This is a genomic window from Pseudomonas sp. RGB (assembly GCF_007713445.1).
GTDB lineage: Bacteria > Pseudomonadota > Gammaproteobacteria > Pseudomonadales > Pseudomonadaceae > Aquipseudomonas.
In genome coordinates this window covers 516,676-574,346 of record NZ_VMSH01000003.1, presented here as the reverse complement: position 1 = coordinate 574,346, position 57,671 = coordinate 516,676, and the positions used below count along the sequence as shown (strand labels likewise).

The following is a 57,671-nucleotide window of genomic DNA, read 5'->3' as shown; positions in this document are numbered from 1 at the left end:
GCGGTCACGCCCAGGTCGATCGCCAGTTGGTCGAGGTAACTGAGCAGGCTGATATTGGTGTTGAGCAAGCCATTCCAGCCGGCGAGTGTCAGGTTGAGGTTGCCGCCGAGCAAGCCGCTGAACAAGGGGTTCAACAGGCTTGCGCTGGCGCTATTGACGCTGGCCAACGTGCTGTTGATGGTCAGTTGGGCCAAGGATGGCGTGGGCTTGGCCGCCACCGCCGTGGCTGACAAGACCGTGTTGAGGCTGACCGGGTTGCCGGAAAACAGTGCCCACACCCCGCCGGCCACGCTGGTCGTGATGGTTTTGCTGGCCACTACCTGAATGGCTGACGACAACGCGGGGTTAGCGCTGAACGTGCGCTGGCCCGAGGCGCCAGTGGTGACGGAGCCACAGCTGGTCACCAAGGTGTTGCCGTTGCCCACTACGAAATAATTGCGCGCCACGCTTTGCCCGGCGTAGGCCGCCGCACTCAACCCCGCCAGGCAGGTGCCGTTGCGGCTGACGGCTTCCAGCGCTGCGGTGTCCGCCACGCCTTGCAACTTGCGCTTTTCCAGGTACAAACGGCCGCTGTCGATCACCAGCAGGGTAAACGCCAACACCACCGCCAATACGCCGGCGGCCATCAAGCCAATGGCGCCGCGCTGCTTGCAATGAAATCGGGGAGACATCGAGCACTCCTGTGCCGGCGAGTCGCCGAGCGCTTACTCTCCTGGGGTGTCTTTGAGTGTAGACAAGGGCTGAGGGGTGCGCTGGCTCAAGGCTGCAGGAGATCCAATGTGGGAGCGGGCTTGCCCGCGATAGTGGTGGGTCAGTCACAGCATTATTGGCTGACACTCCGCTATCGGGGGCAAGCCCCCTCCCACAGGGAAATGGGGAAAGGTTTAGTGGGGTGGGTAGTTGGAGAGGATTTTGCTGACGGTGGTGCGGATGGCGTTGTTGCGATCCTGTGGATTTGGACTGCTGGCCATCATCTGCTCGTCACTGCCGCGCCACACCAGCTTGCCGTCCTTGCCGTCCAGCAAGTCGATCTGGATGGTTGCGACTTTGTAGGTGATGCTGCGCGTTTCGTTGTACATCGGCGCGCCCCAATAGCCATTCCATGGGCCACCCCAGGCGCCGCCGTAATTGGTGGTGACTTGCTGCTGGCGGTCTTCGACGATCAGGTAAGCCTGCACGTTCAGGTCGGCCTTGGTGCCGGCTGCGGCGGGACGCAGGCCGCGTTGGTCAAGTTGTTCGCCGACGGCCTGGCGGATGCGCTGCTCGGTGAGGTCGCTCTTGATCCGCGGATCATCCGGGCGATATTGCAGCGCCGGGTCTTTCCAGGCCCAGTTGCGGTAGGCGCCGAAGTCGCGGCTGGCGTCAAAGTCGTGGTTGACCTGGTTGGACTGGCAACCGCCCAGCAACACGACAACAGCAAGTGCAGCAATGCGACGAAACATGGTTTATCTCCAAAAGACGCTTCAGCCTGAAATGAGAATAGCTGCTAACTGGGTGGATAGGCGCTCATTGCCTTCTGCATCGCTTCACGCAAGGCATCGGCCCGTTGGCTCAGGCTGCCCTGGCTGGCGGTTTCGGCGCTGGTGCTCCACACCGGCTGGCGAGTGCGGGCATCGAACAGGCTGATGCGCGCCACGGCGACCGTCACTTCATAAGTGCGCACCACCGGCACGGTGTTGTACATGCCGTAGCCATTGCCATAACGGTTATAGCCGCCGTAACCGTAGCCATAGTCGTCCTGGACCTGGCGCAGGCGTTTTTCCAGGCGTACATCGGCGCTCACCAACAGGTCGGGCGCACGGTTGTCATGCAAGGGGCGCAGGCCACGCTGGTCGAGGGCGCCGCTGACCGCCTCGGCAATCTGCGCCGAGTCGGCCCAGGCCGTGCCCGCCGGCAGTTGGCCGTTGAGCCAGCCCCAGCTGCGGTAGGCGCCGTAGTCGCGCACCGGGGCCGGGTAGGCGCTGGCATCAAAGGTGTTGGCCGCCTGGGCCGGCGCCGGCGGCATCGGCGCCGAAGCGGCCACGTAGGGATTAGGGCTGGAGCAGGCGCTCAAGCCCACCGACAACAGGATCAAACACAGACGACGCATTTCGACCTCCGCAGACTGGGCCGCTTAAACCGGACGGCACATCCAGTGCAAATAACGCCCAAGTCCGGCAAAGCTTGGGTGACGACGGTGAGCGAGTTCCATCTCCAACAAATCCTGTAAATCGGCGCGGGCCTGGAATTCCACCGGCATATAGTCGTGGAACACCCGCACGCCACTTTGGCTTTCGACCTGCCAGAGCCCCTCGAGTTGCGCCGCCAACTCACGTGGGTCGAGCGGCTGTTGCGGGGTGAGGCTCTGCTTCTCGCCGGCCATGTCGTTCTTGCGCATTTTGCGAAAGTGACCTTTGAGCAGGTTGCGGTAAATCAGCGCATCGCGGTTATAGAACGCCAGCGACAGCCAGCCGCCCGGCACGGTGAGCTGGTGCAGCACCGGCAGGATCGCATGGGGTTCGGCCAGCCATTCCAGCACGGCGTGGCACAGCACCAGGTCGTAAGGTTGGGTGAGTTGGCCGAGCAGTTCCTGCCAGGGCGCGTGGATAAAGGTTGCGCTCTGGCCGGCGTCGGCAAAGCGTTGGCGTGCGCCTTCGAGCATCGGCTCGGCGGGCTCGGCCAAGGTCACTTGGTGGCCGCGCTCGGCCAGCCACAGCGACATGTGCCCAAGGCCCGCGCCGATATCCAGCACACGCAATGGACGGTCCGGCAGGGCTTCGATCAGGTCGGCCTGGAGCACCGCCAGGCGAATCGCGCCTTTGGCACCGCCGTAGATTTTCTCAGCAAAGCGCGTGGCCAGTTGGTCGAAATGACGATCACTCATGGGCAAACCGCCGTTCGCTGTCGGCCAGTTTGGCGCGCACCACCTCGTTCATGTCCAGGCCCAACTCGCTGCACAGCAACAGCAGGTACAGCACGATATCGCCGACTTCCTGCCCGGCGTGGGCGAGTGTGTCGGCGGGTAGCTGGCGCGATTGGTCTTCGCTCAGCCATTGGAAGATTTCCACCAGCTCGGCCATTTCCACACTGGCGGCCATGGCCAGGTTTTTCGGGCTGTGGAACTGCTTCCAGTCGTTGTTATCGCGGATACGGTGCAGGCGTTCGGTGAGGTGTTCGAGGTTCATGCGGGGGCTCCTGAAGGTGTATAGCTTCGGGGGGATCAGGGATGAAGGCAAGTGAATCCCGGTGGTGTGCTTGAGGGCGGCATCGCAGGCAAGCCAGCGCCTGCATTTGATAGGTGTTCGCGGGCATGTTGTGGCGAGCGGCTTGTTGTGGCGAGCGGGCTTGCCCCGCGTTGGGGCGCGAAGCGGCCCTGAAATCTGACAACGCGATACATTTCTGGGGCTGCTGCGCAGCCCAACGCGGGGCAAGCCCGCTCGCCACAATGGATTGGGTTGGGGTTGGGTGGGGTGGGTTGGGATGGCTAATCGACGACGCTGAATTCGAGGCGGGCGGTTTGGCCGGCTTCGTCGAGGACGCTGAGCTGGTAGCGGCCCAGTTGTTCGAAGCTGGCGTTGATGCTGTCCTGGTTGGCGCTGTCGCCCAGTGGCGCGCCGTTGAGGAACCACCAGCGCCGGCCACTGCCGCCCAGGGCAGAGATTTTCAAGTGCAGGGCCTGCTGGCTGACGGCGGGCAGGCGCAGTTGGTCGCCTTCGCGTACGCCGACGATGGACAGCGGCGAAGAAGCGGCCAGCGCTGGCGGTGGGCAGTCCGGGTCGGCAGCCGGGATGCGCGCCTCGCGGCGCTCCACCCTAGGCAGCCAAGGCTCCAGCGGTGCCGGCCACAAGGCGATATTTTTTGACACTGCGCCAGGGCAATGCGCGTCCACCCGCAAGCCTTTGGCATTGACCCACACGCTTTCCATCAATCCCATGCTCAACGGCTGGTCCAACGCCTGCAAGGTCGGCGGCGTAGTGTTGTCCAGCGTCCAGGCAAAGCGCTGGCGGCGGCAATTGGGGTCGCTGCGGCTCATGGGCTGGCCCAGCGGCCAACAGATCGCGGCCACGCCAACATTGGCAGGCACCGGCTTGGCGGGCGCGCTGATCCCGCGCTGGCTGTCGCGGTTGGTCAGCACGTCATGTACCTGCAACATCAACGGCGCCGCCGAGGCCAGCCCAAACTGCCCAGGTACGGGCGTGCCGTCAGGTCGGCCGATCCACACGCCGATCAGGTAGCGCGGCCCCACACCCAACGCCCAGGCATCGCGAAAGCCATAGCTGGTGCCGGTTTTCCAGGCCAGCACCGGGCGCTGCACCAGCTCGGCACGCGGGTCTCGGTCGGGTCGCGCCTGGCCGCTGAGGATGCGCCGCACAATCCAGGCGGACCCTGGCGACAATAAAGGCCGTTCTTTAAGCGTATCGTCCGGCTGTAATCGGATAGCAGCACTCCTGCCGTCGCGGGCAAAGGCGCTGTAACCGCTGACCAAGTCTTCCAGGCGGCTGCCCGCCCCGCCCAGAATCAGCGCCAGGTTCGGTTCGGCCAACGCCGGCAATGCCAGCGGCACGCCGCCGATGCGCATCTGCGCAGCAAACCGTTTCGGCCCATAGGCCTCCAGCAACTGCACCGCCGGCAAATTCAATGAACTGGACAGCGCCGTACTCGCCGGCACTGCACCGCTGAAACCCATGGAGAAGTTGCCTGGCCGGTAATCGCCATAGCGCCGGGGCACGTCCTGCAGCAGCGATTCGGAGTGGATCAACCCCTCGTCCAGTGCCATGCCATACAGAAAGGGTTTCAAGGTGGAGCCGGGCGAGCGCAGCGCGCTGATCATGTCCACATGGCCAAAGCGCTTGGCGTCATTGATATCCACCGAACCGAGGTAAGCGCGCACGGCCATGGTTTCTTCTTCCACCACCAGAATGGCGGCGGAGGTGTGTTCCGGCAGCCGCGCGCGCCAACCCAGCAGCAGGTCTTCGAGGCGGCGTTGCAGCGTGGCGTCCAGGGTGGTGCGGATCAGCGGCGGGCTGTCCGGACGGTTGAGGCGGCGGGCCAGCAACGGCGCGAGGCTGGGTTCGAGCCGAGGGGCGAGCAGCAGCGGCTCTTCGAGGGCTTCATCAACGGCCGATTGCGGCCATACCTGGAATTCGGCAAGGCGGCGCAGCACTTTGTCGCGGGCCTGCTGGGCACGTTGCGGGTGGCGATCCGGGCGCAGACGGCTCGGCGCCTGAGGCAATACGGCGAGCAACGCGGCTTCAGCATGGGTCAGCTGCGCCGGGGACTTGCCCAAATACGCCCAACTGGCCGCCGCCACGCCCTGCAACGTACCGCCGAAGGGCGCGCGGTTCAGGTACAGATTGAGGATCTCGTCCTTGGACAAATGCCATTCCAACTGCGCAGTGCGCCACAGCTGACGCAGCTTGCCGTGCAAAGTGCGCGAGTGCGGGTCGAGCAGCCTCGCCACCTGCATCGACAAGGTGCTGCCGCCCGACACCACCCGCGCGCCGGTCAGGTTCTGCCACGTCGCCCGCACCAGCGCCAGCGGGTTCACGCCGGGGTGCTCGTAAAACCAGCGATCTTCGTAGGTAAGCAGCGCGTCCAGGTAATACGGCGACACCTCACGGGTTTGCACCGGATACCGCCACACGCCATTGGCATCGGCAAAGCGCCACAACGGCGTGCCATCCTCGGCCAGAACCACCCGCGCCAAATCATCCTTGGGCAGCGGCAACGGCCAAATACGATCCGCCAGCCACAAGAGGGCAATGACTGCCAACACACATCCAAATGCCCAGCCCAGTAAATGTGGGAGCGGGCTTGCTCGCGAAAGCGATTTGTCAGTCAACTCACTCACAACGGCCCCACCCCGCCCACAACAAATCGCAAATTCAACCGCGCAAACCTCTATGCTTCACGGAACTAGCCGCGACCCTTCGCGACCAAAGGCCCAGTGCTGGCAATTTCGTCCACTTATTCATCGAGACACACCTATGCAAGCAGACTTTTTCGGATGGTTGGGTAACACGATTGGCCTGATCATCCACTACATCGTCGAATTCTTCAGTGGGCTGTTCAATATGCTCACCCATGCCGGTGGCGACTTCGTCAATGGCATGTCCCGCGCACTGGGCATGGACACCTCGATCATCAGCATCATCACCCTGATCATCGGCCTGCTCTTCCTGTATTCGGCCGTTCGCGCCTTCATGCGCGCCTCGATCATCCTGGGCGTCATCTGGCTAATGCTCGGCCTCTGGCTACTCAGCTGGGTTGTGCACTAAACCCCAAGCCCCCCCAATCCCCTGTGGGAGCTGGCTTGCCTGCGATAGCGATCTATCAGCCACCAAACGTGCCGGCTGACCCACCGCCATCGCAGGCAAGCCAGCCCCCACATTTGAACCCCATTCCTACCGCCAGGTATCAGCGCCCCTTGATCACCAAATCCGCCGGCGTCTCCCCCACCGCCTGCCAGTTCGGCCGATACATCGACTCCACCTGCGGCGGCGGCACGCGATAAGTCCCCGGCGTCACCGCCCGCGCCAGGTACAACAAGTGCGTGGTGGCGCCATAACCCTCCAGGTTCATCGCCGCCACATAGCGATCATCGCGGAACTCCTGGTGCTTGAGCGACGCGTTCTGCATCGACTCGCGCCACTCCTTCACCTGGCTGCTGGCGTTTTCCAGGCTGGCTGCACTTTGTGCCAGGTTCTGGTTTTCCAGCTCCAGCCCAGCCGGCAACAGGTCAACCACCAACGCGTCCGGCACCCGCTGCTTGGCGCTGACCGCTACATGCACCAGCACCAGGTCGCCACTGTTGACGTTATGCAGGTTCAACGGCTGGCCATTCATGCCCAGGTATTCGCGACGGATACTCAGGTTGTCGCCGCCCGGTGCCGGTGGCACTTGGGGGTAACCGGAGATCGTCAGTTGCTGGTAAACCGGCGCCTCGCCCTGATTGCTCAGGGTCAGGTCGCTGGACAGCTGCTTGCCATCCAGCGCCAGCGTCGACTGTTGGTTGTTCAACGTTTGCACACCGCCACTGCCGGTCAGCGACACCTGCCAGTTCGACTCCGGCTGTGAGAACCCGAGGCGCCCGGCCAGGAACAGTGAATTACGTTCCTGGGTCGAGAGATAAGGGCTGGCGGCCAATTGGTCCGAGAGCGTAAACAAACGCTCCTCGCGCTTGCCCTTGGCCAAGTCGTTTTCTTCAAGCAATGCCAGGATCATTGCCTGGTCACGCAGCGGGCTGCCATAGTCGGCCAGCCACTCGTTGGCATTGCGTTGCGCCGCCAGGCCGGCAAGCAAGGCTTGATCGGCACGTGGCTGGTCGCCCATTTTTTGCAGGGCAATGGACAACTGCACCAACGGCAACCCGGAGCGCGCCTCGCTGCGGCGCTCGAAGATACTGCGCAACGCGCCCAACGGCGCTTGCTGACTGCGTGCCAGCACCATGCCGGCGTAGGCCTGCACGGCAAAGCGGGTGTGGTCGGCGTTGTCGCTGTAATCCACTTCGATCAGGTTGCGTTCCTGCACATAACGCAGCAGGCGCTCGCTGGCTTTCTTCAGCGCTTCAGGCGGCACGGCAAAGCCCTGGTCGCGGGCGCGCAGCAGGAAGTCGGTGACGTAAGCAGTCAGCCAATATTCCTCTTCGCCGTCGGCGCCCCACAAACCAAAGCTGCCGTTGTAGCGCTGCATGCCCAGCAGGCGCTCGATGCCGAGCTCGATCTTGCGTTTGCGTTCGCTGTCCGACTCGCCCTTGATGCCCAGGCGCTTGAGCAGGGCAGCGTCGGCATACAGCGACGGATACAGGCCGCTGGCCGTCTGCTCCAGGCAGCCATAGGGGTACGCCTTGAGCGCACTGATCTGCGCGCCGAGGTTCAGCGGCGGCCGGCTCGACAGGCTCAGCAGCGCTTCGCGCCCCGAGGTATCGAACTGATCCAGACTGCCGACCGGCAAGCTCCACGGCTGATCCTTGAGCACCGCGCGGTAATGCTTGAGCAGCGCCGGGTAGGCCGGGCGCACACCCAGGGTCCACTCGCGGCTGAACGGCGGCAGGTTTTCCCCCGGCAGGTCCAGGCCGTTTACCGTGACCTTGACCTTGCCCTGCCCTAACCCGCCCCAGGCTTTGACCGGGATGCGCAAGGTGGTGCGCTGGCCTTGCTTGAGTTCAACAGACTGCGCGCCGCTGTTGACCAACTCCAGCTGGCCTTCGGTGCTCAATTGCACATCGAGTTTCTGCGCGCTGCCCGACAGGTTGGACAGGTCCAGCGCTAACGTGGTCTGGTCACCACCGGCGAGAAAGCGCGGCGCCGACAGTTCGGCAATCAGCGGCGCGGCAATCACCGTCTTGCCTTCGGCCATGCCATACCGATCATCGCTCCAGGCTTGGGCCATCAGGCGCAATTCGCCATTGAAGTCGGGGATATTGACGCTGACTTCGCCCTCGCCCTGTTCATTCAAGGTCACGGGCGCGCTCTGCAACGCCACAATGGTCACGCTGGTGTCCGGGCGTTTGCCGCCCTTGGCCAGCGCCGCATCACCACCGAACGCCAGGCTGGCCAAACGACCCTGACCGGCCTCGATCAACTGGCCGTAGATGTCGAACTGGTCCACGCCATAAGCCTTGCGACCAAACAGGCTGGAGTACGGGTCCGGTGTCGGGTATTCGGTGATATTGAGGATGCCCACGTCCACGGCCGCCAGCAGCACATGCACCTGTTTGGGCACGCTGCCGTCGGCGTTTCTGGCGGCGATCTTCACCGTCAGCGGTTGTTTGGGGCGCATTTTTTCCGGCGCGGTAAGGGTCAGGCCGAGTTTGCGCTGGGTGCGATCCAATGGCAGGTGCAGCAAACCCACGGCTCGTTTAGGCGTGATATTGGCTTTGCGCTCACCCGGACGAATCACCAGCGCGCTGACGTACAGGTCATGGCGCGACCATTTCGGGTCAAGCTTCACGGCGAAGCTTTTGCCTTCGGCCGGCACATCGATTTCCTGCCACCACAGCGGCCCTTCACTGGATTCCACCAGCAGGTAGCCTTTACCGGCTGCCGGTGGCGTGACGGTGACATTGGCGGTATCGCCATCGCCATACGCCGGTTTATCCAGCGCCAATTTGACTTGGTCCGGGCGCACGGCGCCGCCTTCGGTGTTGTCCTGGGCCTGGTAGCCGGCCCAAAAACGCAGGCTGCTGACCAGCCCGGTTTGCGGGTCTTCGACCTCGACACGGTACGGGCCCCACTCGACCTGGAAGCTGACTTTGGCGGTGTCGCCCGCCTTGATGTTCAGGGTCTGTTCGTCGAGGTTGAGGAATTTCTCGTTGAAGTGGTAACTCCAGCCGTCGCTCTCCGAGTAGTTCCAGTAGTAGTCGCGGCGCTCACGCACCAGGCGCACCTTGAGGTTTTGCGCGGCGAGTTTCTGCCCGTCCTGGTTGGCCAGCAGCACTTCGAATTCTGCTGGGCCATCGCCGTTGGTTTCCTTGCCGTCGAACAAGCCACGCAGCCCCGGCAGTTGCTCGGCCGGCCAGATCGGCTGCACCAGACGCCGAGTGATCGGGCGCCCACCTGACTCTTGAAGGCTGGCCTGCACGATTAATTGCAGGGGTGATTTGGCCTCGGCCCATTTGCTTTCCAGCGACAGGTCTTCCTGACCCTTGGCGTCGAGCACGCTTTCGTCCAGCTCGAAATCCTGACTCAGTTCTTCTTCGGTGACCGAGCCGAACTGGTAGCCCGGCAGCGATTTGACCGCCTCGCGCAACGGGCGCACATACACTTGCCCGCTGACGCGGTTGCCCGATGCCGGTGCGCCGTAGAGGTAGCGACCATTGACGTGAATCACCGGGTTATCCGCCGGGCTCAAGGCTGTGTCACTGCCCTTGAGTTCCAGCGCCAGGCGCTCGGGCAAGAAGTCCTCGACGAGAAACTCATACAGCTGCGGCTTGCCGTCGCCGAGGTCGAACACCAGTTGCCAGCGCCCGGTCGGCGCTTCACCGGCCAATTGCAGCTGGTACTGATAGAGGCCCGACGCATCGGCATCCCACACGAACTTGCGGCTGACCTGCTCATCCGGCCGGCGCACCTCCACGCTCACCGGTTGCGGCTTGACGGCATTGCCATCCTTGTCGCGCAACAAGGCGTTGAGCAGCACGGTTTCACCGGGGCGATACAGGTCACGTGGGCCGAACACAAAAAACTGCAGCGGGTGCGCCGGCTGGCCGCCGATATCGAACTCGGCCAGGTCCAGCGCGGCGCTGTCCAGGCGCAGCAGGCTGGTTTGTTCGCCAAGCTTGGCCAGCAACACCTGGGCTTTTTTCGGCAACGGCAACTCGGCATGGCCACCCTTTTCGGTCTTGCCCTGGCCCAGCACGCGGCCTTCGGCATCCAGCACTTCGAGGTCCACGCCCTCCAGCGCCTTGCCGCCTTCGAGCGCTTGGGTAAACACATCCAGGCGATTGGCATAGCGGTGCACCGACAGGCCGATATCACTCAACGTGAACAGCGTGGCCGGTTGCGAATAGTTGTAGGTGCCCGAGGCGCGCATCACCGCCAGGTACACGCCCGGCTGTTGCAACTGCTTGAGGCCGGCGATCGGCAGCAACAGGGTTTCGCGCGTATTGCGCGCCGGGTTCAGGTCGAAGCGGCCGCCGTAGACCAGGTCGGCCATCGGTAGCAGTTCGCGGGACTCGTAACTTTGCAGGCTGGTATTGCGCCCCCACTGCGCCAGGAACGACGGCAGGGATTCGGGTTTGATGCGGAAGAATTCGACGTCGATCTTGTCGACATTCAGCGCTATCACCGGCAGGCCTTCAGCCAGACGGGTCGGCAGCAAGGTGCCGCGGCTGGCGAAGCCGACCGTGGCTTGCAGGTCACGGGTTTCCAGGCGTGCGCTGTACTCGGCAGCGAGCTTGTTGTCGTTGACCGCCTTCACGCCAGCGTCAACCGTCAGCACCAGTTTGCGCTGCGGCTCCAAGTGACGCAGGCGCAACTCCATCAGGTTATCGGACAGCTCCCAGGCGCCATCGACCTTGCCGGACTTGCTGTCCACCAAGTGGACTTTGTCGGCGAATTTCTGCTCGGGGTCCAACGGGATGGAAAAGCTCACCGACAGCGTGCTGGCCCCGTCCAATTGGACTTCGGACACGTCCACCACGCTCAACTCACGGCCGGCATAGCGCTGTTTCAGCACTGCCACATCCACCGCCGCTTTCGCCGGTTTGGGTGCAACCGTCGCCGCCGCAGGAGCGGTCGGGGCAGCCGGTTTATCGGAGGAATCGCAGGCGCTCAGCAGGGCCAGCGCGCAGGCCAGGAACAGTCCTTTGTTAAGCATGGGGCACTCGTCGTGAGAGGGGTCCGAGGGGTGAACTATATATCAGCCTGCGAGAGGCCGATGAGGTGCTGGTCACATTGACCGACGGAGGGTGCTTTGGTTCTTGATCCTCGCTTATCCCAGCCAAATCCCACAGCTACTGGAGATCAAAATGTGGGAGCTGGCTTGCCTGCGATAGCGGTGTGTCAGCCAGCACTATTTTGACTGACAGTCCGCCATCGCTGGCAAGCCAGCTCCCACATTGGTTCTATGGTGCGGCTGGGGGCCAGTTACAATGCCGTTCCCCCAAAGGAGCCTCCATGACTTCCCTGCTCACCGACTGGCGCCACCGCCCCACCCACCGTCGCGTCTGGGCGCTGGCCGCGCCGATGATCCTGTCAAATATTTCGGTGCCGCTGGTGGCCCTGGTCGACAGCATGGTCATCGGCCACCTGCCCCACGCCCACCAGTTGGGCGCCGTGGCCGTCGGTGCCAGCCTGTACACCTTCCTCGCCTGGGCCATGGGTTTTTTGCGCATGGGCTCCACCGGGTTCGCCGCCCAAGCCGCCGGGCGCAATGACGGCGCGGCGCTGCGGCAAATCCTGCTGCAAGGCCTGCTGCTGGCACTGGGGTTGGCGATGTTGCTGGGCACCGTCGGCATTCCGCTGAGCCACCTGGCGTTGGAGTGGATGCAACCCTCTCCCGAACTCAATCAGCTGACCCGCGAGTTTTTCCACACGCGCCTGTTCGGCCTGCCCGCCGCCCTGGCCAGCTACGCCTTGGTCGGCTGGTTCCTGGGCACGCAAAACGCCCGCGCGCCGCTGGCGATTCTGTTGACCACCAACCTGGTCAACATCGCCTTGAACCTGTGGTTCGTCCTGGGTCTGGAGTGGGGCGTGGTCGGCTCCGCACGTGCCTCGGTCATCGCCGAATGGACCGGCGCCCTGCTCGGCCTGGCCCTGACGCAAAACGCCTTGCGCGCCTACCCCGGGCATATCGCTTGGGCCGCGCTCAAAGTCTGGCAAAGCTGGCGCCCGTTGCTGGCGGTGAACCGCGACATTTTCATCCGCAGCCTCGCCCTGCAATCGGTGTTTTTCATGATCACGGTGCAAGGCGCACGATTGGGCGACGCCACCGTGGCAGCCAACGCGCTGCTGCTCAATGGCCTGCTGCTGACGGCGCATGCCCTGGACGGTCTGGCCCACGCGGTCGAAGCCCTGTGCGGGCATGCCATCGGCGCCCATGATCGGCGGGCGCTGCGCCGTTCGCTGGTGGTTGCCTGCGGCTGGTCACTGATCGCCAGTGTCGGGTTCGCGCTGCTGTTCACCTTTGCCGGCCATCTGTTTATCGCCATGCAAACCGACATCCCCAGCGTGCGCGAAACCGCCGACATTTACCTGCCGTATCTGGCGGTGCTGCCGTTGATTGCGGTGTGGAGCTACTTGCTCGACGGCCTGTTTATCGGCGCCACCCGCGCGCGGGAAATGCGCAACGGCATGCTGCTCACCGTGGCGATGCTGCTGCCCTTCGCCTGGGCACTGCAGCCTTACGGCAACCACGGCCTGTGGCTTACCTTCCTGCTGTTCATGGCCCTGCGCAGCCTTACTTTGTGGGCGATTGCCTGGCGCTTGAATCGGCAGAATCAGTGGCTTGGATAAAGGCCGTGACGCGGTCAAGTACCGGCGCCAGCCAGCGTAAGGGCCGAGCGATAGACGCCACCAGTGTCGCGTGGCTGGTCTTGGTGAAGTAAAACGCTTCAACCGGTACATCCGCTGCGCGCAGTTTTTTCGCCAACCCACCGGTATTGCGCGTGGGGTTGACCAGCGTGTCGCTCACCGACGCGATCAACAGACTCGGCGGCGCAGCGTGGCTGACATGGTTGATCGGCTGGGAATCCGGCGGCGAGTCAGGAAAGAAAAACACCGGCTTCACGTCAGGGTTTTCAATCAGCAGGAAGTCATACGGCCCGGCCAGGCCGATCCAGCCCTTCAGCATTGTGGGCGACAGGTTCACTTCTTTAAGCCAGCGTGGATCCAGCGCCAGCATCGACGCGTTGTAGGCGCCGGAGCTGTGCCCCATCAGGTACAGCTGCCTGGGGTCGGCGCCGTAGTCGGCGATGTGTTGATAAGTCCAGGCGACGGCCTGGGCGTTGTCCTGCAAAAACGAGGGGTAGCGCACTTGCGGGTAGAGCCGGTAGTCGGCGATCACCACCACGATGCCGCGCGAAGCCAGGGCTTCGCCGACAAAACCGTAGTCATCCTTGGCGCCGCTGTTCCAGCTGCCACCGTAGAAAAACACCACGACCGGGGTATTGGGCAATGCCTTGATCGGACGGTAGACATCGAGTGTTTGGCGCGGGTCATCGCCGTAGGCAATGGAGGAGGTTTTGGTGAACGTGTCGGAAGGCGTGAGTGCGTTGAGCACTTTGATCGGCGAGCAGGCCGCCAGAAAGGCGGCGAATGCCAGGGTGAAGGCTTGCAGCCATTTGCTCGACATCGTTCAGACCCCACACGGAAGGCACTGCCAAATGAAGATCCAAATGTGGGAGCGAGCTTGCTCGCGAAAGCGGTAGGTCAGTAACACATGTGTGACTGATGTACCGCCTTCGCGAGCAAGCCCGCTCCCACATTAGATTGCTATCAGCTTAGATCACGACGACAGGTACGAAGAACGCGTCAAACCAAGACGCAACGCGTCGAGGAATTGCGTACGCTCCGACGCACTGATCTTCGCGCTCGCGCACTTGTCACGGTAGTGCGTCATCAACTCTTCCGGCGACAGGTGCACATAGCGCAGCATGTCTTCGATGGTGTCGTGGGTCTCGATCCCGGCGCTGTACACCGAACCGTCCTCACGCTGGTAGATGTTCACCGAGTCGGTGTCGCCGAACAGGTTGTGCATGTCGCCCAGGATTTCCTGGTAAGCGCCCACCAGGAAAATGCCCAGCAAGTAGTCTTCACCTTCGTTCAAGGCGTGCACCGGCAGGCTGGTTTCGATGCTCTGCTCGTCGACGTATTGCTTGATCTTGCCGTCGGAGTCGCAGGTCAGGTCTTGCAGCACGGCGCGGCGCAGAGGCTCTTCGTCGAGACGGTGCAGCGGCAGAATCGGCAGGACCTGGCCAATCGCCCAGGTGTCCGGCAGACTCTGGAATACCGAGAAGTTGCAGATGTACTTGTCGGCGAGCTTGTCGTTGAGTTCGTCGAGCACTTGGCGGTGCGAACGCTGGCGGGCTTTCAAGGAGTTGTGCAGGCGACGGCACACGGCGAAGTAGCACTGTTCGGCCAGGGCTTTTTCGGCCAGGGTCAGTTTGCCGTCGGCGTACTGGGTGGCCACGTCGCTCATGTAGTGCGTAGCGCGCCAGTAAGTTTCGGTGACCATCTCAATGTCGGTCGGGCCCAGCAGGTCCACCAGCCACTGCACGGTTTCCGGCAGGTTTTCCTTGTTCTCGATCAGCGGGATTTCGTCGTTGTGTTTCTCAACGTCAGTGACCTGCACCACCAGCATGGCGTGGTGCGCGGTCAGGGAACGGCCGCTTTCGGAGAAGATATGCGGGTGCGGCAGGCTCTGCGCGTCGCAGAATTCCTTGAGCATGCCCACGACCACGCCGGCGTAGTCGTCCATGTCGTAGTTGATCGAGCTGGCGTTACGCGAGTGGGTACCGTCGTAGTCCACGCCCAGGCCGCCGCCGACGTCGATGTGGTCCACCGGCAAGCCGAGGTTGCGCAGTTCGCCGTAGTAACGAATGGCTTCCTTGAACCCGTGCTGGTAGTCGGCCAGGTTGGCGATCTGCGAACCCATGTGAAAGTGCAGCAGGCGGATGCCCTGATCCAGGCCGGCAGCGCGGAAGCGCTCGACCACCGACAGCAGTTGCGCCGCCGACAAACCGAACTTGGACTTCTCACCACCGGTGTCTGCCCATTTGCTCGACGCCAGGGACGACAACCGCACGCGCAGGCCAACCTGTGGCTTGACCTTGAGGTTGGCCGCCTCTTCGATCACCAGCGCCACTTCGGATTCTTTCTCGATCACGATGAACACGTTGTGGCCCAGCTTCTGGCCCATCAGCGCGAGGCGGATGAACTCACGGTCTTTGTAACCGTTGCAGACGATGGTGCCGCCTTTCGGTGCCAGGGCCAGCACGGCCAACAGCTCAGGCTTGGAGCCGGCTTCCAGGCCGATGGACACGTTCTGGGTGGCGATGATGTTCTCGATCACCGCTTCCTGCTGGTTCACCTTGATCGGGTACAGCGCGGTGTACTTGCTCTGGTATTCCAGGCGCTCGATGTTCGCGTCGAACGCCCCGGTCAGCTGGCGCACGCGGTCTTGCAGGATGTCGGGGAAGCGCACCAGCAGCGGCAAGGACAGGCCGCTTTTGCGCAGCTCGTCAACTTGTTCGTACAGATCGACAGGCGTGCTGTTCGGGCCGTTCGGACGGACTTCAACGCGACCGGCTTCATTGATCGCGAAATACCCGGCCCCCCAATGGCGAATCCCGTAAACACTGCGGCTGTCCGCAACTGTCCATTGGCTGCCATCGTCTTTGCGTGTGCGTCGTACGGACATCGAAGTCCCCTATATAAAGTCGAAGATCACCACACCCTTCTTGTAAGGCTGGCGAAGTCTAAAGAATGAAAATGACGATTTGCCTGTAAGGAAGGTAGACCCCACTCGCAGGACAGAGTTTAGACACCGGTCAGGAACAGGCTCTGTGAAAACCATGGAGACGACAGTTCGCGTTCAGCAAACCGGCGATCGGGGTGGGTTTCACAGAGGCTGCTAGCCGCCGGACTTCTTCGCCTTGTAACCCAGCTTGATCAGCTCGGCCAACAGCAACTCGACGTGATCGCCCTGGATCTCGATAACGCCGTCTTTCAACGCGCCACCGGTGCCACAGCGCTTTTTCAGCGTGGTAGCCAGTTCCTTCAGGGCATCTTCGGCCAGCGGCACGCCGGTGATGGTGGTCACCGTCTTGCCGCCACGGCCTTTGCTCTCGCGTCGCACGCGCGCAATACCGTCGCCTTCAGGGATCAGGGTCTGTTTGCAGGTGCACGAATCCACGGGCTGACGACAGTCCGGGCAGTGTCGACCTGCGTCGGTGGAAAATACCAGGCCACCAAGGGCGGCGAAGGATGCGGCTTTTTTGGCCACCGGCAATCCTCTTGGGAGGACAAAGACTGATCGGCGCTCCCCAGGAGCATTACCGACCGCGAAGCCCCACTCAGGCAGGGGCAGCGCTACCGAACCGTAAAGGTGGTTCGGGTGAAAAGTCGCGCAGTGTAACGGCAAAAAGCCGACTTGCTAAGAGCCAAATAGCGCCAATTTATGCAACTTTAGCGACGCAAGGCCAGATAGCGCCGCAAGCCCTCTTGAGCGTCCGGGCAGTAAGGCTTTTGCTCGGCTTCCTGCAGGACAATTTCAATGGGCAAAAACCGCGCTTCCATCACCTCTTCCGGCTGCAGGCGCAACGGGCCATCCCAGACAGCGGAGTAGGATTTGCACCACAGCCGGCTGTCGCCATCCTCAAAGTAGAAATGGTCATGCTCGACCAGCTCCACGCCCGCAACGCCAAGCTCTTCTTCCAGCTCACGGGCCGCCGAATCGGCGTAGCTCTCGCCGGCCGCCACCATGCCGCCCGCCGCGGTGTCCCAAAAACCCGGGTACATGGCTTTGCTCAGGGTGCGCCGATGCACACACAACTCACCGGCAGCATTGAACAGGAAGATAAAGGTGCAACGGCCGATCAGGCCACGTTGGCGCAGGTCGGATCGCACCAGGGTACCGAGCAGGTTGTCCTGCTCGTCGACCCAGTCGATCAGTTCAGCGTCGGAGGCCGCGCGATGCGCGGCCTCCTTTTGAGAAGCGTCCATCATCACCCCTGGTTGAGGAGCTGACGCAAATCTATAACTGCAGCGTTTGCCCGGGAAATATAGTTGGCCATGACCAGCGAGTGGTTGGCGAGGACGCCAAAGCCACTGCCGTTCAGAATCATAGGACTCCACACCGGCTCCTGCGAGGCCTCCAGCTCACGAATGATCTGGCGCACGCTGACGGTGGCGTTTTTCTTGGCCAGCACGTCGGCAAAGTCCACTTCAATGGCGCGCAGCAAGTGGGACAAGGCCCAGGCCTGGCCGCGGGCCTCGTAGAACACGTTGTCGATTTGCATCCATGGGGTTTCCACCACTTCTTCGTCGACCTGCGGCACTTCACCCGGCGCCAGCGCCTCGGTTTTCAGTGCGGTGTTCAGTTTCACCCGGCCAACGCTGGCCGACAGGCGTTGCGACAGCGAACCCAAGCGGGTCGCGACATCGCCCAGCCAGTTGTTCAGGTTGTCGGCACGCGCATAGAACAGCGCGCCGCGCTGGTTCGGGTCCGACAGGCGCGCTTCATAGCGGCTCAGGGAGTTGATGCCTTCCTGGTACTCCGACTCGCTGGAGGGCAGCACCCAGCTTTTGTTATCGAAGTTGAAACGCGGCTCGGCCTTGGCCAAGTCAGCGTCTTCGGCCGACTGCGACTGGGAGCGGGCGAAGTCTTTACGCAGGGCACGGGTCAGGTCACGCACTTGCACCAGCACGCCATATTCCCAGCTCGGCATGTTGTCCATCCACAGGCCCGGCGGGAAACGGTCGTTGGAAATGTAGCCACCGGGCTTGTTCAGCAAGGTGCCGACCACGGTCTTGAGGGTTTCGACGGTGGTGTAGCCCACCACCATCTGCTTGCCTTCCTTCTCGGCGGCAAGCTGGGCATTTTGCTGGACCGGGAACAGCGCCGGCTCTTCGCTCCAGTACCAACCCAGGGCGCCGGTCACCAACAGGTACAAACCCAGCACGCTGAGCAGGGCTTTGCTCATCAGCAGGTTGCGAAAGTAACTACGGTTGGCCGACTTGGGCTCAGGGGCGGGGCCTTTGGCACTGCCTGCGCGGTTTTTCCAGTCCAGCATGGCGATATCCTTTCAATCACTTGAGTTCATGCACGTCATTTGTCCGGGTGCGTTCAAACACTCCGACCACAACCCTACCCCATCGTGCCCATCGGCGCGGGGCTTTTAACCGAAAGTGGCGCGCAAGGGATGTTCGACTATAAATGAAGCACGCTTTTTACGCAGCGCGACCATCAGGTCAAAAACTGAATGGCCCAGACCGCTACTTAATTGACGCAAGACACTCATGTGAGAGAAAAGAGGTGCTAGCATAGAGCCATCAGTCGACCTCTGCATGCACCCTAACTAGTAGTCAGGATATGACCGAGCCAGAAGACCCCAGCCGTGAGCGTCTCAAGCACCATTTTGCCCAGCGGGTAATTCATCAGGCACGTCAAATTCTTGAGATCTGGCAACGCCTGCAACGCAGCGAATGGTCGAACACCGATTTATCCGAACTCAGCGAAGCCAACCTGCGCCTGCTGCGCTTTGCCGAGCGTTTCGAGCAGCCGGAACACGGCCAGCTGGCGCGGCACATTGGCGAGTCCCTCAAGGCGGTGGATGAAAATCGCGGCCGCCTGAGCAGCCAGGTGATCACCGAACTCAACCGCCTGATGCAGCGCCTGTCCCGCACCGGCCTGCGCCAGGGCGACCAGCTGGAACAAACCTTCCTGCCCCCCATGCGCAAGCCGATCTACGTGATGCTGGCCGATCACGACCGCGCCGAGCGCCTGGCCAAGCAGCTTGAATTCTTTGGCATGAGCGCCCAGTCGCTGGACAGCGTGGCAGCCTTTCGCGCGTCGCTGGCCGAGCGCCTGCCGTCGGCCATCGTGATGGATGTGGATTTCTGCGGTGCCGGCCTGGGCCTCAAGCTCGCCGCCGAAGCCCAGGAAGGCCTGGAGCAAAAGCTGCCGCTGCTGTTTTTCAGCCTGCACGAAACCGACACCCCGACGCGCCTGGCCGCCGTGCGCGCCGGCGGCCAGGAATTTCTCACTGGCACGCTTGAGGCCTCAAGCCTTTTGGAAAAGATCGAGGTGCTGACCTGCGTCGCGCAGTACGAGCCCTATAAGGTGCTGATCATCGACGACTCACGCGCTCAGGCGCTGCACACCGAGCGCCTGCTCAACAGCGCCGGCATCGTCACGCGCACCTTGATCGAGCCGATCCAGGCGATGGCCGAACTGGCGGACTTCCAGCCGGATTTGATCATCCTCGACATGTACATGCCCGCCTGTACCGGTACCGAACTGGCCAAGGTGATCCGCCACAATGACCGTTACGTCAGCGTGCCGATCATCTACCTGTCGGCCGAAGACGACCTGGACAAGCAACTGGACGCCATGAGCGAAGGCGGCGACGACTTCCTCACCAAGCCGATCAAGCCGCGCCACCTGATCACCACCGTGCGCAACCGCGCTGCCCGCGCGCGCAACCTCAAGGCACGAATGGTGCGTGACAGCCTGACCGGGCTGTACAACCACACCCATATTCTGCAACTGCTCGAAGACTGCAGCTTCCGCGCGCGCCGCGAGAACAAGCCGCTGAGCTTTGCCATGCTCGACATTGACCACTTCAAGCGGGTCAACGACAGCCACGGCCACCCGATGGGCGACCGCGTGATCAAGAGCCTGGCGCTGTTTCTCAAGCAGCGCTTGCGCAAGACCGACTACATCGGCCGCTACGGCGGTGAAGAATTTGCCATCGTGATGCCCGACACCGACCTGGAATCGGCCCGCAAAGTGCTGGATGAAATCCGTGGGCGGTTTGCCGAAATTCACTACCCGGCCCAGCCGCAGGATTTGTGGTGCACCTTCAGCGCCGGGCTGGTGGAGCTGTGCGACGGTTCCGACAGCTTGATGATGGCCGCTCAGGCAGACGAGGCGCTGTACCGCGCCAAGGACACCGGACGCAACCGCGTACACGCTGCGCGCACATCAAAGCAAAGTGCCATCTTTTCACCGGAATCCACCGATTCCGTCATAACTCTGTAATGGAAACGCAATAACTTCAGGCACTTATCTTTTGCTGTCGGTTGAAACCACGCATGCGCCTGAAGCTGCTGACCAATTTGAATACCCTTCTGCTGGTGGCCGTGTGCCTGGCCCTTGGCGCGACGCTATGGTGGTCGCAACGGGCACTGGAACAGCCTTATTTGCTGATGGAGCGCTACCTTGGCCTGTCGCAGACATTTCAGAATCAGGCCGCGCGCAATATCGACGACTACCTGGCCAGCGGCGACGCGTTGCGTTTGAGCAGTGCCGGCCAGAGCCTGGAAAACCTCCTGCAGCACCTCGACGAACTGCCGGCGGACCTGGCGCAGAACCTGCGCCCCAGCCTGGTCGAGCTGGACACCTTCAGCAAAACCGACCTGCTGGCTGCCGGCAAACTGGCCGGCGACCCGCAAGCCCTGCTGCTGCAAGCCGAACGTGAGCTGGGCGCGAACCTGGAGCAATTGAGCCAGTACGCCACGGGCGTCACTTCACCCGTCACTTCACCCGACGCTGCACGCTACTTGCCGCCGCTTATGGCCGCGTCCCAACACCTGGGCAAACTGTCTCTGGCCCGCGACAAGCTGGTGAGCAGCGGGCGCGCAGAGCTGGCCGATGAGGTGGAGCGCGAAGTTGCCAGCATCCGCACGCAGGCCGACCTGTTGGCGCAGTTACCGCTGCTGGGCGTAAAGGCCAGCGCCGCGTCCAGCGCGGATGATTTCTCCGCCATGCTGGGCCTGGAAAGCAGCGAAAAAGCCGAAGCGCAAGACACCGGCGTGGACCTCAAACGTGAACTCAACAGCCTGCTGACCCGCTACCCTGCCGAGCTCAAACGCACTCGCGATCAGATCCAGCTGCGCACTGCACTGGCCGACAGCACGCATCTGAAAATTGCTGCCGTGCAGCAAGCCATCGCCGGCCTGGAACCTGTTGTTCGCGCGCAACACGCCAGAATCCAGGGCGAAGTGCGCCTGATGCAAGGTGTGATGATCGGGCTGATTTTGCTCATCGCACTGCTGATCGACACGCTGCAACGACGGCTGGCAAGGGTACTGACCAACCTCGCACCGGCCTTGTCCACCTGGGCCGAAGGCGACTTCAGCCAGTCGATTGCCTTGGGCAAGACCAACCGCGAACTGCACGACATCGAGGCCTCGCTTAACCGCTTGCGCGCTTACCTGGTGGACTTGGTGGGCACCATTCGCGGCAATGCCGAAGAAGTCGCCGGCAGCAGCCGCGCCCTCGCCGAACTGAGCAGCGGGCTGCACGACGGCGCCGAGCGTCAGGCTGGCGATACGGCGCAGATCCGTGATTCGCTGGGTGAACTGGAGGCGACCATCCAGCAAGTCGCCGGCGATGCCAGTCAGGCGGCCGGCGCCAGCCGCAGTGCGGGCCAGGCGGTGGAACAGGGCCAGCGGGTGATCGGCCTGAGCCTGACCGGGCTGCACGCCCTGGTGGGCGAGGTGCAGCAAAACGCGCAGATGATCGAAAAACTCGCCGAAGAATCCGCCACCATCGGCGGCGTGCTGACGGTGATTCGCGCGATTGCCGACCAGACCAACTTGCTGGCGCTCAATGCCGCCATCGAGGCTGCACGGGCCGGTGAGGCCGGACGCGGGTTTGCCGTGGTTGCCGATGAGGTACGCTCGCTGGCGCAACGCACCGCCGGCGCCACGGCCGAAATCCAGAGCCTGATCGCCGGCCTGCAAACCGCCGCCCACCAATCGGTGCAAGGCATGCGCACTCAGGTCGAGCACGCCGAGGCCACCGCCCAGCAAGCCCAGGCAGCGGATGGCGCGCTGGATGAAATCGTCGGGGCAATCCAGACCATTTCCGACACGTCGGTGCGCATCGCCGATGTGACCGCGCAGCAGAGTGGCGCCGTCAGTGAGATTCGCGACAACAGCGAGCGGATTCACCAGTTGGGTGAGGATAATCTGCTGCGCATCGGCCAGGGCCGCCGCCAGGGCGAACACCTGCTGGTGCTGGGTGGGCAGCTCAATACGGCGGTTCAGGCGTTCCGGGTTTGAGCCCATCTCCTGCCATATGGAGAGCAAAAAGTGGGAGGGGGCTTGCCCCCGATGACAGTGTGTCACTCACTGCATGTGTTGCCTGATGCAGCGCATCGGGGGCAAGCCCCCTCCCACATTTGACATCCACAGTCTTCAAGACAGTGTTGCCAATGACTGGATACTGCACCCCAGTCACAAATTTTGCGCAATCATCGCTAATCGTGCTGCCTACTGCATAGAACTGGACAGTCACAAAGGCTTTGCGGCATAGTCGCCGGGTTCTGACGTACCCACATCAATAACAAGGAACAGCCGATGGCGACCTTACTGGTTCTTCACGGACCCAACCTGAACCTGCTCGGCACCCGCGAACCGGGCGTCTACGGGGCAGTCACCCTCGATCAGATCAACCTTGATCTTGAACGACGGGCGCGTGAGGCCGGCCACCATTTGCTCTACCTGCAAAGCAATGCCGAGTACGAATTGATTGATCGCATCCATGCCGCGCGCGGCGAAGGCGTGGACTTTATCCTGATCAATCCCGCCGCTTTTACGCACACGAGTGTTGCATTACGTGACGCGCTGCTGGCGGTGAGCATCCCATTCATCGAAGTGCATCTGTCCAACGTGCACAAACGCGAAGCTTTCCGCCATCACTCCTACTTCTCCGACGTAGCAGTAGGCGTGATCTGCGGCCTTGGCGCCAGCGGTTACCGACTGGCCCTGGAGGCCGCCCTGGAACACATTGAACAACCGGCCAAGCGCCCCTGACCGACCCTTGGGAGTTGATGATTCATGGATATCCGTAAAGTTAAGAAACTGATCGAACTGCTGGAAGAATCCGGTATCGACGAGCTGGAAATCAAGGAAGGCGAAGAGTCCGTACGGATCAGCCGTCACAGCAAGACCCCGGCTCAACAGTTCTACGCACCTCAGATGCAAGCACCGGCTCCGGCCGCTGCTGCGCCAGCCGCCGCACCTGCTGCCGCTGCTCCAGCCGCACCTGCCGCGCCTGTACTGAACGGCTTCGTGGTCAAGTCGCCAATGGTCGGTACGTTCTACCGCACCCCGGCACCGACCTCGCCAGCCTTCGTTGAAGTCGGCGCAACCGTGAAAGTGGGCGACACCATCTGCATCGTTGAAGCGATGAAGATGATGAACCACATCACCGCTGAAAAAGCCGGCGTCATCGAATCCATCCTGGTAGAAAACGGTCAGCCGGTTGAGTACGACCAGCCGCTGTTCACCATCGTTTGAACCGCGGAGCGCCTTCGATGTTGAAACCTGCGAAGAAACTGCAAAAAGTCCTGATCGCCAACCGCGGCGAGATCGCGCTGCGTATCCTGCGCGCCTGTAAGGAAGAGGGCATCAAGACCGTCGCTGTTTACTCGACGGCCGATACCGAATTGATGCACGTGAAACTGGCGGACGAGAGCATCTGCATCGGCCCGCCACTGGCGACCAACTCGTACCTGAAGGTCTCCAACATCATCGCGGCCGCTGAAGTGACCGGCGCTGATGGCATCCACCCAGGCTACGGCTTCCTTGCGGAAAACGCCGACTTCGCCGAACAAGTGGAAAAATCCGGGTTTGCCTTCATTGGCCCGAAAGCCGAAACCATTCGCCTGATGGGCGACAAGGTATCGGCCAAGGACGCCATGATCGCTGCCGGCGTGCCAACCGTTCCAGGCTCCGATGGCCCACTGCCTGAAGACGAGGCAACCGCGCTGCGCATTGGTCGCGAAGTCGGTTACCCGGTGATCATCAAGGCCGCCGGTGGCGGTGGTGGTCGCGGCATGCGCGTGGTGCACAAGGAAGAAGACCTGATCGAAGCCGCCAAGCAGACCCGCTCCGAAGCGGCTGCCTGGTTCGGCAACCCGATGGTCTACCTGGAGAAGTACCTGACCAACCCACGTCACGTGGAAGTGCAGGTACTGTCCGACGGCCAGGGCCACGCCATCCACCTGGGCGACCGCGATTGCTCGCTGCAGCGCCGTCACCAGAAGGTACTGGAAGAAGCGCCGGCACCCGGCCTGGATGAAACCGCGCGCCAGGAAGTACTGGCTCGCTGCGTCAAGGCGTGCATCGACATCAACTACCGTGGCGCCGGTACATTCGAGTTCCTCTACGAGAACGGCCGCTTCTACTTCATCGAGATGAACACTCGTGTGCAGGTAGAGCACCCGGTGTCGGAGATGGTCACCGGTATCGACATCGTCAAGGAGATGCTGAGCATCGCCGCTGGCAACACGCTGTCGTTTACCCAGGACGACGTGAAGATCCACGGCCATTCCCTGGAGTGCCGGATCAACGCCGAAGACCCGAAAACCTTTATCCCAAGTCCAGGCCTGGTCAAGCATTTCCATGCTCCGGGCGGCAACGGCGTTCGCGTCGATTCGCACCTGTACAGCGGCTACAAGGTTCCGTCCAACTACGACTCGCTGATCGGCAAGCTGATCACCTGGGGCGCCACTCGCGACGAGGCCATGGCCCGCATGCGTAACGCTCTGGACGAAATCGTGGTAGACGGCATCAAGACCAACATCCCGCTGCATCGGGACCTGGTGCGTGATGAAGGCTTCTGCGAAGGTGGTGTGAACATTCACTACCTGGAACACAAACTGGCCAACCAGTAAGTGCTCCACCCAACAAAGCCGCCTTCGGGCGGCTTTGTTGTTTCTGAGCCCTCTACTTTGAAGATGTCCATAGTCCAAATGTGGGAGGGGGCTTGCCCCCGACAGCGGTGGATCAGTTACAGATACAGAGACTGACACACCGCAATCGGGGGCAAGCCCCCTCCCACATTCGGTCCGTGTTCATTCAGCACAGTCGTCTTCTGCTGTTCGCTCGCGTAAACTTGCGCGCTTTCGCGACCCCGCCGTCGCACACTCATTTTTTTCAAAGGTGCCCGCCATGCCTTGGCTGCAAGTCCGTCTCGCCATCAGCCCAGAACAAGCCGAAACCTACGAAGACGCTTTTCTTGAAGTCGGCGCCGTCTCGGTGACGTTCATGGACGCCGAAGACCAACCGATCTTCGAACCCGAACTCAACACCACGCCGCTGTGGTCGCACACCCACTTGCTGGCCCTGTTCGAAGACGGCACCGATGCCGCCGCCGTGCTGGCCCATATGGAGTTGCTCACCGGCAGCCCGCTGCCTGAGCACCACAGCGAAGTGATCGAAGACCAGGACTGGGAACGCAGCTGGATGGACAACTTCCAGCCGATGCGCTTTGGCCAACGCCTGTGGATCGTACCCAGCTGGCATGCCGCACCTGAGCCGGATGCCGTCAACCTGCTGCTCGACCCGGGCCTGGCGTTCGGCACCGGCACCCACCCGACCACCGCCCTGTGCCTGGAATGGCTGGACGGCCAGGACCTGACCGACTGCAACGTGCTGGACTTCGGCTGCGGCTCGGGGATCCTGGCAATTGCCGCCCTGCTGCTGGGCGCCAAGGAAGCGGTCGGCACCGACATCGACGTACAAGCCCTGGAAGCCTCCCGCGATAACGCCGGGCGCAACAACATCCCTGAGGGCAAATTCCCCCTCTACCTGCCGGAGCAATTGCCCCAGGTGCAGGCCGATGTGCTGGTGGCGAATATCCTCGCCGGCCCTTTGGTTTCCCTGGCTCCGCAACTGTCGAGCCTGGTCAAGCCAGGAGGTCGCCTGGCGCTGTCGGGCATTCTTGCCGAACAAGGTGAAGACGTGGCTGCGGCCTATGCCGCGGATTTCGATCTGGATCCGATCGCCAACCGTGATGGCTGGGTACGCATCAGCGGTCGTCGGCGCTAGAATGAGCGCTTGCCTGAATCGGATGGCCGCATGACCGACAGTTTCGTCACCCAGTGCCCGCATTGCCAAGCGCGCTTTCGCGTCAGCCACGCTCAATTGAGTGTGGCCCGTGGCGTGGTTCGCTGCGGCTCGTGCCTGCAAGTGTTCAATGCCGCGCGCCAATTGCTGGAGCAGCGCGCCAGCACCTCGGCGCCGGAACCCGAGCAGCCAGGCGTCGCCGAACACGCCGTTGAGCCAGTGCCCCAGGCACCGCGGGCCATCAGCCAGAAACAGTGGACCGCCGAAGAGCTGGACCTGGACAACCTGGACCTGGACGAAGAACTGGCCAAGCTTGAACGCCGCGAGATTCAACACACGCAACCGCCCGGCGCGGAGCGTCGCCAGGCGAGCAGCGAGCGCCGGCAAAAGGAAGATGCCCTCAGCGCCAGTCGCGACACCGTCAAGGCCGAAGAAGAAAAATGGGCCGCCAGCCTGTTCAGCGAGCCGCCCGAAGAGCGCACCCAACCAAGCGAAGACGCGCCTGAACCGGCCAGGACGCCTGCGACCAAGCAGCGCACCGAGCCATCGATGTCGTTCAACATCGACGATATCGACGATGAGCCCCCGCTGCGTTCTCCGCCTGACGACGACGATGACGACCTCGACCCGCCGTTCACGCCGCTGACGGCGGCAGCGGACGCGCCGGAACCCGAAGACCGCCCGCAACCGCGGCGCAAGCGTGCGCGCACGGAAACCAGCGTTCACGACGATGTACTTCAGGACCTGGAAGACGACCCGCTGCACCTGTATGCGCAGAAACGTCCGACGAGCTGGGGCCGTCGCCTCATCTGGATACTCCTGGTGCTGCTGGCCGCCGCTGGCCTGGCGGGCCAGTACATCGCCTATCAATTCGACGACCTGGCTCGCCAGGACGCCTATCGCCCGTGGTTCCAGCAACTGTGTCCAACCCTCGGTTGCACCGTGCCATCACGGGTCGATATTGCCCACATCAAGAGCAGCAACCTGGTGGTGCGCAGCAATCCCGAGTTCGCCGGGGCGCTGGTGGTGGACGCAATCATCTATAACCGCGCGACGTTCTCACAGCCCTTCCCGCTGCTGGAGCTGCGCTTTGCCGATTTGAACGGCGGCCTGATTGCCAGTCGTCGCTTCAAACCGGCCGAATACCTCAGTGGTGAGCTGGCCGGGGTGAGCGAAATGCCTTCGCAGACACCCATCCATATTTCCCTGGATATCCTCGACCCAGGCAATAAAGCCGTGAATTACAGCCTGAGTTTCCACTCGCCCGAGTGAGGCGCCGCGCACGCCGAGGTTTGACGGCAGATAATTGACTGGGCGCTGCGCAACCAAACCGACCGCGATAAAGAAATAACTGTTCAGATTTTATCCAATTCAGCCTTTATCCAGTCATCGAGAGCGGGTATCATGCCAACCCTTTTTCGAACTCTAATGATCCGGCCCCACAACAGGGAAGTCCTATGTCGGCGGTACGCATCGGCCCATACACATTGCAAAACGGCTTGATCCTCGCCCCGATGGCGGGCGTCACCGACCAGCCCTTTCGTCAGCTGTGCAAGCGTTTGGGCGCGGGTCTAGTAGTCTCTGAAATGGTCACCAGCGACATGAGCTTGTGGAACACCCGCAAATCGCGGATGCGCATGATCCACGAAGGTGATCCCGAGCCGCGCTCGGTACAGATCGCCGGTGGCGATGCACAGATGCTCGCGGACGCGGCCCGGGCCAACGTGGAGTTGGGCGCACAGATCATCGACATCAACATGGGCTGCCCGGCCAAGAAGGTCTGCAACAAGGCCGCCGGTTCCGCCCTGTTGAAAGATGAGCAATTGGTAGCCGAGATCCTGCAGGCCGTTGTCGCCGCAGTGGATGTGCCGGTCACCCTGAAGATTCGTACCGGCTGGGACCGGGACAACAAGAACGGCCTGACGGTGGCGAAGATCGCCGAACAGGCAGGCATTACAGCGCTGGCGGTGCATGGCCGCACCCGCGCCGACCTTTACACCGGTGAAGCCGAGTACGACACCATTGCCGCGATCAAGCAGGCGGTGTCGATCCCGGTCTTTGCCAATGGCGACATCGACTCAGCCGAGAAAGCCCGGCGCGTGCTGCACGCAACCGGCGCCGATGGCTTGTTGATTGGCCGGGCCGCCCAGGGGCGGCCATGGATTTTTCGTGAGATCGAGCACTTTCTGCGTACTGGCGAAGTCATGCCGGCACCGGAGCTGATCGAGGTGGAACGTATTCTGCTAGAGCATCTGGCCGCCCTGCACGCCTTCTATGGAGACGTGATGGGAGTACGCATTGCTCGCAAGCATGTCGGCTGGTATCTCGCAACCTTGCCGGGCGCCAGGGAGTTTCGCGCCCACTTCAATCGTTTGGATGATACGGAAGCACAGTGCGCCAACGTTCGTGAGTTCTTCAGCGAGCGTTACAAGAGCCTGGGGACAGGGGACGGAGAGGGGGTGGCCGCATGACGATGATGACCGAGACTTTAGTGAGTGGAACAACACCCGTGAGCGACAACGTCAATTTGAAACAGCACCTCAACACGCCGAGCGAAGAAGGCCAGACCCTTCGCGGGAGTGTCGAGAAGGCGCTGCACAATTATTTCGCCCACCTAGAGGGCGCTTCCGTCACGGACGTGTACAACCTGGTGCTCTCCGAAGTCGAGGCGCCCTTGCTCGAAAGCGTGATGAACTACGTCAAGGGCAACCAGACCAAAGCCAGTGAGCTGCTGGGCCTCAACCGTGGCACCTTGCGCAAAAAGCTCAAGCAGTACGATTTGCTGTAAGCATTCAATCAAACCAGAAAGGCGCCCGCGTAAAAACGGACGCCTTTTTTGCTGACTCCTTTGCTTTTGATGGAAATTGAAATGACCGACCAGACTACCCGCCTGCCGATCCGCCGCGCCTTGATCAGTGTTTCCGACAAGACCGGGATCCTCGAATTTGCCCGGGAGCTGGAAGCCCTGGGTGTGGAAATCCTCTCCACGGGCGGGACCTTCAAACTGCTGCAGGACAACGGCGTGGCCGCAGTAGAAGTCGCGGACTACACCGGTTTCGCAGAAATGATGGACGGTCGGGTCAAGACCCTGCACCCGAAAATCCACGGCGGGATCCTCGGTCGTCGCGGTATCGACGACGCCATCATGACCGAGCACGGCATCAAGCCGATCGACCTGGTGGCCGTTAACCTTTATCCGTTCGAAGCCACCATCAACAAGCCAGGTTGCGACCTGCCGACCGCCATCGAAAACATCGATATCGGCGGCCCGACCATGGTTCGCTCGGCTGCCAAGAACCACAAAGACGTGGCCATCGTGGTTAACGCCAGCGACTACGCCAACGTGTTGGAAAGCCTCAAAGCCGGCGGCCTGACTTACGCCCAGCGTTTCGACCTGATGCTCAAGGCGTTTGAACACACCGCCGCCTACGACGGCATGATCGCCAACTACATGGGCACCGTGAACCAGGCCGCCGAGACCCTGAGCACAGAGGGCCGCAGCCAGTTCCCGCGCACCTTCAACAGCCAGTTCATCAAGGCCCAGGAAATGCGCTACGGCGAGAACCCGCACCAGAGCGCGGCGTTCTACGTTGAGGCCAAACCTGCTGAAGTCGGCATCGCCACCGCGACCCAACTGCAAGGCAAAGAGCTGTCCTACAACAACGTGGCCGACACCGACGCCGCGCTGGAATGCGTGAAGAGCTTCGTCAAGCCGGCCTGCGTGATCGTCAAGCACGCCAACCCGTGCGGCGTCGCCGTAAGCCCGGACGCTGAAGGCGGTATCCGCCAGGCGTACGAACTGGCCTACGCCACCGACACCGAATCCGCCTTCGGCGGCATCATCGCCTTCAACCGCGAGCTGGATGCTGAAACCGCAAAAGCCATCGTCGAGCGTCAGTTCGTTGAAGTGATCATCGCCCCGTCCGTGAGCGAAGAAGCCCGCGCCATCGTTGCCGCCAAGGCCAACGTGCGCCTGCTGGCCTGTGGCGAGTGGTCGGCGGACCGCGCCGCGGCCTGGGACTACAAACGCGTCAACGGCGGCTTGCTGGTACAGAGCCGCGACATCGGCATGATCGGCAGCGAAGACCTCAAAGTGGTGACCAAGCGCGCCCCGACCGAGCAGGAAATCAACGACCTGATCTTCGCCTGGAAAGTCGCCAAGTACGTTAAATCCAACGCCATTGTCTACGCCAAGAACCGCCAGACCATCGGTGTCGGCGCCGGCCAGATGAGCCGCGTGAACTCGGCGCGTATCGCTGCGATCAAGGCTGAGCACGCCGGCTTGCAGGTAGCCGGTTCGGTGATGGCTTCCGACGCGTTCTTCCCGTTCCGTGACGGCCTGGACAATGCGGCCAAGGCTGGCGTGACGGCGGTGATTCAACCTGGTGGTTCGATGCGCGATGCTGAAGTCATCGCCGCCGCTGATGAGGCTGGCATCGCCATGGTCTTCACCGGCATGCGCCACTTCCGCCACTGATCCAACTCGATCGAAATGTGGGAGCGGGCCTTTTGTGGTGAGCGGGCTTGTCCCGCGTTGGGCTGCGCAGCAGCCCCATCAAGAAGAACACGGTGCATCAGGCAATCTGCGGTGTTTGGTTTTGGGGCCGCTTTGCAGCCCAACGCGGGACAAGCCCGCTCGCCACATCAGATCGGCTCCACATTTAAGCGCTCGTGCAGCGCCTACAGAATTTGAGGTTTTTGAAATGAATGTTTTGATCATTGGCAGCGGTGGCCGTGAACACGCCCTGGCCTGGAAAGTTGCCCAGGACCCGCGCGTCCAGAAAGTATTCGTCGCACCCGGCAACGCCGGCACCGCCATTGAAGCCAAGTGCGAAAACGTCGCCATCGACGTGTTGGCCCTTGAGCAACTGGCTGATTTCGCCGAGAAGAACGTGTCCCTGACCATCGTCGGTCCGGAAGTGCCATTGGTGGCCGGCGTCGTCGACCTGTTCCGCAGCCGTGGCCTGGACTGCTTCGGCCCGACCGCCGGCGCAGCCCAACTGGAAGGCTCGAAAGCCTTCACCAAGGACTTTTTGGCACGCCACAAGATTCCGACTGCCGACTACCAGAACTTCACCGAGATCGAGCCGGCCCTGGCTTACCTGCGTGAAAAAGGTGCACCGATCGTCATCAAGGCCGACGGCCTGGCCGCCGGTAAAGGCGTGATCGTGGCGATGACCCTGCAAGAAGCCGAAGACGCGGTGCGCGACATGCTCGCCGGCAACGCATTTGGTGACGCCGGTTCGCGCGTGGTCATCGAGGAGTTCCTCGACGGCGAAGAAGCCAGCTTTATCGTGATGGTCGACGGCAAGAACGTACTGCCGATGGCCACCAGCCAGGACCACAAACGCGTCGGCGACGGCGATAGCGGCCCGAACACCGGCGGCATGGGTGCTTACTCCCCTGCCCCAGTGGTCACCGCCGAGGTACACAAGCGCGTGATGGACCTGGTGATCTGGCCGACCGTGCGCGGCATGGCCGACGAAGGCAATGTATACACCGGCTTCCTGTACGCCGGCCTGATGATCGACAAAGCCGGTAACCCGAAAGTCATCGAGTTCAACTGCCGCTTTGGTGATCCGGAAACCCAACCGGTGATGCTGCGTCTGCAATCGAGCCTGGTGCTGCTGGTGGAAGCGGCCCTGGCCCAGGCGCTGGACAAGGTTGAAGCGCAATGGGACCCGCGTCCGAGCGTTGGCATTGTGCTGGCGGCCGGTGGTTACCCTGGCGACTACACCAAGGGCGACGTGATTGAAGGCCTCGACGCAGCTGCTACGCTGGAAGGCAAGGTGTTCCATGCGGGCACCGCGCTCAAGGACGGCAAGGTTGTAACCGCAGGTGGCCGTGTATTGTGCGCCACCGCAATGGGTGCCAGTGTCGACGCCGCGCAGCAACAGGCGTACAAGCTGGCCGCGAAAATCGACTGGAAAGGTTGCTTCTACCGCACGGACATCGGCTACCGCGCCATTGCCCGTGAACGTGGCGAGAACCAATAAGCAGCTGCCCTCCAGTCGCTATCCGTTCGGTTAGGCAAGGGCCTTTGGCCCTTGCCGTACCCACGTCGCCCCGCGCATAGTTAACCCGTGCAATCAACCTACGAAGGGATTTCGCCGTGCGCTGGCTCAGGATCGCCATAGGTTTCACAGTCAGTCTGCTGACCCTGCTCTGCTTGTTCCCGGCCCAGGCCGCCGCGCAAGGCAGTGGATGGGCAGTATTGCTTGATGAACAGGCCGACCTGCAACTGAGCGATATCCGCTCCGCCCGTTACACCAATCAATTTAGCCCCATCGAACTGGACCGGATTACCGCGGCCGAGCCGGACGGTGCGTTGTGGGTACGTTTCAAGCTGCAACCTGGCAAGCACGAGCAAGTGCTGCGGGTATTTGCCCCCGACCTGTCCCACCTGAGCCTCTATGTACTGGACGGCGACACCCTGGTGGAGCAACAAAGTACCGGCACCCGCCAGCCGCAGGCGGAACGCCCGCTGCCCAGCAGTGATTTCATGCTGCCGATGCCCCAGAGCCAGAAACCCCTCGAGGTGTACCTGCGTCTGGTGTCGGAACACGAACTGCGCCCCTACATCACCCTGGAACCGGCCGTACTGGCTGCCGCCGACCAGAACCAGACGCTGATCTACGGCCTGTTGTTCGGCTGCCTGCTGATGCTGATCCTGCACAACCTCACGCGCTTCGCCTACCACCGCTCGCGCAGCAGCCTGTGGCTGGCGGCCTGCGAGTTGCTCTTGATGTTGAGCCTGGCACTGTTGCTCAACCTGGTGGGGCCGTGGCTGCCGAACTGGCATGCTGTCCAGACCCCGGGCGCCTACCTCGCCCTGCTGCTGACCGCGCCGTGCGGGCTGATGTTCGCCTATCGGTTCTTCATGCCGCTGGGCCCGCACCTGCTGAACAAACTGTTGATGGCCGACATCCTGCTGATCGTGCTGTGCGGCCTGCTGCTGTTGTTCGTCAACACCTTGCCGCTGAACATCATCACTTACGCCCTGGTGGCCCTGGCCGGTCTGAGCATGCTGTTTGTCTCGGCCTACCACTGGCAGAAAGGCTACCGGCCGGCACGTTTGTTCGTGGCGGGCATGGTGGTGTTCAACATCGGCACACTGATCATCCTGCCTGCCCTGCTCGGCCTGACGCTGGTGGCACCGCAAGGCTTGATCGTCACGCTGCTCGGTTTTATCTGCCTCAGCGGCCTGCTGATGAGCCTGGCCCTGGGCGAACGCCAGCGCGCAATTGTCGAAGCGCGCTTCAGCCTCAGCCGCGATTTGGCGGCCAGCAATGCCGAGATCGCCGCCAAAGCCGAGTTCCTGGCGAAGATCAGCCACGAAATCCGCACCCCCATGAACGGCGTGCTGGGCATGACCGAGCTGCTGCTGGGCACGCCGCTGTCGGTCAAGCAGCGTGACTACGTGCAGACCATCCACAGCGCCGGGAACGAACTGCTGACGTTGATCAACGAGATCCTCGACATCTCCAAGCTGGAGTCCGGGCAGATCGAGCTGGACGACGTGCAGTTCGACCTCAACGCATTGATCGAAGACTGCCTGAGTATCTTCCGCGCCAAGGCCGAGCAACAGAACGTCGAACTGATCAGCTTTATCCAGCCTCAGGTGCCACGCGTGATCAGCGGTGACCCGACGCGTCTGCGCCAGGCGTTGTTGAGCCTGCTGGAAAATGCCCTGCAAAAGACCGACGAAGGTGAAGTGCTGATCGTCGTTGCCCTCGACGAACGCAGCACCAAGCCGCGCCTGCGCATTGCCGTGCAAGACAGCGGCCTGCCGATGGAAGCCGCCGAGCGTGACGCGTTGCTGCACAGCGAACTGCACAGCAAGAACTTCCTTTCGGCCACGCGCTTGAGCGGCCACCTGGGCCTGGTGATCGCGCGACAACTGATCCTGTTGATGAATGGCGAGTTCGGCATCAAGAGCGGCAGCCATCAGGGCAGCACCTTGTGGTTGACCCTGCCGCTGGACCCGGAACGCCTGGAACACCCGACCTCCGACCTCGACGGCCCGCTCAAAGGCGCACGGGTGCTGGTGGTCGACGACAACGACACCTGCCGCAAAGTGCTGGTGCAGCAATGCACGGCCTGGGGCTTGAACGTCAGTGCCGTGCCGTCCGGCAAAGAAGCCCTGGCGTTGCTGCGCACCAAGGCGCACCTGCGCGACTACTTCGACGTGGTCCTGCTGGACCAGAACATGCCCGGCATGACCGGTATGCAACTGGCCGCCAAGATCAAGGAAGACCCGAGCCTGAACCACGACATCCTGCTGATCATGCTCACCGGTATCAGCAACGCGCCGAGCAAGATCATCGCGCGCAACTGCGGGATCAAGCGCATCCTCGCCAAGCCGGTCGCCGGCTACACGCTCAAGACCACGCTGGCCGATGAACTGACTCAGCGCAGCAAGGGCGTGGTGCAGCCGCGCGCGGCCATCAGCGCGCCGGCAGCGGTGACCGTGCCGGCCGACTTCCGCATCCTGGTGGCCGAAGACAACAGCATCTCCACCAAAGTGATCCGCGGCATGCTCGGCAAGCTCAACCTCAACCCGGACACCGCCAGCAATGGCGAAGAAGCCCTCGAGGCGATGAAGGCTCAGCGTTACGACCTGGTGCTGATGGACTGTGAAATGCCGATCCTCGATGGTTTTTCCGCCACCCAGCAATTGCGCGCGTGGGAAGTCAGCCACCAACGCATTCGGACGCCGGTGGTCGCACTGACCGCGCATATCCTTTCGGAACATAAAGAGCGCGCGCGCCAGGCCGGGATGGATGGGCATATGGCCAAACCGGTGGAGTTGTCGCAGTTGCGCGAGCTGGTGGAGTTCTGGGTGGCGCAGCGCCAGCAACGACCTGAACACGCGCCTTCCTGACCTGAAATGCAATCAAAATGTGGGAGCGGGCTTGCTCGCGAATGCGGTGTGTCAGTCAATGCATCTTTAACTGATCCACCGCATTCGCGAGCAAGCCCGCTCCCACATTTGATCTGCGCCGCCTGTTAGACTCACGCCATCTTTCCGCCCGCGAGCCGCCCTCATGCTCCACGTGTTATTCAGCGTTTACCTGAAGATGCTGGTGCTCTACAGCCCGTTCTTCGTGCTGTCCTGTTTTATCAGCCTGACCCGTGGTTACTCCAGCAAGGAGCGGCGGCGACTGGCCTGGAAAGTAGCGCTGGCAACGCTGGTGTCGAGCGTGTTGCTGTACCTGTTCGGGCGGGTGATTTTCAGCGTGTTCGGCATCACCGTGGACGCTTTTCGCATCGGCGCCGGCAGCGTGCTGTTCATCTCGGCGCTGGGCATGGCCCAGGGCAAGTCGGCGGTACAGACCGACAACGTGCAGCAGGACGTGACCATTGTGCCGCTGACCATCCCGCTCACCGTCGGCCCGGGCACCATCGGTGCGCTGCTGGTGATGGGCGTGAGCCAGCCGCACTGGGATGACAAGATCATGGCCATCCTCAGCATTGCCCTGGCCAGCCTCACAGTGGGCGTGGTGCTGTACCTGTCCAACCGCATCGAACGCATTCTGGGCGACCAGGGCTTGCAGATTGTCAGCCGGTTGATGGGGTTGTTCGTGTGCGCCCTCGCCGCGCAGATCATCTTTACCGGCGTACGCGGTTATCTGGTGCCCTAGATACGGTACTTGGCGATGGCCAGCTGGACCTTGTCACCGGCGCTCTCACGCATCAGCTGGAGCGTCGTTTCGTTGACCACCGCGGTATTGAGCACCAGGCAGGTTTGCCCGCTGAAGGCCTCGAACGAGGCGCTGTCCCATTCCAGAAAGGGCAAGCCGACCTGCTTGCTCACGCCGTGACTGCTGTAGGTCACCAGCACCATCATCACTTCTCCCTCGGTTTCGGCGCAGGAGGCCAGGCCGAAATCACCGCCCTGATGCACCGTGCTATTGCGTTTGAACAGGTCGAACGTCGCGGGTTGCTGCTTCAACGCCTCTAACGCATCCGCCGCCAGCTTGGGCAGTGCGGTGAGCAAAGGTCCTGCCAGCGACGTCGAGGCCAGCATCGCCGCAATGATGTTCAGTGCCGCCAGTTGCACGGTCAGGCCTTTGCCCGAGCGCGTGACCCGCTCGAAGCGGCTGCGCACCGGCAGCCAGCCCAGACTGACCATCACCTTGATAAATTCGTCGTACCAGGCTTCGGTGCCGCGTTGAACCTTCAACACATCGCTGACGTAGCTGCTCGCAAGCAAATAGCTCTTGCGAACGTATTCGCGATTCGGGGCGGACATCCCCTCGATAAACGAGATCACGCCGTTGTTCACCACCGCCGCGTTGCTGTCATCGTCCGTGCCCATCGGCGCAGAGGTCTGTACACCCGGCGCTCCCGGCAACTTGTAGGCGGCAATCAACTTGCGCCTCTTTACGCTGTTGATCCTTCGGTGCTGTCGCTCCATTTTCAGTTCTCCACAGGCACCCCACATGGGGCGTGTGTTCACACTAGTCCAGCCGCGAGCGCGCTTTCCAGACCACAAACATCACTTGCCGGCATGCGGCGAGCTACGCCACCCAACGATTGCTGGGCGGCCCTTGAGCCCTTCCGGATTTCGTCGATAAAAAAAGAAAAAGCCCCGAATAACGGCGGGCGTTAACCCAGCGTTACTCGGAGCTTTCCGGCGTGCGACAGGCCGTTTTCAGGAGGCGGGTTTTTCGCCATACCAGCGCGGCGTGTACACCCACGCACCGCCACCGGCGCGCGGGAATACGCACGTGGTGGACGAGCCGATCAGCACCATGGTGCGCATATCCACCTGTTCAGGCGTCAGTTGCCCAAGCGTGGTGACACGCAGTGTCTGGCCTGGGCGACCGATATCGCGCCCCAGCACCACCGGCGTTTCAGGCGTGCGGTGCAGCGCAACGATTTCCAGCGCGCGCCCCAATTGCCATGGCCGCGAACGCGAGATCGGGTTGTAGAACGCCAGCGCCAAGTCGGCCTGGGACGCAAGGTCCAGGCGCTTTTCGATGATCGACCAGGGCTTGAGGTTGTCCGACAGCGACATCACACAAAAGTCATGCCCCAGCGGCGCACCCGCCTGCGCAGCGGTGGCAAGCGACGCCGAGACGCCTGGCAGAATCTGCAGGTCAACCTGATGCCAGGCCGGGTCACTCGACTCATGCAAGGCCTCGATCACCGCAGCCGCCATGGCGAATACGCCGGGGTCACCGGACGATACCACCACAACTGAACGCCCTTGCGCGGCCAACTCGAAGGCATGGCGCGCACGCTGCATTTCTTCGCGGTTATCGGTGCAGTGCTGCACTTGGTCGTCACGAAATGGCCCAGCCATGCGCACATAGGTTTCGTAACCAAGCACATCGGTGCAGCGCGCCAGTTCAGCCTTGACCGCCGGCACCATCAACTCGGCGGCGCCTGGGCCCAGGCCAATCACCGCCAGACGGCCGCGCGGGCGCCCGACTTGCGCCAGGTCCAGGGGCTGCTCAGCGACGCTGATGACGATGTCCGCCTCTTGCGTGACGCCGGAAAACAGCAGCGGCACATTCAACGCCAGCGCAGCCTCGTGCAGCGAAGGTTCGGCCATCTGTGTATCGCTGGCCAACACGCAGGCCAGGGATTGAACGGCAAGACCCGCGTCGTGCAATGCCGCCCGCACACGCTCAGCCAAGTGCGCCCCGGGCTTGCAGGTGACGCACACGTTCTGTGGATAAATCAGCAACTCGTTGGCGGCAGGCACGCGCTCGGCGCTGCCCACATGAATCGCCAGGCGCGCCTGCTGATCCTGCGGCAGATTGGCCTGAGCCAGCCAGGGCGCCGCGCCTTCGATGCGCACGCTTTCGCCGGCCAACAGGTCCGAGACAAAACGCTTGCCCAGCTCCAGATCCGCCAGCTGATAACCGGCCGGCGGGTTGAGCAGGCAGGTGCCGAACCGCAACTCGCCACTGGTGGTGATCGCGGCAGGCACGCCCAACGCGGCGGCAATGTCGCGCGCCATCACGTTCACGCCACCGAGGCCGCCGAGCAACGGCACCACGGCGCTGCCGTCTTCCGCCACGGCCAGCACGGCGGGTTCCTCACCCTTTTCCAGCAGCAGCGGCGCCAGGGTGCGGATCACGATGCCGGCAGCGCACAGCGCAATCAGCGGCGTGCCCTGTTGATACAGCTGGCGCAGGGTCGCGCCGAACTCGCTGTAGGTCTGGTCGGCGCCTTCAACGCGCCCGGCCAAGCCGTGGATCAGCGCGCCGGGGTAAACCTGCGCAATCCTGCGCGCCGTGGCCAGGCTGCCCTGGCCCAGAATGACAATCGACGGGCGCATCAACCTTGCCACCTTTCGCCGGGCACGATGATCAGCGAGAAGTACGGCGAAGACGCCGGGTCGACCTGATCCAGCGGCACGATTTTCTGGTTGGCCATGGTCGCGCGCTCTACGTACAGCGCGCGCTCGGCCAGGCCGAGTTCTTCCAGCACCTGACGCACCTTGGGGAAGTTACGCCCCAGCTTCATGATCACCGCCGCGTCGGCATCCGCCAGGCGACGCTTGAGGTCGTCATGGGGCAGCACGCCCGAGAGCACCGACAGGCTCTGATTGCGATACACCAGCGGCGCGCCGAGTACCGAGGCGCCGCCGAGCATCGAACACACGCCGGGAATCACCTGGGCGTCATAGCGCTCGGCCAGGCGATCGTGCAGGTACATGTAGGACCCGTAGAAGAACGGGTCACCTTCGCAGATCACCGCCACGTCGCGGCCGGCGTCCAGGTGCGCGGCCACGTCGAGGCTGGCCGTGTCGTAGAAGTCGCTGATGACTTGCTCGTAGGACAGCGGCGCCGGCAACACTTCGGTGGTCACCGGGTACACCAGCGGCATCAGGGTCTGCTGCGCGACCAGGTGGTCTTCGATGATGCCGAACGCATTGCCCTTCTTGCCCTTGGCCACGAAGTAGGCCACCACCGGCGATTCGCGCAGCAGGCGCAGGGCCTTGAGGGTGATCAGTTCCGGGTCGCCGGGGCCCACGCCCAGGCCGATCAAACGTCCACGTGCCTGCATTACTCGACCTCCGTGGCCAAGGCGTTGACCGCAGCGGCCGCCATCGCACTGCCGCCCAGACGCCCTTGCATGATCACGAACGGCACGCCACGGCTGTCGGCCGCCAGCATGGCCTTGGACTCGGCAGCGCCGACAAACCCGACCGGGAAGCCCAGGATCAATGCAGGTTTTGGCGCGCCGGCATCGAGCATCTCCAGCAGGTAGAACAGCGCGGTCGGCGCGTTGCCGATCACCACCACGCTGCCTTCCAGGTGCGGGCGCCATAGCTCCAGCGCGGCAGCGGAACGGGTGTTGCCCAATGCGCGCGCCAGGTCCGGCACGCTGTCGTCGCGCAGGGTGCAGATCACCTCATTGTTGGCCGGCAGGCGCGCACGGGTTACGCCTTCGGAGACCATCCGCGCATCGCACAGAATCGGCGCACCGGCGGCCAGCGCATCGCGCCCGGCCTTGCCTGCGCCTTCGGAGAACTGCAGGCCATCGATGGCCTCGACCATGCCGCAGGCATGAATCACCCGCACCGCGAGTTTTTCCAAATCAGCCGGGATGCGGTCCAACTTGGCTTCCGCGCGAATAATGGCGAAGGAGTTGCGATAGATCTCCTGACCGTCGCGGATGTAATCAATCATCGGTGTTGCTCCGTGAGCGTGCGCGTAACAGGGCGCCCGCCGCTTCAATGGAAAGAGTGCGCGCGTGCAGCCGGCCGAAACCTGGCTGGGCTGCATCGCGAAAATAGACGTCGTAGTGGCCTGGGCTCACCGCCAGCAACGTGACAGCCGCGGTGTGTGCGGCCGCGCAGGAGCGTGGGCAGCCGGACAGGTGCACCTCAACGCCAGGTTGCAACGCGGCCAATTGCAGGGCGTCGGCCTTGGTGTCGGCCAGGCCTCTGCCACAGCCGCTTGAGCCGGTGCAGGCAATCAGGCGCGCCAGGGGTTGGTCGACTGAGCAGAGAAAACCCAGGTGCGCCAGACGTTCAGTCACTGCGCCGTGGCTTTTAATGTTGGGCAGCAGCACGCCCTGCCATGGCGTGAAACGTAAAGTGCCGTCGCCGAACTCCAAGGCCAACTGCGCGGCGCCTTTGAGCATGCTTGAATCCAGGCGACCCAGCGGTGCAACGGCGGCGACGTAGAATTGATCTTTTTGCCGCTGTGGATAACTGCCCAAGTGCAGTAAAGCCCCACTGGCCGGGCGCTTGAAGCCCTCCACCGGCAGCAGCGGCAGGCTCAGACGGGCCAGTAAGTTATCCACAGCCAGATGACGCATACGGGTTTGCGTGGGCGTCGCCACGTCGAGAAACAGCTCCAGCACGGCAACGACCAGAGCATGACCTTGCTCCAGAGGCACGGCCGCCAATGGCGCATCCAACCCAGGGCAACCGGCCAGGCCGAAGGCCAATAATGTTTCGCCATCGCGCTCAAACGCCGACAACCACAGGTCGTGGTGATGCTCGAGCATCGCCAGGGCTTCACCGCCATCGAGCTGCACGGCGAACTTGGCCGACAACTCATGGAAACGTGGATGGTTTTGCAAGGTGGCGAGGATCTGCCCGGCCAACGGTCGGGTGTCGAACAACATCTGCGTGTCGATACCGGCGCTGGGGCTGAGCATCAGGTTGCGCACATCATCGCCAGCCGCGTTGTTCGGGCCAAGGCCTGCGGCCAGCAGCGCGGCGATCAAGGCCTGCTGCTCGGCACCGATCCCGCGAATCTGCAGATTGGCGCGGTTGGTGGCCTCGATCACTCCACCCGCGTAGGCCTGGGCCGCGTCCGCCACGGCCATCGCCTGGGCGGCAGTGATGGCGCCACCGGCCAGTTTGATCCGGCAAATCCCGCCATCCAACGCCTGGACAATACGCAGCAACCCCGGACAAGCCGAGGGGCGCAAGGTGTTCAGAGCAGGTGTTGGGTTCACGGGGCTACCGGTTGACGGGTAAAGGCGCGGTATTATGCCTGCTTTGTCCGGCGGCATGAAAAGCCTGCCCGTCGGATGTCGTTCAAGGAATTGATATGTCGCCCTGGCTGACGGTAGTAGGCATCGGTGAAGACGGCTTCAAGGGGCTGGGCAGAAACGCCCGGCACGCCCTGTTGCGCGCCTCCCGGATTATAGGCGGCCAGCGTCAGTTGGACCTGTTGCCGGTGTGTATTCGTGGTGAGCGGCAGTTGTGGCCAAGCCCGTTTTCCCTGGCGCCCGTGTTGGCGCAACGCGGCGAGCCTGTGTGCGTGCTGGCCAGCGGCGACCCGATGTTCTATGGCGTGGGCGCCAGTCTGGCGCGGCAGGTGGCGGCTGAAGAGTTGCTGGTTTTACCGGCGCCGTCGTCGGTGTCGCTGGCGGCGGCGCGGTTGGGCTGGCCATTGCAGGACGTGGTGACGTTGTCAGTGGTTGCGCGGCCGCTGGCGGCGCTGCATGCGCAGTTGGCCAGCGGCGTGCGGTTGCTGGTGTTGAGCAACGATGGCCGCAGCCCTGCGGCGATTGCTTCGCTGTTGGTTGAGTCCGGGTTTGGGGCCAGCCGTGTCAGTGTGTTTGAACACGTGGGCGGCGCGGATGAACAGCGCATTGACGGGCTGGCGGTTGATTGGCCACACGCCTCGGTTGCGGATTTGAATCTCGTCGCCATTGACTGTGTGGCCGACGCCAACACGCCGCGCCTGTCGCGCCTCGCCGGCCTGCCGGACTCAGCCTTCCAGCACGACGGCCAACTGACCAAGCGTGACGTGCGCGCCATGACGCTCGCCCGCCTCGCACCGATGCCCGGCGAGTTGCTCTGGGACGTAGGCGCAGGCAGTGGCTCCATCGGCATTGAATGGATGCGTGCCCATCCCAGCTGCCGCGCGCTGGCGATTGAAGCCGACGCAGGCCGCCAAGGCCTGATCGAACATAACCGCGACGCCCTTGGCGTGCCCGGTTTGCAATTGATTCGTGGAAAGGCGCCGGACGTGCTGCACGGACTGGAAGCACCGGACGCGATCTTCATCGGCGGCGGCGTCACCCGTGACGGCGTGCTCGACACGTGCTGGCAGCACCTGCGCCCGGGCGGCCGCTTGGTGGCGAATGCCGTGACTCTGCAAAGCGAAATGACCCTGATGGCCTGGCGCGCAGAGCACGGCGGCGAGCTGACCCGCATTCACGTGGCCCAGGCCCAGCCGCTGGGCGAGTTCGACACCTGGCGCCAGGCCTTGCCAATAACCCTGTTGGAAGTGGTCAAGCCGCTATGAAACGCATCCTGCTGTTGGGTGGCGTGACCGAAGCGCTGGCCATCGCCCGCACGCTGGGGCCGGAGCATATCTACAGTTTGGCCGGCGTGGGCCGTGTGCCTACCGACCTCCCCTGCCACGTGCGCGTCGGTGGGTATGGCGGGGCTGAAGGCCTGGCGCAGTTTGTTCGCGATGAAAATATCAGCTTGATCCTCGACGCCACGCATCCCTATGCGGCTCAGATCAGTGGCAACGCCGCCCTGGCTGCGCAGTTGTGCGACATTCCTTGCTGGGTGTTGCGGCGACCCGCGTGGCAGCCGCAAGCCGGGGATGACTGGCGTGAGGTCAGTGATTGGGCCGAGCTGATTGAAGCGTTGAAACCCTTCAAGCGCCCGTTGTTTACGCTGGGGCGCGAGCCGTTGCAGCACCTCGATGAAATCCCCGCCGATCAGTTCTGGACGCTGCGCGCCCTGGATGTGTATCCCGGCAATGCACGCTGTGAAGTCATCGGTGCACGTGGGCCGTTTCTGATTGAGGACGAGCGTGCGTTGTTTGAGCGGCGTGGGATTGATGTGTTGATCAGCAAGAACAGTGGCAGTGCGGCCACTGAACCGAAGCTGGAAGTAGCGCGGGAGCTGGGAATACCGGTGCTTGTCTTGAAGCGCCCCGTGTTGACTGCGGTAGATCGAGAATTCACCACCGTGGCCGCGGTGCTACAGGCAGTCAACACGCTCTAAACACCCCCTTTCCAATGTGGGAGCGGGCTTGCTCGCGAAGGCGGTGGGTCAGTCAATAAATCACTGGCTGACCCACCGTTATCGCGGGCAAGCCCGGCTCCCACATTTGGAGTGTGGCGGGCGCAAAATGTTGGTCAGGCACAAATAAGTGTGGGAGCTGGCTTGCCTGCGATGGCGGTGGGTCAGTGAGCCTGGCCGTTACTGATACACCGCCTTCGCGAGCAAGCCAGCTCCCACAGGGTTAAGATTGGCAATCTGTGGTTCCCGACTATCATGAAGGCAACCACTGCGACACCAAACCACACCACCCTTTTTTACTTATCCCCACCGATCAGGCTAAATACGCACCTGATCGCTTAACCCTACGGATTGTCCGCCATGGCCCGTCAACGCTTTGCAATTGTGTGGATCGCCTGCTTTGCAGTGCTGTTCAACGCCTTTGCCATGCCGATGGCCAGTGCGATGCAACAGTCCAGCGACCCTGTTCAGCAATTGCTGTGGGGCAGTTTTTGCTCCTCCAATGGCGCCAGCCTGAAGACCATTGCCCTGGGCAAGCTGGACATTCCGGCGCCGCAGCAGGACGACCACTCCACCATGCAGCACTGCTGGTGTTGCTCGGGCTCACCGCCTTTGGTGGCCTTGCCGGGGCATGTGCCGCAGTTGTATCTCACGCGTTTTGCGGCGGCGCAGAGTCTGCCGCCGCCTTCATTGCAAGCCCCTACCCCGCGCCAGCAATGGCCGAGCCTCAACCCGCGCGCGTCTCCAACGGTCTGATTTCTTCGCAAGTGAACTGCGTTTAGAACCGTTCTGGAGAACTGCCATGCTCAAATCTTCCCTGCTTCTGGCTGCGTTGTTGCTGCCGGTGTGTGTTGCTGCGAATGCCGATGACTACAAGGCCGGCGACCTGCTGGTCAGCGATCCCTGGTCACAGGAGCTGCCACCGAATGCGCCGACCGTCGCTGCGTATTTCGTGATTCATAACGCCGGCGAAACGCCGGACCGCTTACTTGGCGTCGAGACGCCGGTAGCGGATAAGGCCGAGCTGCACGAGCATGTGATGCAGGGCGACCTGATGAAGATGCAACAAGTGCCCAGCGTTGCCGTGCCGGCCAAGGGGGATCTGACCTTCGCGCCAATGGCTTATCACGTGATGCTGTTGGGCCTCAAAGACCGCAGCCGGCTGGCCGACGGCAAGCAATTTCCACTGACCCTGACCTTCGAAAAAGCCGGCAAGGTTGAAGTGGAAGTTTCGGTGCAGAAAACGCCGCCAGCGGCTGGCCACGAGTCTATGCACGCGCAATAGGCCAACCTCGATGGGCGCCCCTCGCGCCAGGTTATCCGCGCAACGCCACAAGCCCCCGGGTTTGATGCGCGCCAGCTGGATCAGCCTGTTCGCCATGCTGATGATCTTTATCGGTCCGCTGATTTCCCAAGCGATGCCGATGGATCATCACGCCGGTATGTCGATGGACATGCCCAGCTGCCATGGCGATGCACCGCAACACAGCAAAGCGCCTGACAAGCACCACGTGCTCTGGGAAAAGTGCGGCTATTGCAGCCTGCTCTTCAGTTGCCCGGCCCTGCCCGGCAGCGTGTCCTATAACACCCTCGGCACCGCGCCACCCGCCAACGCCCTCACCCCCGCCCCACGCCTGGGCCATGCCCGGCAGAGCATTTTCCCCGGCGCGCGCAGCCGCGCGCCCCCCATCACCGCGTAAGCATTTCACCGCGTTACTTCACACCGGCCGACTTTAGACAGACAGCCGCAGGCTGCTGGCCGTGTTGTTTACGAATGATTGATGGAATTTTTCATGTCCAGGTTTTCTGCTGACACCCGTATGGGATGTACCCCCGTTTTCGCTGTTCTGTGTGGCGCACTGTTGGTGCCACAGGTACACGCCGATGATCATGAGTTGAGCCCCACGGTGATCACCGCGATTGCTCCCAGCTCGCCGCTGACGGTGATCACCAACCCCAAAGACCCACGCCAGCCGGTGCCGGCCAGCGATGGCGGCGACTACCTCAAGACCATCCCAGGCTTCGCCCTGGTGCGCAACGGCGGCACCAATGGCGACCCGGTGCTGCGCGGCATGTTCGGTTCGCGCCTGAATATCCTCACCAACGGCGGCATGATGCTCGGCGCCTGCCCAGGCCGGATGGACGCCCCCACCTCATACATTTCGCCGGAAACCTACGACAAGCTCACCGTGATCAAAGGTCCACAAACCGTGCTCTGGGGCCCGGGCGCCTCGGCCGGCACCATCCTGTTCGAGCGTGAGCCGGAGCAGTTCGGCGAGCTGGGCACGCGGGTCAACGCCAGCGTGCTGGCCGGCTCCAACGGGCGCTTCGACAAAGTCATCGATGCCGCCGCCGGCGGGCCGCTGGGCTACGTGCGCGTGATCGGCAACCAGGCACACGCCGATGACTACAAGGACGGCAACAACGACACGGTTGCCTCGCGCTACGACAAGTGGAACGGCGACGTCGCCGTCGGTTTTACCCCCGACGCCGACACCCTGCTGGAACTTACCGCCGGCCGTGGCGATGGCGAAGCGCGTTACGCCGGGCGCGGCATGGACGGCTCGCAGTTCCTGCGCGAAAGCCTGGGCCTGCGCTTCGAAAAATCCAACATCGGCGAGGTGCTGGATAAGGTCGAAGCCCAGGTCTACTACAACTACGCCGACCATGTGATGGACAACTACAGCCTGCGCACGCCGTCCGGCACCGGCATGATGGCAGGTCCCATGGCCTCCAACGTCGACCGCCGTACCCTCGGCGCGCGGATCAAGTCCACCTGGCGTTGGGCCGACGTGCAACTGATCAGCGGCCTGGACGCGCAGACCAACGAACACCGCCAGCGCAGCAGCATGGGCATCGACACCTACAAGGATCTGCCGCGCAACAAGGACGCCAACTTCCACAACTATGGCGTGTTCGGCGAACTGACCTGGTACGCCGCCGACCGTGATCGCCTGATCACCGGCGCGCGCCTGGACCGCGCCTCGGCCAAGGATTTTCGCCAGAGGACCGGTTCAGGAATGATGTCCCGCCCCAACCCGACCGCCGACGACACCCGCGCCGATACGCTGCCGTCGGGCTTTGTGCGCTATGAGCACGACTTGGCCGACAGCCCCACCACCGTCTACGCCGGGCTGGGCCATTCGGAACGTTTCCCGGATTACTGGGAGCTGTTTTCCCCTAAGACCGGCGCGGTCGGTTCAGTGAATGCCTTCGAGGGTGTGAAGCCGGAAAAGACCACCCAACTCGACTTCGGCGCGCAGTACAAAACCGCTGACGTAGAAGCCTGGGCCTCGGCTTATGTCGGCCAGGTGCGCGACTTCATCCTGTTCGACTACAAGCCCGGCATGATGGGCACCACCTCCCAGGCGCGTAACGTCGATGCACGGATCATGGGCGGCGAACTCGGCGCGGCCTACAAGTTGACCCGCCACTGGAAAGCCGATGCCAGCCTCGCCTATGCCTGGGGCAAGAACACCAGCGACGGCAAGGCCCTGCCGCAAATGCCACCGCTGGACGCGCGTTTCGGCCTGACCTACAGCGAAGACGACTGGAGCGCTGGTGCCTTGTGGCGCGTGGTTGCAGCGCAAAACCGCATCGACCAAAACAAGGGCAACGTGGTCGGCAAGGACTTCGATAAAAGCGGCGGCTTTGGCGTGTTCTCGCTGAACGCGGCGTACCGCATCAATAAGCACTTCAAGGTCAGCACCGGCGTCGACAACCTGTTCGGCAAGGCCTACGCCGAGCACTTGAACCTGGCCGGCAACGCCGGTTTCGGCTACCCGGCCAGCGACCCGCAAGCCATCAAGGAACCGGGGCGCACGCTCTGGACCAAGGTGGACATGAGCTTCTAAGAGCTTCGCGAGCAAGCCCGCTCCCACACTTGGAATGCATTTCAAATGTGGGAGCGGGCTTGCTCGCGAAGGCGGCATAACCGACAAAAATTTTTAAAGCCTTTGCGGAGCACCCGATGACCACTCAAAAGATTTCCTTCTACAACCTGGCCTGGCGCTGGCACTTCTACGCCGGGCTTTTCGTCGCGCCGTTCATGGTGCTGCTGGCCCTCACCGGCATCATCTACCTGTTCAAACCCCAGCTCGACCCGCTGATGTACGGCGAGCTGCTCACCGTACAAAGCGCCGAACACGCCCTGAGTGCCGACGAGCAATTACAGCGAGCGCAGGCAGCCTTTCCCCAAGGCAAAATCAGTAAATACCTGCCACCGGCCGACGCCACCAGCAGCGCGCAGTTCGTGATGCATGACAACGGCCGCGAAGTGATCGTATTCGTGGACCCGTACCGCGGCACTGTACTTGGCGAACAGGATGCCAACTACAACCTGCAAGCCATCGCCCGCGCACTCCACGGTGAGCTGATGATCGGCACCGTCGGTGACCGCCTGGTGGAACTCGCCGCCGGTTGGGGCGTGATGCTGGTGGTGTCCGGCCTGTACCTGTGGTGGCCGCGCGGCAAGTCGTCGGCCGGGGTGTTGTGGCCACGGTTCAACGCGCGTGGGCGCGTGTTCTGGCGCGACATGCACGCCGTCGCCGGTTTCTGGGGGGCGGCGTTTTTACTGGTGATGCTGCTCAGCGGCATGACCTGGACCGGCTTCTGGGGCAAGCAATACGCCGCGTTGTGGAATCGCTTTCCGGCGGCGATGTGGAACAACGTGCCGCAGTCGGATCAGCAGGCGCGCAGCCTCAATACCGCCAGCCAGCAAACCGTGCCGTGGGCGATGGAAAACACGCCTATGCCGATGTCCGGCGACCACGCCGAACACATGAACCACGGTGCCATGCAGTCGGGCCCGGCCGCGCCGACCGTGCGCTTGCAGCAGGTGGTCGATCTGGCCAATTCACGCAAGGTTGAGCCCGGTTACAGCATCACCTTTCCAAGCACCGCCGACGGCGTGTTCACCGTCGCGGTGTTCGCCAACGATCCACGCAACGACGCCACCCTGCACGTGGACCAATACACCGGCAAGGTGCTCGCCGATGTGCGCTGGGAACACTACAACACGCTGGCGCGCGCCACCGAGACGGGTGTGATGCTGCACGAAGGCAAGATGTTCGGTTGGGTCAACCAACTGATCGTGCTGCTGATCTGCCTGATGATTTTGCTCAGCGCGGTGAGTGGCGTGGTGATCTGGTGGAAACGCCGGCCTGCCGGTGGCCTGGGTGTGCCGCCGCTGCGCCATGACGTGCCGAAGTGGAAAACCGCGATGGTGATCATGCTCGCGCTGGCGATCATTTTCCCCTTGGTCGGCGCTTCATTGATCGCGGTGTGGGCCCTGGATCGGCTGGTGTTGGCGCGTATTTTCAACCAACGTGAATCCACCTCAGGTTCTGCATGAGGCAGGCGAGATGCGCCACCCTGGACGACACCTACAACGACCTGCGCAACCTGGGCAGGATCTTCGACGTGCAGGACGCACCAACGCGTTGATCGCGCAAATGCAAGCGCAAGTTGCCTAGGTGCAAAGGGCTGTTGTTGCTGCTGAGCATGGCGCGCCCGCTCAATGCCTTGATGGCCGGCGAACAGACCCTTGGCCTCAACGCACGCACTGTGCGGTTGAAGGTGTTCCTGGTCGCCTCGTTGATGACCGCAGTGCTGGTGTCGATCAGCGGCTCCATCGGCTTTGTCGGGCTGATGGTGCCGCACATTGCCCGGCGTTTGGTCGGCGCCGAGCATCGGCGTCTATTGCCGGTGTGCGTGCTGCTGGGCAGTGTGTTCCTGGTGTGGGTCGACGTGGCCACGGCGGCGATTGGCGGGCTGTTTTTTATCGGGCTGATGCGCAAGCGCTGATAACACCTCAGAGTTCGTCCTTGTCCCGGCCGTACTCGCCGTCCAGCGGATCAGGTTCAGCCTGCAGGTTGGCTTGCCACGCCTTGCCCAGCACCCCTGCGCGGGTCCAGAAGGCGTCGGTTTCCAGCACGGCAAGCTGGCCGGCCGCCCACAAACCGCTGACCAGCGCGCTGGGCAAGACCGACGCACTGGCACTCAGCAGTTGCGTCTCGGCCGCCGTGAAACCGGGCACATACTTGAGCAGCGCGCCGCCCCGGCACGTCAGGTACACACTCTCGGCGACCGGGCGGTTGATCTTGACGATATCCAGGTACGACCTCAGCTCGTTGCCGGAGACAAAATTGTTCAGCAGCTTCACTTCCTGAGCTTGCAGGTCCGGCACAGCAGCCATGCCTTTGTAGAAGGCCTGCACGGCGTTAACGGCGTAGCCGAACAGAGGGTGCGCGACCGTGACCTCAAGCCCGGCGCGCTCGAACCGGAACAGTTTCACAATCGTGTCCTGCAGCCAGGCGTGGCGGTCCTCTACGGGTTCAAGTGGCACAAACCCGGTAATCCCGGGACAGGTCAGCACCGCGCCCAAGTATTCGACGCCCTTGAATGGGCCCACCTGTTTGCGAGCCCAGCGCGCCGCGTCATCGGCATGGCTGAACAGCGGCCCGCAAAACGACAGCAAGTGCGGGTTGTGTTCGAACGGCCAGGGGTCGGCATTGGGCTCCCACTGCGCCGTCACGGTCTGCTCCTTGCCCCACACGGTGCTGCGCACTCGCACCTCCAGCGCGCCCTTGGCAGCCAGCTCTTTGACAAAACTTGCGACGGTCGAGCCGCCCTCAAGCAGACGCCGGCCGATGGCGCCCGCCTGGCTGAGCATTGCGTAGGCCAACTGCCGGCCATTTTTATCGACCACATAGCTGAGCAGCGCACCGTCGGCACACAGCAGGTAAAGCGGCGCACCTCGGCTTCTGGACATGATGAAGCCGACGCCACCGACCAACGCCTGGGGAGTGAAGAAACTGGTGGCCATGGCATCGCTGGACGGCGCAATCGCAACGGTAGAGGCGCACAAATACAGGCCATCCAAGCCATAGCCCTGGGGCAGCAAGCCGTCGGCAAAAACCTGTTCTAGCCGCGTGTAATTCCCGCGTACCAGCGGCAGAGTAGTCATGTAGGCATTTTTATTGACGGACTTGAGCACGTAACCGAACTGTACCTCTGGCCGGGGCGATGCCAATCGTTGTGCATAACGTACGGCGTCGTCGGCGCGGGCAAAGATCGGGCTGCACGGCGCATCGGCGAATACCTGCTTGATCTCCAGGGCCGGCAGTGTCGCCAGATTCGCCACGAAAGGCGCGCTCAAGCGCCGGGCAAACCCCCACAACGCATTGCCCTTGACGACGCGCAGGTCGCTGGCCTTGGCGACCTGGCCGACGAAGTCACCCGGCAGCAGGGTACCGGCGCGCAGTTGGCGTTCGACCTCGGTGTCTACTTGGTTGCCGTTCAGTGGGTTCAGTGGCACCAGACGCGCTTTGAGCGCCGCTTCCTCCACCGAGCCGGTCAACTGGTAACGCAGGATCGTGCCTTGGGGCCCGAACAGGTATTCGCGCTGTATTCGAGGATCACGGTGCAACAGGTTCGACAGCACTGCGGTGGGCAGCATGCTCTGGTAGATAGCCTTTTGGTCGGCGGCCACCAGCATTTGCGTCTCCTCGCCAAGCACCGAGCGGTAGCGCGCAACGATGGTGCTGCCATGGGGATAAAGCCCGCCAGTGACGGCGACATCGGGGTATACCCAGTTCAGCGCAAAACCCTGGGGCGGCACGGCCAATGGGTCGGTCGCCACGTACATGCCATCCGCCTGCCGCAGCAGCACCCCGCCATAGGTGCGGCGGCGTCCCTCGCCGATAATGTCGGCGGCATAACGCGCCGCATCATCCGCGTCGGCGAAGGCCGGGCTCAATCGGCGTCGAGCCAGGTGCTCGTAGCCGGCCCAGGTACGCGATACCACTCCCGGAGTGTCCCAGCACTGGCTGGTGTGAATCACCTTGAGTTCACCTCGGTCGGCCCAGTCCCGGACAAAGGCTTGCGCCGTTTTCTGGCCCGAGGCCAACAGGCGTTCATCATCCTCAAGGAGCCTGTCCACCGGGCCGCCACTTCCCACGTTGAACGGCAGCGACACGTACCGCAGCAAGGCGCCCTCCTGGGTCGAGAAGTACACCGGCAGGGTGGTGCCATTGTTGTATTTCTCGCCTGCACGCTTGGTGTCATAGAGGGCGACGTACAGCACCTTGGGCATCACGAAGTAGCGGGTCAGCCAGGCTGTCGAGGCCGGCACGCCCGCCGGTTGCCACTGCTGCGAACGAAACAATGCGCACAGAACGAACCCGTCCGGAAACTGGAAATCGCCGCCCGCGATCGGGGTAAACACACGGTTGAGCTTGAACAGGGCACTCTGGTCGCCGACGCCTGCAACCTCGCTCGCCAGGTACTGCTCGGTGTCCTTGTGCTTGAGAATAAAACCGAAGTAGGCCTGCTCGGCGAGGTTGCGCCCATGAACCCGTGCGTGAAGGTTGCGAGCGGCCGCATCAGCGCTGTCAAACAGCGCGCCGTAGGTCGCGTAGTCAGGCGCGCCGACTCTTGGCGCATAGTCAAAATACGCCGTCCAGTCGTCATAGACCGGTGAGCGCGGGCCCCACAACGCGTTGCCCAGGATCACCCGCAAATCACCGGCTTCGGCCAGCACGATGACCCATTGCGCAGGCTTGACCTGCCCGCTGTCCAGCCGTTGCTGAGCCGAACTGCCACCCGGTTGCGGCGCAGTATGGGTCAGCAGCCGTTGCTCGGCGCTGGAAGAACTGGGCGTGTACGCCAGTAAACAATCCTCGGCGGCCGACAGATAGGCCGGCTGCCCGTGACTGATCACATCGTGGATCTCATCGGCGGAAAAAACCTGCAGGTTGATTAGCGCGTCTTCACGGCTCCAGCGCCGCTGCGCCACCCAACCGGGGTCGACCATCGACAGCGCGGGGTGCGAGCCGTAACGCCCAAAAACCTGATAGGGCTCAGGCGCAATCAACGGGCCTTGCCCATCCGCAGGAAAAAACAGCAGCTGGGCAAACGGGTTGGCATCACTTGCCTCAGGCTCGGTGATAAAGAAACGTCCCTTATCGTCTTTGAGCACGTAGCCGCCATAGGCACGCTCGCGTCGCCGCCCTATCTGCTCGTGCGCATACACCGCTGCATCGTGAGCCGAAATAAAGGCGCGGCTCAACACGGCCCGATATGAACCGTCCAGCACCGCCGACCGGTTGTCCACCGGGCCGAGGGTTCGCCAGAGCAACCCCGCCGCCACTACCGACACCGTCGTTGAGGCAATCACCCGGCGCACATAGCCACGCGGGCTCAGCGTGCCGGCCAGCAGCGCGGCCTGGGCGCCGTTGTCGTCACCATCGGCGCCAGCCAAGTCGGTCGCAGAACCGGGCACTTGCAGCTTGAGCAGCGCGCCATCCGACGCCTGCTGATACAGATGCAGCCCACGCGTCTTGTCCTGCAGCGCCAGGGTCGCGCGTGACTGGGTGATGGCGGCAGCCACTTCGGCCGGGGTAAAGAAAGTGGAATACAGCCAGGGTTCACGTGCGGGAATGTCAGCGGCCAAGGGCGTGGCGCGGTAGTAGATAGCCTCCAGTCGAAAGTTGGAGGGCAGGCGTAACTGGCCATCGGCGCGCAACGGGAACCGTGCAGCAGGAGAGAACAACGGCGTGCCAAGTTCCTCGGGGTAAGTGGCCACGTACGCTTCGCCGCGCGTGTGCTTAAGCACAAAGCCCTGGGCTGAGCCTTCAGGGAACAACGCGCGCGCGGCCATCAGCGCCAGCTCTGCGCGCTCGAAGACCGGCGTGCAGAACGGCTGTTCCTCTGTCACCTGGGTGACGGCCGTGTTGATCCGCCAGCCGTGCTTGACCCGTCCGCGCACGCCTCCCCAGTGAGCATTGGCCACCACCACGCGCAAATCGCCGGCTTGCGCGGCCTGCCAGATCAACGACTCGAAGTCCGCAGAGGGCGCGAATGGCTCCTCACCGACAATGCGCTTTCTCAATAGCACTTCGGCCGCCGAGCCACTGCTCACGTATTTGAGCAATGAGCCTTCGGGGCCGCACAGATAGTGCGCCGCCACTGAACGCCGGTGTTCGATGATAAAACGCAGATCGGCAGGCGAGAAAAAACTGACGAACACCGAGGCCTGCTCATCGCTCATGCCGGGGTTGTGCAGCTTCACCTGCGCCATGTCCGGCGGGTGGGAGTGATAGAGCGCCTCGCAGGTATAGCCCTCGGGGGCGATGAAATTATCGTCGGCGTCGGTGGCCAGCACGATCCGATGATCGAAGGTGACGTGCTGGTCGGCCATGGGCGTTGTGGCAAACCAGTGGTGGCCCTGCTTGAGGATCGCGCCACCGAATTCCTTGTCGGCCGATGCGTAATCGGTCTGTTCGTAGGCCCAACGCGCGGCATCGTCCGCGCTGATAAACGGCGGGCTCAAGACCGGCAGGGTCGGCTGCGGCGCAGCGACTCGGGGGATACGTGGCATACATTCAGTCCTTGGAAAGTGAGGAGCGCTCACTGTTGCACCAACGAGATTCCAGGCGGCGCTAGATAGTTGTCGACCACAGCACCACTTCAGCGCACCCCGTGCACCCACATCCCGCCAGCGCGCCGATCTGGTGCGCACGACCGGCCCGGCAGCGTCCGTCTGCCGCACAAACAAGCGCCCGCATGCACCTCGGCACAGCCTTTGCAAAAGCCTGTGCAATGCCCTCATAACAACTTGAGTTCCTGGAGATCGCACCATGAAGCGTCGCAGCTTGATCAAGGCTTTCACCCTGTCCGCCTCCATTGCCGCCATGGGGCTGACCTGGACCGTGCAGGCCGCCGAGACCATCAAGGTCGGCATCCTGCACTCGCTGTCCGGGACCATGGCAATCTCCGAGACCTCGCTAAAAGACATGGCGTTGATGACCATTGACGAGATCAACGCCAAGGGCGGTGTGAACGGCAAGATGCTCGAGCCGGTGGTGGTCGACCCTGCGTCGAACTGGCCGCTGTTCGCTGAAAAAGGCCGTCAGTTGCTGACCCAGGACAAAGTCGCCGTGGTGTTCGGCTGCTGGACCTCGGTGTCGCGCAAATCCGTGCTGCCGGTGTTCGAAGAACTCAACGGTTTGCTGTTCTACCCCGTGCAGTACGAAGGCGAAGAGATGTCGCCGAACGTGTTCTATACCGGTGCGGCGCCCAACCAACAGGCGATCCCGGCGGTGGAATACCTGATGAGCGAAGAAGGCGGCGGCGCCAAGCGCTTCTTCCTGCTCGGCACCGACTACGTGTACCCGCGCACCACCAACAAAATCCTGCGCTCGTTCCTGCATTCCAAAGGCGTCGCCGACAAAGATATCGAAGAGGTCTACACCCCGTTCGGCCACGCCGATTACCAGACCATCGTGGCCAACATCAAGAAGTTCTCCGCCGGCGGCAAGACCGCGGTGGTCTCAACCGTGAATGGCGATTCCAACGTGCCGTTCTACAAAGAGCTGGCCAACCAGGGTTTGAAAGCCACCGACGTACCGGTGGTGGCCTTCTCCGTGGGTGAAGAAGAACTGCGCGGCATCGACACCAAGCCACTGGTGGGCAACCTCGCCGCCTGGAACTACTTCCAGTCGGTGGAGAACCCGGTGAACAAGAAATTCGTCGCGGACTGGAAGGCCTACGCCAAGGCCCACAACCTGCCGGGCGCGGATAAAGCGGTGACCAACGACCCGATGGAGGCCACTTACGTCGGTATCCATATGTGGGCGCAGGCGGTTGAGAAAGCCAAGTCCACCGACGTCGACAAGGTGCGCGAAGCCATGGCCGGCCAGACCTTCGCCGCGCCGTCGGGCTTCACCCTGACCATGGATAAAACCAACCACCACCTGCACAAGCCGGTGATGATCGGCGAGATTCAGTCTGACGGGCAGTTCTCGGTGGTGTGGCAGACCGAAGAGCCGATTCGGGCGCAGCCGTGGAGCCCGTACATCCCTGGCAATGACAAGAAGCCGGATTATGCGGTGAAGAGCAACTAAGCCGCACCACAGATTAGCTGTCGGGCGCGGTCAGTGTGGGAGCTGGCTTGCCTGCGATGCCAACAACTCGGTGTACCCGTTACACCGCAGCGATGCCATCGCAGGCAAGCCAGCTCCCACACAAAGCCCGCGCCCACACTGTCCATGCATGATCAGGACATTTGTTTATGCCCACTGCCCTCTACCGCTATTTCCTGGCCTTGCTGCTGTTGCTGCCTTTTGCCGCACACGCCAGCGACGCCGAAGACTTCCTCAACGCCAACCCGATGCAACAAGCCAAGCTGCTGCAGGACTGGGCTGCGCAGCCCGACCCGGCGCGCATCGAGTTGGTGGACGCCTTGCAACAAGGCCAACTCACCGTCAACGGCGAGACCAAAACCGTCCGCCTGAACAACCGCCTGCGCGGCCTGATCGACAACGTGCAGGCCAGTCAGCAACTGCTCGCCGCCGACCCCAAGGTACGCCTGGGCGCCGCGCAAACCCTGCAAAAAACCGCGCAGCCTGCGCAGCTCAAATTCCTCGACCAGCAAGTGGCCGCCGAAACCAATGAGGACGTGCACACCGCCCTCAGCCTGGCCCTGGCCAACCTGCAATTGGTTGATACCGACCCCGTGGTGCGCCTTGCTGCCGTGCGTTTGCTCGGCAGCACCGGCGACCCGTTGGCGCGCACGCGCCTCGAAGCCTTGCTCGCGCCTGGGGTCGAAACTGACGCCGGCGTGCACACCGCCGCCGAGACCAGCCTGGCGCAGGTCAAACGCAAATTGATGGTCGGCGAGATCCTCGGCCAGGCCTTCAGCGGCATGTCCCTGGGCTCGATCCTGCTGCTCGCGGCCCTGGGCCTGGCGATCACCTTCGGCCTGCTCGGCGTGATCAACATGGCCCACGGCGAAATGCTGATGCTCGGCGCCTATTCGACTTACGTGGTGCAACTGATGATGCAGCGCTACGTGCCTGCGGCCATCGAGTTCTACCCGTTGATCGCGCTGCCGGTGGCGTTTTTTGTCACCGCCGCCATCGGCATGGCCCTGGAACGCACAGTGATTCGTCACCTCTACGGCCGCCCGCTGGAAACCCTGCTCGCCACCTGGGGCATCAGCCTGATGCTGATCCAGTTGGTGCGCCTGGTGTTCGGTGCGCAGAACGTCGAAGTCTCCAACCCGCAGTGGCTGTCCGGTGGCATTCAAGTGCTGCCCAACCTGGTGCTGCCGTACAACCGCATCGTGATCATCGCCTTCGCGCTGTGCGTGGTGGTGCTGACCTGGCTGCTGCTGAACAAGACGCGCCTGGGCCTCAACGTGCGTGCCGTTACCCAGAACCGCAACATGGCCGCCTGCTGCGGCGTGCCCACCGGGCGTGTGGACATGCTCGCCTTTGGCCTGGGTTCCGGCATCGCCGGCCTGGGTGGCGTGGCCCTGAGCCAGATCGGCAACGTCGGCCCGGACCTGGGCCAGAGCTACATCATCGACTCGTTCCTGGTGGTGGTGCTCGGCGGTGTCGGCCAGTTGGCCGGTAGCGTGATGGCCGCCTTCGGGCTGGGCATCGCCAACAAGATTCTCGAACCGCAGATCGGCGCCGTGCTCGGCAAGATCCTGATCCTCGCGCTGATCATTCTGTTTATCCAGAAACGCCCGCAAGGACTCTTCGCACTGAAAGGACGGGTGATCGACTGATGAACCAGCCATTGATGCTTACGGCCACGCAAAAGGCCGGCCCCACGCTGACGATAGCCGTCGGCGCGGTGATCCTGATCCTGCTGCTGGCGTTGCCTTTGTGTTCGCTGCTGGCGCCGGAAAACCCGCTGCACGTGTCGGCCTACACCCTCACGCTGGTGGGCAAAATCCTCTGCTACGCCATCGTCGCCCTGGCCCTGGACCTGGTGTGGGGCTATGCGGGGATGCTGTCCCTCGGCCACGGTTTGTTCTTTGCCCTCGGCGGTTATGCGATGGGCATGTACCTGATGCGCCAGGCGTCCGGCGATGAGCTGCCGGCGTTCATGACCTTTTTGTCGTGGACCGAACTGCCCTGGTATTGGGTCGGCACCGAGCATTTCCTCTGGGCCATGTGCCTGGTGGTGCTGGCGCCGGGGTTGCTGGCGCTGGTGTTCGGCTTTTTCGCCTTCCGCTCGCGGATCAAGGGCGTGTATTTCTCGATCATGACCCAGGCCCTGACCTTCGCCGGGATGCTGCTGTTTTTCCGCAACGAGACCGGGTTTGGTGGCAATAACGGCTTCACCAATTTCCGCAGCATTCTGGGCTTCGGGATTACCGAGCCCGGCACACGGGCGGTGCTATTTTTGGCCACGGTCGTGTTGCTGGTCGCGAGCCTGTACACCGGCTGGCGCCTGGCGCAGAGCAAGTTTGGCCGGGTGCTGACCGCCCTGCGCGATGCCGAAAATCGCTTGATGTTCTGCGGCTATGACCCGCGTGGCTTCAAGCTGTTTGTATGGGTGTTGAGCGCGGTGTTGTGTGGCCTGGCGGGCGCGTTGTATGTGCCGCAAGTGGGCATCATCAACCCCAGCGAAATGTCGCCGACCAACTCCATCGAAGCCGCCGTGTGGGTGGCCTTGGGTGGGCGTGGCACGCTGATCGGGCCATTGCTCGGCGCCGGTGTGGTCAACGGCATGAAGAGCTGGTTCACGGTGGCCTTTCCGGAATACTGGCTGTTCTTTCTGGGGGCGCTGTTCATCCTCGTCACCTTGTATTTGCCCAAGGGCGTGATCGGCCTGTTGAAGAAACGGGGTGAACAATGAGAGTCACAGCGACGGCGGAATTTATGCTCGAACCCATTCTTGAG

Annotated in this window: 44 protein-coding genes and 2 pseudogenes (2 of these 46 only partly in view); 28 read left to right on the top strand and 18 right to left on the bottom strand. The window is 62.6% G+C overall.

The genetic code is table 11. The features are described from left to right. The 6 genes from FPT15_RS09595 to pbpC all read right to left on the bottom strand — a co-directional run. A protein-coding gene (locus tag FPT15_RS09595; RefSeq protein ID WP_145160323.1) for a pilus assembly protein TadG-related protein crosses the window boundary here: on the bottom strand, positions 1-671 show its start. 1,306 nt of this gene lie to the left of the window's left edge; 671 of the gene's 1,977 nt are visible here — the first part of the coding sequence; the start codon lies at positions 669-671; the stop codon falls past the left edge of the window. A gap of 213 nt (positions 672-884) precedes the next feature. Beyond that, positions 885-1,442, bottom strand: coding sequence for a DUF4136 domain-containing protein (locus FPT15_RS09590; RefSeq protein WP_145160321.1), 558 nt, complete (start codon positions 1,440-1,442; stop codon positions 885-887). 44 nt (positions 1,443-1,486) lie between these two features. Then, positions 1,487-2,089, bottom strand: a complete 603-nt coding sequence (locus tag FPT15_RS09585; RefSeq protein ID WP_106577710.1) for a DUF4136 domain-containing protein — start codon at positions 2,087-2,089, stop codon at positions 1,487-1,489. Between the two features lie 24 nt (positions 2,090-2,113). Continuing rightward, positions 2,114-2,863, bottom strand: coding sequence for a methyltransferase (locus tag FPT15_RS09580; RefSeq protein ID WP_145160319.1), 750 nt, complete (start codon positions 2,861-2,863; stop codon positions 2,114-2,116). Then, positions 2,856-3,164, bottom strand: coding sequence for a MazG-like family protein (locus tag FPT15_RS09575; protein ID WP_119737788.1), 309 nt, complete (start codon positions 3,162-3,164; stop codon positions 2,856-2,858). Before FPT15_RS09575 ends, FPT15_RS09580 begins: the two co-directional genes overlap by 8 nt. 299 nt (positions 3,165-3,463) lie before the next feature. Continuing rightward, complete coding sequence (gene pbpC / locus FPT15_RS09570) at positions 3,464-5,776, bottom strand: peptidoglycan glycosyltransferase PbpC (RefSeq protein ID WP_256676406.1); 2,313 nt, start codon at positions 5,774-5,776, stop codon at positions 3,464-3,466. Between the two features lie 190 nt (positions 5,777-5,966). On the opposite strand from pbpC, the gene FPT15_RS09565 reads away from it, so the two are divergent. Next, positions 5,967-6,257, top strand: a complete 291-nt coding sequence (locus tag FPT15_RS09565) for a hypothetical protein (protein WP_145160315.1) — start codon at positions 5,967-5,969, stop codon at positions 6,255-6,257. 139 nt (positions 6,258-6,396) lie between these two features. Here FPT15_RS09565 and FPT15_RS09560 read toward each other — a convergent pair whose 3' ends face one another. Next, positions 6,397-11,298: an alpha-2-macroglobulin gene (locus FPT15_RS09560; protein ID WP_145160313.1), complete on the bottom strand. Its 4,902-nt coding sequence runs from the start codon at positions 11,296-11,298 to the stop codon at positions 6,397-6,399. A 299-nt stretch (positions 11,299-11,597) separates the two neighbouring features. On the opposite strand from FPT15_RS09560, the gene FPT15_RS09555 reads away from it, so the two are divergent. Continuing rightward, positions 11,598-12,935, top strand: coding sequence for an MATE family efflux transporter (locus FPT15_RS09555; RefSeq protein ID WP_145160311.1), 1,338 nt, complete (start codon positions 11,598-11,600; stop codon positions 12,933-12,935). Here FPT15_RS09555 and FPT15_RS09550 read toward each other — a convergent pair. From FPT15_RS09550 to FPT15_RS09530, 5 genes are all read right to left on the bottom strand, one after another. Beyond that, positions 12,880-13,773 carry an alpha/beta hydrolase gene (locus FPT15_RS09550; protein WP_145160309.1) on the bottom strand — a complete coding sequence of 298 codons (894 nt, stop codon included), beginning with the start codon at positions 13,771-13,773 and terminating at the stop codon, positions 12,880-12,882. The two genes, FPT15_RS09555 and FPT15_RS09550, sit on opposite strands and share 56 nt — an antisense overlap. A 153-nt stretch (positions 13,774-13,926) precedes the next feature. Further along, on the bottom strand, positions 13,927-15,840 hold the full coding sequence (gene speA / locus FPT15_RS09545; protein WP_145160307.1) for an arginine decarboxylase: 1,914 nt from the start codon (positions 15,838-15,840) through the stop codon (positions 13,927-13,929). A gap of 213 nt (positions 15,841-16,053) precedes the next feature. Beyond that, entirely contained in the window at positions 16,054-16,425 is a 372-nt protein-coding gene (locus FPT15_RS09540) for a translation initiation factor Sui1 (protein ID WP_005784408.1), read from the bottom strand. A 182-nt stretch (positions 16,426-16,607) separates the two neighbouring features. Then, positions 16,608-17,144 (bottom strand): NUDIX hydrolase, encoded by a 537-nt coding sequence (locus tag FPT15_RS09535; RefSeq protein ID WP_145160305.1) that lies wholly within the window; start codon positions 17,142-17,144, stop codon positions 16,608-16,610. 2 nt (positions 17,145-17,146) lie between these two features. Beyond that, complete coding sequence (locus FPT15_RS09530) at positions 17,147-18,214, bottom strand: DUF2333 family protein (protein ID WP_145160303.1); 1,068 nt, start codon at positions 18,212-18,214, stop codon at positions 17,147-17,149. 299 nt (positions 18,215-18,513) lie between these two features. On the opposite strand from FPT15_RS09530, the gene FPT15_RS09525 reads away from it, so the two are divergent. From FPT15_RS09525 to FPT15_RS09460, 13 genes are all read left to right on the top strand, one after another. After that, positions 18,514-20,184, top strand: a complete 1,671-nt coding sequence (locus FPT15_RS09525; protein WP_145160301.1) for a PleD family two-component system response regulator — start codon at positions 18,514-18,516, stop codon at positions 20,182-20,184. A 1,478-nt stretch (positions 20,185-21,662) separates the two neighbouring features. Continuing rightward, the gene (locus tag FPT15_RS30335) at positions 21,663-22,211 is read left to right on the top strand and encodes a methyl-accepting chemotaxis protein (protein WP_370004716.1); all 549 of its coding nucleotides are present in this window, start codon (positions 21,663-21,665) and stop codon (positions 22,209-22,211) included. 297 nt (positions 22,212-22,508) lie between these two features. Beyond that, positions 22,509-22,964, top strand: coding sequence for a type II 3-dehydroquinate dehydratase (gene aroQ / locus FPT15_RS09515; RefSeq protein ID WP_016972516.1), 456 nt, complete (start codon positions 22,509-22,511; stop codon positions 22,962-22,964). 24 nt (positions 22,965-22,988) lie between these two features. Further along, positions 22,989-23,450, top strand: coding sequence for an acetyl-CoA carboxylase biotin carboxyl carrier protein (gene accB / locus FPT15_RS09510; protein ID WP_017738537.1), 462 nt, complete (start codon positions 22,989-22,991; stop codon positions 23,448-23,450). Positions 23,451-23,467: 17 nt separating this feature from the next. Then, entirely contained in the window at positions 23,468-24,829 is a 1,362-nt protein-coding gene (accC, locus tag FPT15_RS09505) for an acetyl-CoA carboxylase biotin carboxylase subunit (protein ID WP_145160297.1), read from the top strand. A 277-nt stretch (positions 24,830-25,106) separates the two neighbouring features. Continuing rightward, positions 25,107-25,985, top strand: coding sequence for a 50S ribosomal protein L11 methyltransferase (gene prmA / locus FPT15_RS09500; RefSeq protein WP_145160295.1), 879 nt, complete (start codon positions 25,107-25,109; stop codon positions 25,983-25,985). A 30-nt stretch (positions 25,986-26,015) separates the two neighbouring features. After that, on the top strand, positions 26,016-27,275 hold the full coding sequence (locus FPT15_RS09495; RefSeq protein WP_145160293.1) for a DUF3426 domain-containing protein: 1,260 nt from the start codon (positions 26,016-26,018) through the stop codon (positions 27,273-27,275). A gap of 185 nt (positions 27,276-27,460) precedes the next feature. Next, complete coding sequence (dusB, locus tag FPT15_RS09485; RefSeq protein ID WP_119737806.1) at positions 27,461-28,474, top strand: tRNA dihydrouridine synthase DusB; 1,014 nt, start codon at positions 27,461-27,463, stop codon at positions 28,472-28,474. Beyond that, entirely contained in the window at positions 28,471-28,791 is a 321-nt protein-coding gene (gene fis, locus FPT15_RS09480) for a DNA-binding transcriptional regulator Fis (protein WP_002555375.1), read from the top strand. The genes dusB and fis overlap by 4 nt, the downstream gene beginning before the upstream one ends. A gap of 81 nt (positions 28,792-28,872) precedes the next feature. Continuing rightward, the gene (gene purH / locus FPT15_RS09475) at positions 28,873-30,480 is read left to right on the top strand and encodes a bifunctional phosphoribosylaminoimidazolecarboxamide formyltransferase/IMP cyclohydrolase (protein ID WP_145160291.1); all 1,608 of its coding nucleotides are present in this window, start codon (positions 28,873-28,875) and stop codon (positions 30,478-30,480) included. 226 nt (positions 30,481-30,706) lie between these two features. Beyond that, complete coding sequence (purD, locus tag FPT15_RS09470) at positions 30,707-31,999, top strand: phosphoribosylamine--glycine ligase (protein WP_145160288.1); 1,293 nt, start codon at positions 30,707-30,709, stop codon at positions 31,997-31,999. A 116-nt stretch (positions 32,000-32,115) separates the two neighbouring features. Then, entirely contained in the window at positions 32,116-34,887 is a 2,772-nt protein-coding gene (locus FPT15_RS09465; RefSeq protein WP_145160286.1) for a hybrid sensor histidine kinase/response regulator, read from the top strand. Positions 34,888-35,050: 163 nt separating this feature from the next. Beyond that, positions 35,051-35,647: a MarC family protein gene (locus tag FPT15_RS09460; RefSeq protein WP_017253590.1), complete on the top strand. Its 597-nt coding sequence runs from the start codon at positions 35,051-35,053 to the stop codon at positions 35,645-35,647. Here the strand turns inward: FPT15_RS09460 and FPT15_RS09455 are convergent. The 5 genes from FPT15_RS09455 to cobG form a co-directional block, all read right to left on the bottom strand. Further along, positions 35,644-36,423 carry a hypothetical protein gene (locus tag FPT15_RS09455; RefSeq protein WP_145160283.1) on the bottom strand — a complete coding sequence of 260 codons (780 nt, stop codon included), beginning with the start codon at positions 36,421-36,423 and terminating at the stop codon, positions 35,644-35,646. The genes FPT15_RS09460 and FPT15_RS09455 overlap by 4 nt on opposite strands. A gap of 237 nt (positions 36,424-36,660) precedes the next feature. Beyond that, complete coding sequence (gene cobJ / locus FPT15_RS09450) at positions 36,661-38,298, bottom strand: precorrin-3B C(17)-methyltransferase (RefSeq protein WP_145160281.1); 1,638 nt, start codon at positions 38,296-38,298, stop codon at positions 36,661-36,663. After that, positions 38,298-39,029 (bottom strand): precorrin-2 C(20)-methyltransferase, encoded by a 732-nt coding sequence (locus FPT15_RS09445; protein ID WP_145160278.1) that lies wholly within the window; start codon positions 39,027-39,029, stop codon positions 38,298-38,300. The genes cobJ and FPT15_RS09445 overlap by 1 nt, the downstream gene beginning before the upstream one ends. Continuing rightward, the gene (locus FPT15_RS09440) at positions 39,029-39,655 is read right to left on the bottom strand and encodes a precorrin-8X methylmutase (RefSeq protein WP_145160276.1); all 627 of its coding nucleotides are present in this window, start codon (positions 39,653-39,655) and stop codon (positions 39,029-39,031) included. Before FPT15_RS09440 ends, FPT15_RS09445 begins: the two co-directional genes overlap by 1 nt. Continuing rightward, a complete protein-coding gene (gene cobG, locus FPT15_RS09435; RefSeq protein ID WP_145160274.1) occupies positions 39,648-40,994 on the bottom strand; it encodes a precorrin-3B synthase in 1,347 nt (448 codons plus the stop codon). Before cobG ends, FPT15_RS09440 begins: the two co-directional genes overlap by 8 nt. 38 nt (positions 40,995-41,032) lie before the next feature. Here cobG and cbiE point away from each other — a divergent pair, with 38 nt between their 5' ends. From cbiE to FPT15_RS09395, 9 genes and pseudogenes are all read left to right on the top strand, one after another. Further along, positions 41,033-42,238 (top strand): precorrin-6y C5,15-methyltransferase (decarboxylating) subunit CbiE, encoded by a 1,206-nt coding sequence (cbiE, locus tag FPT15_RS09430; RefSeq protein WP_145160272.1) that lies wholly within the window; start codon positions 41,033-41,035, stop codon positions 42,236-42,238. Beyond that, positions 42,235-42,954 carry a cobalt-precorrin-6A reductase gene (locus FPT15_RS09425; protein ID WP_145160270.1) on the top strand — a complete coding sequence of 240 codons (720 nt, stop codon included), beginning with the start codon at positions 42,235-42,237 and terminating at the stop codon, positions 42,952-42,954. The genes cbiE and FPT15_RS09425 overlap by 4 nt, the downstream gene beginning before the upstream one ends. A 378-nt stretch (positions 42,955-43,332) precedes the next feature. Then, the gene (locus FPT15_RS09420; protein ID WP_106577683.1) at positions 43,333-43,728 is read left to right on the top strand and encodes a DUF2946 domain-containing protein; all 396 of its coding nucleotides are present in this window, start codon (positions 43,333-43,335) and stop codon (positions 43,726-43,728) included. 46 nt (positions 43,729-43,774) lie between these two features. Then, positions 43,775-44,257 (top strand): copper chaperone PCu(A)C, encoded by a 483-nt coding sequence (locus tag FPT15_RS09415; RefSeq protein WP_145160267.1) that lies wholly within the window; start codon positions 43,775-43,777, stop codon positions 44,255-44,257. A gap of 10 nt (positions 44,258-44,267) precedes the next feature. Beyond that, entirely contained in the window at positions 44,268-44,672 is a 405-nt protein-coding gene (locus tag FPT15_RS09410) for a DUF2946 domain-containing protein (protein ID WP_372241455.1), read from the top strand. 93 nt (positions 44,673-44,765) lie between these two features. Further along, the gene (locus FPT15_RS09405; protein ID WP_145160265.1) at positions 44,766-46,826 is read left to right on the top strand and encodes a TonB-dependent copper receptor; all 2,061 of its coding nucleotides are present in this window, start codon (positions 44,766-44,768) and stop codon (positions 46,824-46,826) included. Between the two features lie 116 nt (positions 46,827-46,942). Beyond that, on the top strand, positions 46,943-48,325 hold the full coding sequence (locus tag FPT15_RS09400) for a PepSY domain-containing protein (RefSeq protein WP_145160263.1): 1,383 nt from the start codon (positions 46,943-46,945) through the stop codon (positions 48,323-48,325). 14 nt (positions 48,326-48,339) lie between these two features. Further along, positions 48,340-48,443, top strand: a pseudogene (locus FPT15_RS30330) (iron ABC transporter substrate-binding protein); the annotation flags it as partial. 10 nt (positions 48,444-48,453) lie between these two features. Continuing rightward, a pseudogene (locus tag FPT15_RS09395) lies at positions 48,454-48,777 on the top strand (iron chelate uptake ABC transporter family permease subunit); the annotation flags it as partial. Positions 48,778-48,784: 7 nt separating this feature from the next. Here the strand turns inward: FPT15_RS09395 and FPT15_RS09390 are convergent. Beyond that, positions 48,785-53,353 (bottom strand): DUF4329 domain-containing protein, encoded by a 4,569-nt coding sequence (locus tag FPT15_RS09390; RefSeq protein ID WP_145160261.1) that lies wholly within the window; start codon positions 53,351-53,353, stop codon positions 48,785-48,787. A 259-nt stretch (positions 53,354-53,612) separates the two neighbouring features. Here FPT15_RS09390 and urtA point away from each other — a divergent pair, with 259 nt between their 5' ends. The 4 genes from urtA to urtD all read left to right on the top strand — a co-directional run. Further along, positions 53,613-54,878, top strand: a complete 1,266-nt coding sequence (gene urtA, locus FPT15_RS09385; protein ID WP_145160259.1) for an urea ABC transporter substrate-binding protein — start codon at positions 53,613-53,615, stop codon at positions 54,876-54,878. 167 nt (positions 54,879-55,045) lie between these two features. Continuing rightward, entirely contained in the window at positions 55,046-56,548 is a 1,503-nt protein-coding gene (gene urtB / locus FPT15_RS09380) for an urea ABC transporter permease subunit UrtB (protein WP_145160257.1), read from the top strand. Further along, the gene (gene urtC / locus FPT15_RS09375; RefSeq protein WP_145160255.1) at positions 56,548-57,627 is read left to right on the top strand and encodes an urea ABC transporter permease subunit UrtC; all 1,080 of its coding nucleotides are present in this window, start codon (positions 56,548-56,550) and stop codon (positions 57,625-57,627) included. Before urtB ends, urtC begins: the two co-directional genes overlap by 1 nt. Further along, positions 57,624-57,671, top strand: the start of a protein-coding gene (urtD, locus tag FPT15_RS09370; protein ID WP_145160253.1) for an urea ABC transporter ATP-binding protein UrtD. It continues 813 nt past the right edge of the window; 48 of the gene's 861 nt are visible here — the first part of the coding sequence; the start codon lies at positions 57,624-57,626; the stop codon falls past the right edge of the window. The genes urtC and urtD overlap by 4 nt, the downstream gene beginning before the upstream one ends.

Bases quoted from the DNA above. Each gene is read 5' to 3' on its own strand.
- FPT15_RS09585 (WP_106577710.1), bottom strand. From the start codon at position 2,089: ATGCGTCGTCTGTGTTTGATCCTGTTGTCGGTGGGCTTGAGCGCCTGC.
- FPT15_RS09425 (WP_145160270.1), top strand. From the start codon at position 42,235: ATGAAACGCATCCTGCTGTTGGGTGGCGTGACCGAAGCGCTGGCCATC.
- FPT15_RS09565 (WP_145160315.1), top strand. From the start codon at position 5,967: ATGCAAGCAGACTTTTTCGGATGGTTGGGTAACACGATTGGCCTGATC.
- accB (WP_017738537.1), top strand. From the start codon at position 22,989: ATGGATATCCGTAAAGTTAAGAAACTGATCGAACTGCTGGAAGAATCC.
- speA (WP_145160307.1), bottom strand. From the start codon at position 15,840: ATGTCCGTACGACGCACACGCAAAGACGATGGCAGCCAATGGACAGTT.
- FPT15_RS09415 (WP_145160267.1), top strand. From the start codon at position 43,775: ATGCTCAAATCTTCCCTGCTTCTGGCTGCGTTGTTGCTGCCGGTGTGT.
- FPT15_RS09580 (WP_145160319.1), bottom strand. From the start codon at position 2,863: ATGAGTGATCGTCATTTCGACCAACTGGCCACGCGCTTTGCTGAGAAA.
- FPT15_RS09445 (WP_145160278.1), bottom strand. From the start codon at position 39,029: ATGCAGGCACGTGGACGTTTGATCGGCCTGGGCGTGGGCCCCGGCGAC.
- FPT15_RS09400 (WP_145160263.1), top strand. From the start codon at position 46,943: ATGACCACTCAAAAGATTTCCTTCTACAACCTGGCCTGGCGCTGGCAC.
- FPT15_RS09590 (WP_145160321.1), bottom strand. From the start codon at position 1,442: ATGTTTCGTCGCATTGCTGCACTTGCTGTTGTCGTGTTGCTGGGCGGT.
- accC (WP_145160297.1), top strand. From the start codon at position 23,468: ATGTTGAAACCTGCGAAGAAACTGCAAAAAGTCCTGATCGCCAACCGC.
- urtA (WP_145160259.1), top strand. From the start codon at position 53,613: ATGAAGCGTCGCAGCTTGATCAAGGCTTTCACCCTGTCCGCCTCCATT.
- FPT15_RS09530 (WP_145160303.1), bottom strand. From the start codon at position 18,214: ATGCTGGACTGGAAAAACCGCGCAGGCAGTGCCAAAGGCCCCGCCCCT.
- purD (WP_145160288.1), top strand. From the start codon at position 30,707: ATGAATGTTTTGATCATTGGCAGCGGTGGCCGTGAACACGCCCTGGCC.
- cobJ (WP_145160281.1), bottom strand. From the start codon at position 38,298: ATGCGCCCGTCGATTGTCATTCTGGGCCAGGGCAGCCTGGCCACGGCG.
- prmA (WP_145160295.1), top strand. From the start codon at position 25,107: ATGCCTTGGCTGCAAGTCCGTCTCGCCATCAGCCCAGAACAAGCCGAA.
- FPT15_RS09575 (WP_119737788.1), bottom strand. From the start codon at position 3,164: ATGAACCTCGAACACCTCACCGAACGCCTGCACCGTATCCGCGATAAC.
- dusB (WP_119737806.1), top strand. From the start codon at position 27,461: ATGTCGGCGGTACGCATCGGCCCATACACATTGCAAAACGGCTTGATC.
- FPT15_RS09405 (WP_145160265.1), top strand. From the start codon at position 44,766: ATGTCCAGGTTTTCTGCTGACACCCGTATGGGATGTACCCCCGTTTTC.
- FPT15_RS09495 (WP_145160293.1), top strand. From the start codon at position 26,016: ATGACCGACAGTTTCGTCACCCAGTGCCCGCATTGCCAAGCGCGCTTT.
- FPT15_RS09560 (WP_145160313.1), bottom strand. From the start codon at position 11,298: ATGCTTAACAAAGGACTGTTCCTGGCCTGCGCGCTGGCCCTGCTGAGC.
- cbiE (WP_145160272.1), top strand. From the start codon at position 41,033: ATGTCGCCCTGGCTGACGGTAGTAGGCATCGGTGAAGACGGCTTCAAG.
- purH (WP_145160291.1), top strand. From the start codon at position 28,873: ATGACCGACCAGACTACCCGCCTGCCGATCCGCCGCGCCTTGATCAGT.
- FPT15_RS09440 (WP_145160276.1), bottom strand. From the start codon at position 39,655: ATGATTGATTACATCCGCGACGGTCAGGAGATCTATCGCAACTCCTTC.
- cobG (WP_145160274.1), bottom strand. From the start codon at position 40,994: ATGCCGCCGGACAAAGCAGGCATAATACCGCGCCTTTACCCGTCAACC.
- FPT15_RS09550 (WP_145160309.1), bottom strand. From the start codon at position 13,773: ATGTCGAGCAAATGGCTGCAAGCCTTCACCCTGGCATTCGCCGCCTTT.
- FPT15_RS09555 (WP_145160311.1), top strand. From the start codon at position 11,598: ATGACTTCCCTGCTCACCGACTGGCGCCACCGCCCCACCCACCGTCGC.
- FPT15_RS09535 (WP_145160305.1), bottom strand. From the start codon at position 17,144: ATGGACGCTTCTCAAAAGGAGGCCGCGCATCGCGCGGCCTCCGACGCT.
- FPT15_RS30335 (WP_370004716.1), top strand. From the start codon at position 21,663: ATGATCGAAAAACTCGCCGAAGAATCCGCCACCATCGGCGGCGTGCTG.
- FPT15_RS09525 (WP_145160301.1), top strand. From the start codon at position 18,514: ATGACCGAGCCAGAAGACCCCAGCCGTGAGCGTCTCAAGCACCATTTT.
- FPT15_RS09410 (WP_372241455.1), top strand. From the start codon at position 44,268: ATGGGCGCCCCTCGCGCCAGGTTATCCGCGCAACGCCACAAGCCCCCG.
- fis (WP_002555375.1), top strand. From the start codon at position 28,471: ATGACGATGATGACCGAGACTTTAGTGAGTGGAACAACACCCGTGAGC.
- urtB (WP_145160257.1), top strand. From the start codon at position 55,046: ATGCCCACTGCCCTCTACCGCTATTTCCTGGCCTTGCTGCTGTTGCTG.
- FPT15_RS09460 (WP_017253590.1), top strand. From the start codon at position 35,051: ATGCTCCACGTGTTATTCAGCGTTTACCTGAAGATGCTGGTGCTCTAC.
- FPT15_RS09420 (WP_106577683.1), top strand. From the start codon at position 43,333: ATGGCCCGTCAACGCTTTGCAATTGTGTGGATCGCCTGCTTTGCAGTG.
- FPT15_RS09390 (WP_145160261.1), bottom strand. From the start codon at position 53,353: ATGCCACGTATCCCCCGAGTCGCTGCGCCGCAGCCGACCCTGCCGGTC.
- urtC (WP_145160255.1), top strand. From the start codon at position 56,548: ATGAACCAGCCATTGATGCTTACGGCCACGCAAAAGGCCGGCCCCACG.
- FPT15_RS09455 (WP_145160283.1), bottom strand. From the start codon at position 36,423: ATGGAGCGACAGCACCGAAGGATCAACAGCGTAAAGAGGCGCAAGTTG.
- aroQ (WP_016972516.1), top strand. From the start codon at position 22,509: ATGGCGACCTTACTGGTTCTTCACGGACCCAACCTGAACCTGCTCGGC.